This window comes from Clostridium sp. CF012, from assembly GCF_018861755.1.
Taxonomy (GTDB): Bacteria; Bacillota; Clostridia; order Clostridiales; family Clostridiaceae; genus Clostridium_AD.
Genome location: NZ_JAHLEF010000015.1, coordinates 1 through 57,671, shown reverse-complemented (window position 1 = coordinate 57,671; position 57,671 = coordinate 1). Strand labels below are relative to the sequence as shown.

The 57,671-nt window shown below is 31.0% G+C and carries 58 protein-coding genes, 1 pseudogene and 1 riboswitch (1 of these 60 running past the window's edge); of the genes and pseudogenes, 51 read left to right on the top strand and 8 right to left on the bottom strand.

The genetic code is table 11. From position 1 onward, the window contains the following. From helD to KPL50_RS14515, 4 genes and pseudogenes are all read left to right on the top strand, one after another. Positions 1-118, top strand: a pseudogene (helD, locus tag KPL50_RS14530) (RNA polymerase recycling motor HelD) (it extends 2,176 nt beyond the left edge of the window). Positions 119-265: 147 nt separating this feature from the next. Further along, positions 266-1,177, top strand: a complete 912-nt coding sequence (locus KPL50_RS14525) for a transposase (RefSeq protein WP_216299253.1) — start codon at positions 266-268, stop codon at positions 1,175-1,177. Between the two features lie 571 nt (positions 1,178-1,748). Further along, entirely contained in the window at positions 1,749-2,924 is a 1,176-nt protein-coding gene (locus tag KPL50_RS14520) for an FprA family A-type flavoprotein (protein WP_216299252.1), read from the top strand. A 247-nt stretch (positions 2,925-3,171) separates the two neighbouring features. Next, positions 3,172-3,570: a hypothetical protein gene (locus KPL50_RS14515; protein ID WP_216299251.1), complete on the top strand. Its 399-nt coding sequence runs from the start codon at positions 3,172-3,174 to the stop codon at positions 3,568-3,570. A 28-nt stretch (positions 3,571-3,598) separates the two neighbouring features. On the opposite strand, the gene KPL50_RS14510 is transcribed toward KPL50_RS14515, so the two are convergent. Further along, complete coding sequence (locus KPL50_RS14510; protein ID WP_216299250.1) at positions 3,599-3,859, bottom strand: aspartyl-phosphate phosphatase Spo0E family protein; 261 nt, start codon at positions 3,857-3,859, stop codon at positions 3,599-3,601. 337 nt (positions 3,860-4,196) lie between these two features. Between KPL50_RS14510 and KPL50_RS14505 the strand changes: the two genes are divergently transcribed. From KPL50_RS14505 to KPL50_RS14495, 3 genes are all read left to right on the top strand, one after another. After that, entirely contained in the window at positions 4,197-4,397 is a 201-nt protein-coding gene (locus KPL50_RS14505; RefSeq protein WP_216299249.1) for a DUF896 domain-containing protein, read from the top strand. 19 nt (positions 4,398-4,416) lie between these two features. Beyond that, positions 4,417-5,340: an HPr(Ser) kinase/phosphatase gene (gene hprK, locus KPL50_RS14500; RefSeq protein WP_216299248.1), complete on the top strand. Its 924-nt coding sequence runs from the start codon at positions 4,417-4,419 to the stop codon at positions 5,338-5,340. Positions 5,341-5,573: 233 nt separating this feature from the next. Then, on the top strand, positions 5,574-6,980 hold the full coding sequence (locus KPL50_RS14495; protein WP_216299247.1) for an aminopeptidase: 1,407 nt from the start codon (positions 5,574-5,576) through the stop codon (positions 6,978-6,980). A 235-nt stretch (positions 6,981-7,215) separates the two neighbouring features. Here KPL50_RS14495 and KPL50_RS14490 read toward each other — a convergent pair whose 3' ends face one another. Next, positions 7,216-8,049, bottom strand: coding sequence for a PHP domain-containing protein (locus KPL50_RS14490; RefSeq protein ID WP_216299246.1), 834 nt, complete (start codon positions 8,047-8,049; stop codon positions 7,216-7,218). A gap of 277 nt (positions 8,050-8,326) precedes the next feature. Here KPL50_RS14490 and KPL50_RS14485 point away from each other — a divergent pair, with 277 nt between their 5' ends. From KPL50_RS14485 to folK, 6 genes are all read left to right on the top strand, one after another. After that, the gene (locus tag KPL50_RS14485; RefSeq protein WP_216299245.1) at positions 8,327-8,932 is read left to right on the top strand and encodes an aminodeoxychorismate/anthranilate synthase component II; all 606 of its coding nucleotides are present in this window, start codon (positions 8,327-8,329) and stop codon (positions 8,930-8,932) included. Further along, on the top strand, positions 8,929-10,278 hold the full coding sequence (gene pabB, locus KPL50_RS14480) for an aminodeoxychorismate synthase component I (RefSeq protein WP_216299244.1): 1,350 nt from the start codon (positions 8,929-8,931) through the stop codon (positions 10,276-10,278). Before KPL50_RS14485 ends, pabB begins: the two co-directional genes overlap by 4 nt. 39 nt (positions 10,279-10,317) lie before the next feature. Continuing rightward, positions 10,318-11,091: an aminotransferase class IV gene (locus tag KPL50_RS14475; RefSeq protein WP_253200632.1), complete on the top strand. Its 774-nt coding sequence runs from the start codon at positions 10,318-10,320 to the stop codon at positions 11,089-11,091. A gap of 70 nt (positions 11,092-11,161) precedes the next feature. Next, positions 11,162-11,668 carry an HD domain-containing protein gene (locus KPL50_RS14470; RefSeq protein WP_309245184.1) on the top strand — a complete coding sequence of 169 codons (507 nt, stop codon included), beginning with the start codon at positions 11,162-11,164 and terminating at the stop codon, positions 11,666-11,668. A 77-nt stretch (positions 11,669-11,745) separates the two neighbouring features. Further along, positions 11,746-12,552 carry a dihydropteroate synthase gene (folP, locus tag KPL50_RS14465; protein WP_216299243.1) on the top strand — a complete coding sequence of 269 codons (807 nt, stop codon included), beginning with the start codon at positions 11,746-11,748 and terminating at the stop codon, positions 12,550-12,552. A gap of 32 nt (positions 12,553-12,584) precedes the next feature. Then, the gene (gene folK / locus KPL50_RS14460; protein WP_216299242.1) at positions 12,585-13,403 is read left to right on the top strand and encodes a 2-amino-4-hydroxy-6-hydroxymethyldihydropteridine diphosphokinase; all 819 of its coding nucleotides are present in this window, start codon (positions 12,585-12,587) and stop codon (positions 13,401-13,403) included. Between the two features lie 74 nt (positions 13,404-13,477). On the opposite strand, the gene KPL50_RS14455 is transcribed toward folK, so the two are convergent. The 4 genes from KPL50_RS14455 to KPL50_RS14440 form a co-directional block, all read right to left on the bottom strand. After that, positions 13,478-14,530 (bottom strand): flavodoxin family protein, encoded by a 1,053-nt coding sequence (locus KPL50_RS14455; RefSeq protein WP_216299241.1) that lies wholly within the window; start codon positions 14,528-14,530, stop codon positions 13,478-13,480. A 33-nt stretch (positions 14,531-14,563) separates the two neighbouring features. Continuing rightward, positions 14,564-15,808, bottom strand: a complete 1,245-nt coding sequence (locus KPL50_RS14450; protein ID WP_216299240.1) for a lactate dehydrogenase — start codon at positions 15,806-15,808, stop codon at positions 14,564-14,566. Between the two features lie 45 nt (positions 15,809-15,853). Further along, on the bottom strand, positions 15,854-20,716 hold the full coding sequence (locus tag KPL50_RS14445) for a cytidyltransferase (RefSeq protein ID WP_216299239.1): 4,863 nt from the start codon (positions 20,714-20,716) through the stop codon (positions 15,854-15,856). A gap of 203 nt (positions 20,717-20,919) precedes the next feature. After that, positions 20,920-21,405: a DUF4883 family protein gene (locus tag KPL50_RS14440; protein WP_216299238.1), complete on the bottom strand. Its 486-nt coding sequence runs from the start codon at positions 21,403-21,405 to the stop codon at positions 20,920-20,922. A 195-nt stretch (positions 21,406-21,600) separates the two neighbouring features. On the opposite strand from KPL50_RS14440, the gene KPL50_RS14435 reads away from it, so the two are divergent. From KPL50_RS14435 to KPL50_RS14415, 5 genes are all read left to right on the top strand, one after another. Further along, entirely contained in the window at positions 21,601-22,524 is a 924-nt protein-coding gene (locus KPL50_RS14435) for an N-acetylmuramoyl-L-alanine amidase (protein ID WP_216299237.1), read from the top strand. Between the two features lie 105 nt (positions 22,525-22,629). Then, complete coding sequence (locus KPL50_RS14430) at positions 22,630-23,568, top strand: acyl-CoA dehydratase activase-related protein (protein ID WP_216299236.1); 939 nt, start codon at positions 22,630-22,632, stop codon at positions 23,566-23,568. Further along, positions 23,522-24,619: an acyl-CoA dehydratase activase-related protein gene (locus KPL50_RS14425; RefSeq protein ID WP_216299235.1), complete on the top strand. Its 1,098-nt coding sequence runs from the start codon at positions 23,522-23,524 to the stop codon at positions 24,617-24,619. The genes KPL50_RS14430 and KPL50_RS14425 overlap by 47 nt, the downstream gene beginning before the upstream one ends. Beyond that, positions 24,600-25,556: an acyl-CoA dehydratase activase gene (locus KPL50_RS14420; protein ID WP_216299234.1), complete on the top strand. Its 957-nt coding sequence runs from the start codon at positions 24,600-24,602 to the stop codon at positions 25,554-25,556. Before KPL50_RS14425 ends, KPL50_RS14420 begins: the two co-directional genes overlap by 20 nt. A gap of 259 nt (positions 25,557-25,815) precedes the next feature. Next, entirely contained in the window at positions 25,816-26,265 is a 450-nt protein-coding gene (locus KPL50_RS14415) for a hypothetical protein (protein ID WP_216299233.1), read from the top strand. Positions 26,266-26,450: 185 nt separating this feature from the next. Here KPL50_RS14415 and KPL50_RS14410 read toward each other — a convergent pair whose 3' ends face one another. Beyond that, the gene (locus KPL50_RS14410) at positions 26,451-27,194 is read right to left on the bottom strand and encodes an HNH endonuclease (protein WP_216299232.1); all 744 of its coding nucleotides are present in this window, start codon (positions 27,192-27,194) and stop codon (positions 26,451-26,453) included. Between the two features lie 400 nt (positions 27,195-27,594). On the opposite strand from KPL50_RS14410, the gene KPL50_RS14405 reads away from it, so the two are divergent. From KPL50_RS14405 to KPL50_RS14345, 13 genes are all read left to right on the top strand, one after another. Further along, entirely contained in the window at positions 27,595-27,858 is a 264-nt protein-coding gene (locus KPL50_RS14405) for a heavy metal transport/detoxification protein (RefSeq protein WP_216299231.1), read from the top strand. 312 nt (positions 27,859-28,170) lie between these two features. Beyond that, positions 28,171-29,307 (top strand): NlpC/P60 family protein, encoded by a 1,137-nt coding sequence (locus KPL50_RS14400; protein WP_216299230.1) that lies wholly within the window; start codon positions 28,171-28,173, stop codon positions 29,305-29,307. Between the two features lie 318 nt (positions 29,308-29,625). After that, a complete protein-coding gene (locus KPL50_RS14395; RefSeq protein ID WP_216299229.1) occupies positions 29,626-30,306 on the top strand; it encodes a response regulator transcription factor in 681 nt (226 codons plus the stop codon). A gap of 196 nt (positions 30,307-30,502) precedes the next feature. Next, positions 30,503-31,063: a DUF2318 domain-containing protein gene (locus KPL50_RS14390; RefSeq protein ID WP_216299228.1), complete on the top strand. Its 561-nt coding sequence runs from the start codon at positions 30,503-30,505 to the stop codon at positions 31,061-31,063. A 207-nt stretch (positions 31,064-31,270) separates the two neighbouring features. Next, positions 31,271-31,444 carry a hypothetical protein gene (locus KPL50_RS14385; protein WP_309245183.1) on the top strand — a complete coding sequence of 58 codons (174 nt, stop codon included), beginning with the start codon at positions 31,271-31,273 and terminating at the stop codon, positions 31,442-31,444. A gap of 202 nt (positions 31,445-31,646) precedes the next feature. Continuing rightward, positions 31,647-33,464: a sulfite exporter TauE/SafE family protein gene (locus tag KPL50_RS14380; protein ID WP_216299226.1), complete on the top strand. Its 1,818-nt coding sequence runs from the start codon at positions 31,647-31,649 to the stop codon at positions 33,462-33,464. Between the two features lie 85 nt (positions 33,465-33,549). Beyond that, positions 33,550-34,260 carry a hypothetical protein gene (locus KPL50_RS14375; protein ID WP_216299225.1) on the top strand — a complete coding sequence of 237 codons (711 nt, stop codon included), beginning with the start codon at positions 33,550-33,552 and terminating at the stop codon, positions 34,258-34,260. Between the two features lie 85 nt (positions 34,261-34,345). Next, the gene (locus KPL50_RS14370; RefSeq protein WP_216299224.1) at positions 34,346-34,612 is read left to right on the top strand and encodes a metal-sensing transcriptional repressor; all 267 of its coding nucleotides are present in this window, start codon (positions 34,346-34,348) and stop codon (positions 34,610-34,612) included. A gap of 24 nt (positions 34,613-34,636) precedes the next feature. Continuing rightward, entirely contained in the window at positions 34,637-37,090 is a 2,454-nt protein-coding gene (locus KPL50_RS14365) for a heavy metal translocating P-type ATPase (protein ID WP_309245182.1), read from the top strand. Positions 37,091-37,117: 27 nt separating this feature from the next. Then, on the top strand, positions 37,118-37,330 hold the full coding sequence (locus KPL50_RS14360; RefSeq protein ID WP_216299223.1) for a heavy-metal-associated domain-containing protein: 213 nt from the start codon (positions 37,118-37,120) through the stop codon (positions 37,328-37,330). 449 nt (positions 37,331-37,779) lie between these two features. Further along, a riboswitch (M-box (ykoK) riboswitch) is annotated at positions 37,780-37,969 on the top strand. Positions 37,970-38,037: 68 nt separating this feature from the next. Next, positions 38,038-38,175, top strand: coding sequence for a hypothetical protein (locus tag KPL50_RS14355; RefSeq protein WP_216299222.1), 138 nt, complete (start codon positions 38,038-38,040; stop codon positions 38,173-38,175). A gap of 36 nt (positions 38,176-38,211) precedes the next feature. After that, positions 38,212-39,930 (top strand): ABC transporter permease subunit, encoded by a 1,719-nt coding sequence (locus KPL50_RS14350; RefSeq protein ID WP_216299221.1) that lies wholly within the window; start codon positions 38,212-38,214, stop codon positions 39,928-39,930. Positions 39,931-39,953: 23 nt separating this feature from the next. Beyond that, positions 39,954-41,258, top strand: a complete 1,305-nt coding sequence (locus KPL50_RS14345; protein WP_216299220.1) for a nitrate/sulfonate/bicarbonate ABC transporter ATP-binding protein — start codon at positions 39,954-39,956, stop codon at positions 41,256-41,258. Between the two features lie 267 nt (positions 41,259-41,525). Here the strand turns inward: KPL50_RS14345 and rsmH are convergent, their stop codons facing one another. Then, on the bottom strand, positions 41,526-42,575 hold the full coding sequence (rsmH, locus tag KPL50_RS14340) for a 16S rRNA (cytosine(1402)-N(4))-methyltransferase RsmH (RefSeq protein WP_216299219.1): 1,050 nt from the start codon (positions 42,573-42,575) through the stop codon (positions 41,526-41,528). A gap of 196 nt (positions 42,576-42,771) precedes the next feature. On the opposite strand from rsmH, the gene KPL50_RS14335 reads away from it, so the two are divergent. The 20 genes from KPL50_RS14335 (at position 42,772) to KPL50_RS14240 (ending at position 57,335) form a co-directional block, all read left to right on the top strand. Further along, positions 42,772-43,218, top strand: coding sequence for a hypothetical protein (locus KPL50_RS14335; RefSeq protein ID WP_216299218.1), 447 nt, complete (start codon positions 42,772-42,774; stop codon positions 43,216-43,218). 158 nt (positions 43,219-43,376) lie between these two features. After that, positions 43,377-43,682 (top strand): hypothetical protein, encoded by a 306-nt coding sequence (locus tag KPL50_RS14330; RefSeq protein WP_216299217.1) that lies wholly within the window; start codon positions 43,377-43,379, stop codon positions 43,680-43,682. 310 nt (positions 43,683-43,992) lie between these two features. Then, positions 43,993-44,529, top strand: a complete 537-nt coding sequence (locus tag KPL50_RS14325) for a GNAT family N-acetyltransferase (protein WP_216299216.1) — start codon at positions 43,993-43,995, stop codon at positions 44,527-44,529. A gap of 211 nt (positions 44,530-44,740) precedes the next feature. Then, a complete protein-coding gene (locus KPL50_RS14320; RefSeq protein WP_216299215.1) occupies positions 44,741-44,917 on the top strand; it encodes a hypothetical protein in 177 nt (58 codons plus the stop codon). A 221-nt stretch (positions 44,918-45,138) separates the two neighbouring features. Further along, entirely contained in the window at positions 45,139-45,705 is a 567-nt protein-coding gene (locus KPL50_RS14315; RefSeq protein ID WP_216299214.1) for an AAA family ATPase, read from the top strand. Between the two features lie 101 nt (positions 45,706-45,806). Next, complete coding sequence (locus KPL50_RS14310; RefSeq protein WP_216299213.1) at positions 45,807-46,505, top strand: ClbS/DfsB family four-helix bundle protein; 699 nt, start codon at positions 45,807-45,809, stop codon at positions 46,503-46,505. Positions 46,506-46,728: 223 nt separating this feature from the next. Next, on the top strand, positions 46,729-47,295 hold the full coding sequence (locus KPL50_RS14305; RefSeq protein WP_216299212.1) for a GNAT family N-acetyltransferase: 567 nt from the start codon (positions 46,729-46,731) through the stop codon (positions 47,293-47,295). Positions 47,296-47,359: 64 nt separating this feature from the next. Further along, positions 47,360-47,788, top strand: a complete 429-nt coding sequence (locus tag KPL50_RS14300) for an HTH domain-containing protein (RefSeq protein ID WP_216299211.1) — start codon at positions 47,360-47,362, stop codon at positions 47,786-47,788. 360 nt (positions 47,789-48,148) lie between these two features. After that, a complete protein-coding gene (locus tag KPL50_RS14295; protein WP_309245185.1) occupies positions 48,149-48,337 on the top strand; it encodes a DUF2500 family protein in 189 nt (62 codons plus the stop codon). A 184-nt stretch (positions 48,338-48,521) separates the two neighbouring features. After that, complete coding sequence (locus KPL50_RS14290) at positions 48,522-49,232, top strand: class I SAM-dependent methyltransferase (RefSeq protein WP_216299209.1); 711 nt, start codon at positions 48,522-48,524, stop codon at positions 49,230-49,232. A gap of 213 nt (positions 49,233-49,445) precedes the next feature. Then, complete coding sequence (locus KPL50_RS14285) at positions 49,446-50,309, top strand: AraC family transcriptional regulator (protein ID WP_216299208.1); 864 nt, start codon at positions 49,446-49,448, stop codon at positions 50,307-50,309. Between the two features lie 841 nt (positions 50,310-51,150). Beyond that, on the top strand, positions 51,151-51,504 hold the full coding sequence (locus KPL50_RS14280) for a hypothetical protein (protein ID WP_216299207.1): 354 nt from the start codon (positions 51,151-51,153) through the stop codon (positions 51,502-51,504). A gap of 89 nt (positions 51,505-51,593) precedes the next feature. Next, positions 51,594-52,019: a hypothetical protein gene (locus tag KPL50_RS14275; protein WP_216299206.1), complete on the top strand. Its 426-nt coding sequence runs from the start codon at positions 51,594-51,596 to the stop codon at positions 52,017-52,019. 169 nt (positions 52,020-52,188) lie between these two features. Continuing rightward, positions 52,189-52,575, top strand: coding sequence for a hypothetical protein (locus KPL50_RS14270; RefSeq protein WP_216299205.1), 387 nt, complete (start codon positions 52,189-52,191; stop codon positions 52,573-52,575). A gap of 189 nt (positions 52,576-52,764) precedes the next feature. Then, positions 52,765-53,274 (top strand): ClbS/DfsB family four-helix bundle protein, encoded by a 510-nt coding sequence (locus tag KPL50_RS14265; protein WP_216299204.1) that lies wholly within the window; start codon positions 52,765-52,767, stop codon positions 53,272-53,274. Positions 53,275-53,672: 398 nt separating this feature from the next. Further along, on the top strand, positions 53,673-54,194 hold the full coding sequence (locus KPL50_RS14260) for a hypothetical protein (RefSeq protein WP_216299203.1): 522 nt from the start codon (positions 53,673-53,675) through the stop codon (positions 54,192-54,194). 10 nt (positions 54,195-54,204) lie between these two features. Continuing rightward, a complete protein-coding gene (locus KPL50_RS14255; RefSeq protein WP_216299202.1) occupies positions 54,205-54,411 on the top strand; it encodes a helix-turn-helix transcriptional regulator in 207 nt (68 codons plus the stop codon). Positions 54,412-54,695: 284 nt separating this feature from the next. Then, positions 54,696-55,550 (top strand): AAA family ATPase, encoded by an 855-nt coding sequence (locus tag KPL50_RS14250; RefSeq protein WP_216299201.1) that lies wholly within the window; start codon positions 54,696-54,698, stop codon positions 55,548-55,550. Positions 55,551-55,831: 281 nt separating this feature from the next. Continuing rightward, the gene (locus KPL50_RS14245; protein WP_216299200.1) at positions 55,832-56,374 is read left to right on the top strand and encodes a GNAT family N-acetyltransferase; all 543 of its coding nucleotides are present in this window, start codon (positions 55,832-55,834) and stop codon (positions 56,372-56,374) included. A gap of 211 nt (positions 56,375-56,585) precedes the next feature. Then, the gene (locus tag KPL50_RS14240) at positions 56,586-57,335 is read left to right on the top strand and encodes a SagB/ThcOx family dehydrogenase (RefSeq protein WP_216299199.1); all 750 of its coding nucleotides are present in this window, start codon (positions 56,586-56,588) and stop codon (positions 57,333-57,335) included. Positions 57,336-57,671: the final 336 nt, after the last annotated feature.

Sequence of the window (57,671 nt, the reverse complement as noted above, 5' to 3'; positions counted from 1 at the left end):
CGAAGAAAATTATGGAGATAATGAGTTAGACAAGAGAATATTATATGTAGTTCTTACAAGAGCTTTACATATGGAGTATATTTTTTATAAGGGGAAGCTTTCAACTTTATTAGACTAAAATAACCGGTGGATCATTGGGAATCAGGAATCATTGGGTCATTGGGGACGGTTAACAATTATTTAAACTATAGATTAAGAATATGAATATCATCTCTACCCATAGGCAATAATCTAAGTAAAAGCTTATGAGTAGGGGTGTTTTTTTATGGCAAGAAAGGCAAGATTAAAAGCAGCTGACGCTATATTTCATATTATGTGTAAAAGTATCAGCGAGGTAGATTTATATAGGGATCCTGAAGATAAAGAAAAGTATTTATTACTTGTGAAGAAGTATAAAAAGCTCTATAACGTTAAAATTTATGGGTACTGTCTTATGGATAACCATGCACATTTATTGGTTGATGCTAATGGAGCAGACATATCAAAAGTCATGCACGGAATTAATTTTTCTTATGCGATGTACTTTAATAAAAAATATGAAAGAGAAGGCCATCTTTTTAAAGATAGATTCAAGAGCAAAATAGTTGATAATGACAAATATTTAAAGACTGTATCATTGTATATACATAATAATCCTACAGATATAAGTGAATTTAAAGATTGTCCTGAAAAATATGCTTTTTCTAGCTTGGGAATATATATTGGGAAAAGACGGGACCACTTCAATATAGTTGATTATGGATTTGTATTGGACTTTTTTGGAAATGACATTAGTACCGCTAGGAAAAGCTACTATAGTCATGTGTTTGGATGTAACGATGAAAAATTGAGTGAAGAATTTGAATTCCAAGATGAAAAAACAGAATATAGAAGTGGAAGGAAGATACTTGTAAGAAATTTTTCTTATGAAGATGTGATGGAATTTATAGCATCAAAGATGAATATATCTAAGTTTCATCTTAACATTAAGTACAGTAGAAAACTTGTACGTGCAAAAGCTCTAACAGTTATTTTAATGCGGAGTCTTTGCAATTTTAAATTCAGTGAGATATCAAGAGCCCTGGGGAACATTTCACAGGCTAGATTATCAAAATTAAGTAACATTGGTATTGAATTAATTGGAACTGACGAAAAGTATGAAAATATTATTGGAGAATTTATTAAATCCTATACTTAGTAATAAATCGGTTACTTGTAGTTTATTAATATTTTTAATATTAGGCATATGAGTCAATTTTAAAACAGTAACTAAAAATTTATTTGAGATGTTTTTCTTAAATTAAGCATATTAATTTGTTTTAAGAAATAAAAAAATAGAGATCTGAATATCAATATTTAAATTAATAAAAGTGGACAAGCATTTTAGAGTAAAAAAATATTACTGCAAAAAAAGAAAATAAAAGTAAGTTGTATAATATTACATGTATGAAGGCATTTTTGAAAGATATATTTGTGACTAAAAGATACCAGTTTACAGAAGACCTTGTGCCTAAATAAAGGATAAATAATTGTTAACCGTCCCCAATGATTCCCCAAGATTCGCAAGCGAGATTCTCCAATGATTCAAGAGATTGTCCTAATTTATTTTATAATAATTATTGTTAGTTGAACAGCTTTAATAAATGTGATAAAATATAATGTATTATGTATAAAACAATTAAAATTATATAAATTTGTATATAAATTTGAAATAGAGATAAACTTAATAAAAAATATTTTACAAAAGAACTAAAGGGAGGATTTTGAGAATGGAAACAACAAAGTTGAAAGATAATATTTATTGGATTGGTGTAAACAACCCTGAACTTAGGGTATTTGATATTATAATGGAAACAAAGAAAGGAACGACTTATAATTCATATTTAATTGATGACGAAAAGGTTGCTATAATAGATTGTGTTAAAGATGGTTATTTTGAAGAGTTTTTAGGTAAAATAAAAGGTGTTATTGGAGAAAGAAAAGTTGATTACATAATTGTTCAACATACAGAACTCGACCATAGTGGCTCATTAGCTAAGTTCTTAGAAGTTTATCCAGAGGCTATTGTTCTTGGTTCAAGAGCTGCCATAAATTATTTAAAAGAAATTACTAATAAGGAGTTTAATAGTGATTTGGCTGTGGAAGAGATATGCTTAGGTAAAAACACCTTACAATTTATTTCCGCACCAAATTTGCATTGGCCTGATACAATATTTACATATGTTAAGGAAGAAAAAGTATTGTTTACTTGTGATGTAATGGGATGCCACTATTCACCAATTAATTGCATAACGGATAGCTGCTCAGGCGACTATTTTGATGAAATGAAATATTATTTTGATGTTATAATGGGACCTTTCAAAAAATTTGTAAATATGGGACTGGATAAAATTAAAGATTTAGAATTAGATATAATAGCACCAAGTCATGGGCCTATACATATAGATGACGCTAAAATGTATGTAGACCTTTATAGAGAATGGGCTAAAACTTACGAAATAAAAGAAAAAAATGTTCAAATTTTTTATGTTTCAGCTTATGGTAATACTGAAAAAATTGGAAAATATTTAGCTGAGAAAATCAACGAAAATGGCATAAAAGCTGAGGCTCATGAAATTACATCTATGAATTTAAGCGATATTGTGGAATTAATTGAAAAAGCCAGTGGTATTATGATAGGTTCTCCCACTATTAATCAAGATGCTGTAAAACCTGCTTGGGACGTTTTATCTCTTGTGTGTGCAATAACCAATAGAGGAAAGACTGCAGCAGCTTTTGGATCATATGGATGGAGTGGAGAAGGAGTTGCCATGCTTACACAAAGGCTTAAGTCTTTAAAATTTAAAGTATTAGAAGAAGGATTAAGATTTAATTTTGTTCCAGATATCAAAGAATATGAGTTGGCTGACAAATTTGTGGAAGCATATTTACAGCTTTTAAACTAGAGATCTATTAGAAAAATACGGTTTACGAAATCCAATAACAAAAAAAGGGGAATTTTACTTTAATAGTGGAGTTTTCCTTTTTTTATAGGGAATTAAAAGTATTTCAAATGTAAAGAATATAATATATAAATAAAAAAATTATTATTATTTCAATTTGTTATAGAAAAAAATAGCTATCTCTAGTATTATTTAAATAAGCACAAAGCCGTAATGAATAATTTACCAATGTAGTATGGAGGGGATTTATTTGAATAAACAATATATAATAAATTTTTTAAATTTAAATGAGTTAAGTGATATAGCTGAAATTAAATATAAAAAGGGCACCATTGCTTTAAAATTTAAATATTATTATGATGAAGTAGAAATGGACGCGGCTACATGTTATGCAAATGAAGAAGGAGATTTTAAACAGGATAAAGAGGAATGGTATGAAGAATATTTTTTACCTTATTTAAGTGATATTGCTGCAGATAATGTGGAAGATATTATGGAAGAATGTGCGCAGCAAATGGAAATTGAGTATGAGTTTATTGGCTGTGATATATCACAAGATGCATATGAATTTAATGAATTTGCCGTAGTTTTTTATGGTGAAGATGCAGATATAGAAATTGATGATATTTTATTTGAATTAGATATTTAAATTTTCGTTTACAGTAATAAGTGGATATCTAAGCCACTTTTTTGCAAGTGGCTTTAACTTTTTCATATTTAACAATTACTTCGTCTAATTGCTGACTACAAGACACAACTATTTTATCTGTTGGGTTTTTGAAATTTAGTAGAAAATGTAGTAGCATTCTTAATGATTCTAATTCTCTTCTTATAAGTTGTAACTTTATATTCATAAATTTATAATTCTTGATTATAGATTTATACTTTTTAATTATATGTTTATGCCTATTAATCATGATTTTATACCTCTTATTCATGTATTTATACCCCTTATTAATAATTTTGGTTTTGTGGACTAAATACAGTATACCAAATTATACAAAGAATGTTAGTTTTTTTCTTAGTCAATATAACATACAAAATTACAAAATAGGCTATAATTTCTGAAAATATATAAGAACAATATGGTAAAATATAACATATAAACTCATGAAGGTGTTGAAAAAAGCTACTTTACATAATATGTAAATGACGAAAAAAGTCTTAAATTTTTTGTTCTATAATTATAAGAATAGAATATGTTCCATTTTCACTATTTACCAATAAAATATTTTGGCAAAATAAAAAAGTTAAAAATAGTATAGGAGTGATATTATGAGTATAGATGAATTAACTAATAGGATAAATTACCTTTATAAGAAAAGCAAAGAGCATGGACTTACTGAGGAGGAAAAAGTAGAGCAGCAAGAACTAAGACAAAAGTATATTAACAATGTTAAAAGAAATTTTAAAGCGCAATTAGATACAATTGTGAAAGTAGAACCGAAGGATTTAAACAATAAATATATAAATTAGTAGAAATGAGGCGTTTTTAATGGCTGTTACGATAGAGGAGTTAATAGAGCATTTTAAGTTAGAGGTTTTAGTAGAAGGAGAGAAAGGTAAATTAATTAATGTTACTGATATTAATAGACCAGGGCTTCAAATTGCAGGCTTTTACCAGTATTTTGATAATAAGAGGGTTCAATTAATAGGCATGGCAGAATGGGGTTTTCTAGATTGCATGGAGGTAGAACTGAGGAAGAAACGAATTAACAAATATTTTAAATTACAACCACTTTGTGTTATCTTTACTAGGCAGTTGGAACCTCATAAGGAAATTCTAAAGGCTGCACAGGAAAATGGTCGATGGGTTTTAAGGACCAAATTAATTTCTACAAGATTTATTAGCAAGCTTACGAGCTTCTTAGACACTAAGCTAGCACCAGAAACTAGACTTCATGGAGTGCTAGTAGATGTTTATGGAATAGGAATATTATTAAGTGGTGAAAGTGGTATAGGTAAGAGTGAATGTGCCTTAGAATTAATTAAAAGGGGTCATAGATTGATTGCAGACGACGCGGTAGACATTAAAGAAATTGATGGTATACTCCTAGGAAGTTGTCCATACATAACCTCAGGAATGTTGGAAGTGAGAGGTATGGGGATAATAGATATCCCAGCGATTTATGGTATGAGTTCCGTTCTAAATACGAAGACTATAAGTATATTGATTTCTCTTACTCTGTGGAACGAGAATGAAGAATATGATAGGCTTGGTATAGATAATGAATTTATGGAAATTTTAAATGTGCCGCTAAGAAAAATAACGCTGCCAATTAGGCCGGGTAGAAATATAGCAGTTATCATTGAAGCTGCTGCAGCTAATTATAGGTATAGTTTAAATTCTAAGATAACACCTGTTGAAACCATAAATATGAGAATAGAGGAAGTAACAGCAGCTCGTAATAATAATTAAATTAAAAAATAAATTATTCTAATAATATGCAACTTTTAGATAGCAAAAATTCAAAAATATATAGTAAATACTATAAAGATACTGATTATTTCTAAAATTTGAAAGATTCACTTCAATTGGCACCAATGGTAGCAAAAACGGCATTTTTAAGACAGTTTAGGTGTTTGTAATTTAATAAAATATTTAGTAGAATAGGAAGTACAAAAAATAGTTATACAAGGGGGTAAGTAAACATGTCTGATGTTAAGGATTTAGAAAAAAAATATGAATTAGCTTGGGATAAATACACTAAAGGTGATTTGGAAAAGGTATTCGCATTATCTGATAGTTACATAGATTTTATGTCAAAGTGCAAAACTGAAAGAGAGTGCGTAACTGAATTTATTATTTTAGCTGAAAAAAATGGTTACAAAAATATTGATACTTATATAAATGCAGGCGCTACATTAAAAGCCGGTGATAAGGTTTATGCAAACTGCATGGGGAAAACTTTAGCGTTATTTTTAATCGGTTCTGAGCCAATTGAAAAGGGTTTTAAGATTTTAGGTGCTCATGTAGACTCACCAAGACTGGATTTAAAGCAAAATCCATTATATGAGGATTCTGATTTAGCATTGGTTAAGACACATTATTATGGTGGAGTTAAGAAGTATCAATGGGTTACTATCCCTTTAGCTATCCATGGTGTTGTGGTTAAGAAAGATGGAACAGTAGTAAATGTAGTAATAGGAGAAGATGAAAAAGAACCAGTAGTGGGAATATCAGATCTTCTAATTCACTTATCTGCAGACCAAATGCAAAAGACTATGGCAAAGGGTATTGAAGGTGAAGACTTAAATGTGTTCATGGGAAGTATACCAGTAGAAGATAAGGAAGCTAAAAATAGAGTTAAATTAAATGTATTAAGACTTTTAAATGATAAATATGATATAGATGAAGAAGATTTTGTATCTTCAGAGCTGGAAGTAGTACCTGCAGGGCGTGCTAGAAGTTATGGACTGGATAGTAGTATGGTTATGGCTTATGGACATGATGACAGGGTTTGCGCTTATACATCTTATGAGGCATTAATGAAGATAAAAGAAACAGATAAAACTTGTATAGTTTTACTTGTGGATAAAGAAGAAGTAGGTAGTATTGGTGCAACAGGAATGCAATCTAGATTTTTTGAAAACACAGTAGCTGAAATTGTTAATTTAATGGGAGAATATAGTGATTTAAAAGTAAGAAGGGCATTAGCTAATTCAAAAATGTTATCTTCTGATGTAAGTGCAGCTTTTGATCCAAACTTTCCTTCAGTTATGGAAAAACGTAATTCTGCATATTTTGGTAAAGGTATAGTTTTAAACAAGTATACTGGAGCTCGTGGAAAAGGTGGATGCAACGATGCAAACCCAGAATTTATTGCAGAGCTTAGAACTATAATGGCTAAACATAAAATTTCATGGCAAACATCAGAGCTTGGCAAAGTTGATCAAGGCGGCGGTGGTACTATAGCTTATATATTAGCTGAGTATGGTATGCAGGTTATTGATTCAGGAGTTGCTCTTCATAACATGCATGCACCATGGGAAATTGCAAGTAAAGCAGATATTTATGAAGCTTGTAGAGCTTACGAGGCATTCCTAATAGAGATTTAAAAAATTATATATATTACTATAACTGCACTCCCAAGCCTAAGTAATTCTAAACAAATTTTAATGAAAGATACTAAAAAGTAATAACTCGCTAGCGCTCAAACAATTACTTTTCTTAACGCATCTTTCATTAAAATTAGTTAAGAATTACTAATGCTTGGTCGAATGCAGTTTACGTAATATATACTTTTTTTAGCGTTCTTAAGGAAATAAAAAAAGGGATGTGAAAACATCCCTTTTATTTATCCAATTCATTTACAAATATAGCTAGCTCATTATGACTTAGGAAAACTGAGCCAATAACACCATGACTGGTATCTGAGGTTGTAATCCCGTGGAAATCTGAGCCTGCAGTAATAAACTTATTGTACTCTTTAGCCTTTGCTTTTAGAAAGGATTTTTGTTTTTTTGTATTTATTGGGTAGACGGCTTCAATACCATCAAAATCAAAAGCCAACATTTCATCTATAGAAGATTTTTTAATTAGCACAGGGTGTGCAAGCACTACTAATGCATTAACTTTCTTTAACATAGCGATACCATCCGCTGTTGAAATTTTCTTGGTTTGTACGTATGCAGGGCTATCGTTTGAAAGCAAATTATCAAATATATATTTCCAATCATATTTGTAGCCAGCATTCATTATAGCTTTAGCTATATGTGGTCTAGCTATTACCCCTTTGGCATCATCTAAAATCTTTCTGTAGTCTAATTTGATTTTGAAAAATGTATCTAGATTTTCTACTATTTTTTCAGCTCTTAATGCTCTATAATTTTCCATATCCTTTAAGTAATTTTGAAAAACTCCATTTTTATATTTATCATCTTTAAAATAACCTAAAATATGAATGCTTTCTTTATTATGAATAGTAGAGAGCTCTATGCCAGGTATTACCCTTATATTTTCACGTATACCTTCCCTAATTCCTTCTTCAACATTTAAGGTAGTGTCATGATCTGTTATTGCAATAATATCTAAGCCTCTTGTAGAAGCTGTATAAATTAATTCCTTAGGACTCAGTTTTCCATCAGAAGCATTTGTATGAAGATGGAAATCACCTCTATTGTACATAAAATCACCTCGAATTTAAAGTTTACCATAAAAAATGTCAAGTAACTAAAAAATAATTATGATATTCTATTTATTTTTATCTATCTAATATCATTTTAACTAATATTGCTGAATATTAAAAGGGGTTTGTAATAAATAATAATTATTATTTGCGATTTAATAGATGTTATACAAAGATACTATAAAATATTTTACGCACTTTCAATAGGTTAGTCCTGATGATTTTATGCGAAATATTTGCTATAATAGGTAATTATAAGAGAAAAGGAGATCCTTTATGTTTTTAATGATAGACAATTATGATTCATTTGTATACAACCTAGTTAGATACTTTGAGGAGTTAGGTGAGGAAATTTTAATTTATAGAAATGATAAGATTACCTTTTCGGATATTGAGAGAATTAAACCAGAAGCCATAATTATTTCGCCAGGTCCAAAGTCCCCAGAAGATGCAGGGAAATGCATGGAAATAGTAGAAAAATTTAAAGATAGTATACCTATTCTAGGAATATGTTTAGGCCATCAGATTATTGGTAAGGTATTTGGTGGAAAAATTATTCAAGGAGCGCAGCCAGTCCATGGAAAAGTATTTGAAATTGTACATAGTGGAAAATATATGTTTAAAAATATTGTGAGCCCAATGAAGGCTACAAGATATCATTCCTTAATAATAGAGAGAGTATCACTGCCAGAGGTACTGGAGATAACTAGTGAAACTGAGGATGGAGTTATAATGGGAATAAGACATAAGCATTATCAAATTGAAGGGGTGCAATTTCATCCTGAAGCAGAGCTTACGGAATATGGACACGAAATTCTTAAAAATTTCATTAATGAAGTTAGAATTCAAAAAAAAATGCTGAAAACTAAGGAGAAAAAATGAAACTGCTAATTGAAAAATTCCACACGAGGCTTGATGGGTTTGAGATATATTCAATATTTAAAGAAGATTTAAATACAGTATTATTAGATAGTGCTAGGGACGAAGAAACTTTAGGAAGATATTCGTTTATAGGGGTTAACTGTTTTTTAAAGTTTAAGAGTAAAGAGGGTATATGCTATAAGGGAGAAGAGAAATATGTAGGGGATACCTTTGAAGAGTTAAATAAAATCATAAAAGAATACGCTATAGAAAATAATACTGACCTGCCCTTTGTAGCAGGTGGTATAGGATATTTTTCCTACGACCTTGCTAGGGAAATTGAAGAACTTCCTAATTTAGCAAAGCAAGATATAGATATACCATATTGCTTCTATAATTTTTATGATAACATTATAATTTTAGATAATCTTGAGAAAAACGTTTATATATCGGCACTAGGAATACTTAAATCACAAAAGGATAGTATCCAAGATATTGCAAGGCAGATACAAAATGGCAATAAAATTGTATATGGAAAAGTAGGAAGCATAGTGAATAAATTTACTTCAAATTTTGAAAAGAAAAAATATATACATACTGTATCAAAGGTAAGAGCTTATATAAAAAGTGGAGATATATATATTACCAATTTAACGCAAAGATTTAGTTGTAAGACTCGTAAAAGTGCATATGAAATATATAAAGATTTAAGACATATAAATCCAGCTCCCTTTGCTGCCTTTATGAACTTTGAAGATTTTAATATAATATGCTCCTCGCCAGAAAGGTTTCTGTCAATTAGAAATAGAATGGTAGAAACTAGACCTATAAAAGGTACCATGCCAAGAGGAATGGATGCATCAGAGGACTTAAAAAATAAAAATATATTAATAAACAGCGAAAAGGATAAGTCAGAACTTTTGATGGTGGTGGATTTAGAACGAAACGATTTAAGTAAAGTCTGTAAGCCTGGTTCAGTTAATGTAACAGAACTTTTTAAATTAGAGGAGTATAGCACAGTATTTCATCTGGTATCTACAGTAATAGGTGAGCTAAAAGAGGGTATAGGTCCACTAGAATGCATTAAAGCTTGTTTCCCCGGAGGCTCCATAACAGGAACACCTAAAATACGCTCAATGGAAATTATTGAGGAATTAGAGCCAGTGAGGAGAAACATATATACGGGAGCGCTAGGATATTTGGGGTTTGACGGAAATGTAGATCTAAATATAATCATTCGAACAATCTTAGTAAAAGATGAACGGGCATATTTTGGTGTAGGTGGGGGCATTACTTGGGATTCTAATGAAGAATGTGAATATGATGAAACCATAGATAAGGCAAAGGCCCTGATGAGAGTATTGTAGAGTGGTGCCACCCCACGTGGCACCAGTAAGGAGGCATATATGATGCTTATAAATGGTAACTTAAGTGAAGACAAGATATCCTTAGATAGTGGTTTTTTCTTTGGAAGAGGAATATTTGAGACTGTATTAGTTAAAGAAAAACCAATATTTCTTTCGGAACATATACAAAGGTTAAATAGTGGACTTAGCACCCTTGGTGTAAATAAAAAGATTACTGGAGCAGAAATTTATTCTGGTGTGGAAAAGCTTAGTTGTAAGAATTCCGTGATGAAGATTATGGTATCTGAGAAAAACACTATAATTACTAAAAGAGAAATTCCATATAAATATAGTGACTATGAGCGAGGGTTTTCCTTAGGATTAAGTGAGACACGGCGAAATGCATATTCGAATTTAACTTATGTGAAATCCTTTAATTACGTAGAAAATATAATTGAGCGTGATAAGATCCTGAAAAAAGGCTATAATGAAGTACTATTTTTAAATACAGATGGATTTATAAGTGAGGGGGCTATAAGCAATATTTTTTTTGTGAAGGATGGAATTATTTTTACACCGAAGATTAAATGTGGCCTACTACCTGGTATTATAAGAGAATTTATTATACAAAATTCACCGTCTATAGGACTTAAAATCGAAGAAGGCGAGTTTACATATGGCCAATTAATGGAAGCAGAGGGTGCTTTTATAACTAATAGTATTATGGGCATAATGAAGATAAATAAAATTGGAGATAAAACTTTTAATGAAAGTATGGTTGTATCTCAAATAAAAAGGTATTATGATAGATATATAGAAAATAATATGGAATAAGGCATATAAAAATAGACTAGCAGATTAATTTGTTATTTGTTTGAAGGCGCCTTTATACTACTCTAAAGAGGTGGAAATCATAGATAATTATTTAATTAATCATAAAATTAATCTTATTATAGAAAATCATAGCTTTCAATATAATTTAACGAAGATAGAAGACTTAGAAAAACAAAGACGATTTTGTTTGCATGATATGCAGCACCTGTTAGATGTGGCAAGAATTATGTACATAATAAGTTTAGAAAACAATTTTAATATACCCAAATATATGATTTATGCAGCTGCACTTTTGCATGATATAGGTCGAGGGGAACAATATGAAAATATGACGCCTCATAATATTGCTAGTGTGGAAATTGCGAGTAATATACTGCAGCAGTGCAATTATGATACGCAGGAAATAGATGATATTCTAGAGGCTATACGAGATCATAGGAATAATAGCGAAAAGTTAAATAGTTTAAGCTATATATTATATAAGTCTGACAAGCTTTCAAGAAATTGTGCTAAATGCAATGCTACTAATGATTGCAAATGGCCAGTGGAAAAGAAAAACCTGAAGATATCATACTAAAAACTCAGTTGAAAATTGTAAGTTAACGAGACTTAATGCTTTTTAAGAAAATTATTTAATGTTGTAGGAGGAAGTTTATGAAAATAGGAAACAGAGACTTTGAAATAGGAAAAAGAACGTACATAATGGGAATTTTGAATATTACGCCGGATTCCTTTTCTGATGGCGGAAGATTTAATGATATTGGGACAGCTATAAAGCATGCCAAAAGGATGGTTGCTGATGGAGTTGATATTATTGATATAGGGGGAGAATCTACAAGGCCGGGACATAAATCTGTAAGTGAAGAAGAAGAAATTAAAAGAGTAGTTCCTATTATAGAGGCTTTAAGGAGGGAAATAGACGTACCTATTTCCGTGGATACATATAAAGGTAAAGTCGCAGAATTTGCTATAAAAGCAGGGGCTGATATGATTAATGATATATGGGGGTTTAAGAAGGACACATATATTGCGGAAGTTGCAGCTAAGTATAATGTGCCTTGCTGCTTAATGCATAATAGAGATAATAGAAAATACAATAATTTAATGGTAGATATATTGGCGGATTTAGAAGAAAGCATTGCAATTGCTATAAAGGCAGGAGTGAAAAGAGAAAATATAATATTAGACCCAGGCATTGGTTTTGCAAAAAGTTATGAGGATAATTTGAAAACTATGAATAACCTAGATAAGTTAAATAGCTTAGGGTATCCAGTACTGCTTGGAACCTCAAGAAAATCTATGATAGGATTTGCAATGGATTTACCAGTAAGCGAAAGGCTAGAGGGGACCCTTGCAACCACAGCTATTGGGATAATAAAGGGTTGTGAATTTATAAGAGTGCATGATATACTCGAAAATAAAAGAGTTTGCGCTATGACGGATGCTATATGTAGAATTTAAGAAAACAAGATAGATACAAAGGAGATAGTACTATGGACAAAATTTATATAAAAGACTTAGAAGTTTACGCACATCATGGTGTATTTCAAGAGGAAAAAAACTTAGGACAACGGTTTTTAATTTCACTAGAGCTTTTCCTTAGTTTAAGAGAAGCAGGAACCACTGACGATTTAACAAAGACAGTCCATTACGGTGAGCTTTGCCAATTAGTGGAGGAAGAGTTTAAAAAGGAAAGCTACGATTTAATAGAGAAAGCTACAGAAAAATTAGCGGAATTTATACTTTTAAATTACGATTTAGTTCAAAGGGTAGTGGTTAAAATCAAAAAACCTTGGGCACCTATTGGAAAACCACTTAAGTATGCAGCTGTAGAGGTAGATAGAAGCTGGCATACTTCCTATATTGGTATAGGTGGAAATATGGGGGACAAAGAAAAAAATGTTAATGGGGCATTAGAGCATATAAACAATTCACATCATACCAAAATAACAAAGAGATCAAAACTGTACGAAACTAGGCCAGTAGGATATCTTGAACAAGAGGACTTCTTAAATTGTGCTATTGAGGTAAAAACACTTTTAAATCCATTAGAGCTTGTACGCTACCTCTTATCTATAGAAAAGGAATTTAAGCGGGAAAGAGTTATAAGATGGGGTCCAAGAACCCTAGACCTGGATGTACTATTGTATGATAATATAATTAGTTCTGTAGAAGAAATAATATTGCCGCACCCAAGAATGCAGGAAAGAATGTTTGTGATAGAGCCATTGTGTGATATAGCACCACATGTTATGCATCCAATTTTGAATAAAACTATAATTCAAATCAAGACATCTTTAAAAAACACCTAGTTAATAAACGAGGCCAGTATAGTCTAAAATATACTGGCCTCGTCTATTTTTTAGAATCCTAAAAAATAGATATATTAAGCTTTTATTTCACTTTTAATATTCACGGCAAAATCTTTAGCTAGTTCGTGAATTTGCGGAACCTTAAAAATATCACCAGGGTCATTAGCAATTGCCATTATAGAAAAATATGGTGGCAAAGGAAAGCCCTTGTTTACATTTAAGGCCCCAATTAATTGCTTACTAATAGAATCACTTCCAGAACTACCGGATACTACCACTGCAAAGATATTTTTATCGTAAAAAGCTATCTTTCGATATAGAACTGTAAGCCTGTTTATTACAGCTGTTAAATTTGAAGCTATTGCATCATTATAGTTAGGGCATAGCCATATTATTGCATCAGATTTCTCAATGGAGGGAAGGACATCATCTACCATAACACCTCCATAAAAGCATTTATTTTGTGTGCCGAAATGAGTACATAATTTATATGAGCAGCCTTTACAGTCTAAAACTTCTCCATTTTCTATTTGCAGTTCTTTAATATTGCATTGCGCCAGATGCGCTGAGGTCATATGCCATAAATCTAAAGTATTAGACGTTTTATTTGGACTTGAGTATAGCACTAATATTCTAGGATTATTTATGGTAATTGGATTATATTCTAATAATCTGTTTCTAAGTCTAGAGCACAGATTCAAACAAATTTCTTCTAACGGTAAATTCAAAAGTTTTTGCCAAGTGAGAAAATTTCGAAGGGTTGAAGTAGCTTCAACTACACTATGACCTATGAAGCGGCAGCCTAAGTTGTTCGCAAGATAAATAATATCTTGACTTGTACGTTTCGTACCATGTTCTGTACTACTATGAACAAGGATTGCGGCAGCGGAGCCTGAAAGACATTCATTACCTTTTTCATATAATTTTGAGAAGAATTCAAGCATTGAGATATCACAACTAATATCTGTGCTTTCAGAAGCAAAGAATATTTTTTTATTTTGAAGGTTAGGAATATTGTTAGAATCCTCCACTAAAGTACAATTACTATAACGAGTAACCGTTGATATCATTTCTGAAAGCATGGGAGATATATTTTTACTTGGTACAATTATAAATAAATCCTTCATAAAAACCCCCTTTTTATATTCCTCCTTAGTAAATCAAAGAGATTCGCTAAGAAGTTTATAGGTTGAATTTAGTTTGCGGAGTAGTGCTTCATTTAGGTCCAAGGTTTCAAGTTCTGTGCCAGCAGGAACAAGTCTATTTTTACAACCCATAAAAGTACCACCGATAAAGGTAGCACTGTAGTGCCACTGGGAACTAATAGTGGCAAGTATTGATAGTGTGCCAGAAGAAAGAGCAGGAGCAATATAGGGTTTAAAGCCTGTAGAGCGAACTTCTAAGTTAGCAGTCTTAGTACTATGAGTTAACGCATCTGAAAGTACCTCATTGTAGTTTATAACACTGTCTGCTATGATGAGTCCCTCTCCATGGGGCCCAAAAGCTCTGCCTTCATGCATATAATGTTTTGTAGCCTCCTGCTGCGAGGCATAATAGCAGGCCCTAGCATTCATAACCCCTAAGCCATAACCTCTAATTTGTTCTGGAGCTAGACCCATAAAGTCCATATTCCCATCAATACCCGTATTACTTTTAATAAATGCACTTTTGCAAAGTAAATCCACTGGATCTGATACTACAGCAAATATACCCTTAAAGGTTTTTTCTCTTGCAAGGGTGGCATAGTGGGAAAGTATTTTAGCATTGCCTTCAAACTGTACTAGTCGAACATCTATAGACTCTTTGCCCACCTGAGGAACTCCGACGGATACGCAAAATACAAACATATCACAGTCAAAGACTTCATCCTCCTTCAAGGAGATTATTTTTATAGAAGACTCCTTCATGTCTGGTGAAAGAATTTGATTAAGCTCGTATTTGTAGCGTTCATTGCGATTTATATCTCTATCATAAAGTCCTAAACTCTGAATCTTATCCACTCCTAAAAGTCTTAAACCTGTAAGTAAAGTGCCACCAACATCACCTAGTCCCACCACATTTATTCTCCATTTAGTAGGTTCATTATATGTTAATACCTGTTCCCAATTAGGATACAAAGTATTCAAAGCGGTAACGCGATTACCCTCCATAGCGACTTTTATCCACTGGGGCACTATCAAAGTAGATACTGTAGGCTTCAAAAGTAAATTCAAATTTTCATGTTCTAAAAAGAGAAAATTCTCATGGGAAACAGAGAAGCTCCTTCGCGCGCGTTCTGGGCTAAGCTTATTAAGAGCATATATCATTCCCGTATATTTTTCTGCTTCACTTTCGGATATAAGTCCAAGATCCAGATATTCCTCCTGGGAAATCAACAGTTTTTCATTATAGATATAGTAAAACATTCTAAAGCACCTCTTTTTATTTATTCTTAGGTTTATTACAATAAATTATAATATATTATCGAGCCTACGTAATTGTTGTAAATCGTTTTCTAGGTAGTGTGAGGGAGATATATTTAAATCATATTGCATATCACGTCCAATATCAGGGCAACGCGGAATAGTAAAAACTTCACCTAAGGAAGCTAAAGTTAAATTACGAGTATATAAAAGATGATATTCATTTTCTAAAACTTTTAAAAGCTCTATAGAATTTTCAATACACACCCTTGATAATTCATATATACACTTAGGGGGCGCATTTTTTATAAATACTGGATAAGTATATGGAAGTATTAAATTAATGGAAGGAAGTAAGTTTCTTTTGGGATAAGTACCCCTCCAAAGAGCATCTCCACCAATAAAGGGGTATAGTGTATTCTCATTAAACCAAAGTTTAAGCTTGGGTATAAAGTAAACACTATCAACATCCCGGCGCTGCATATCCATTAGATCTTTTCCACGACCAGATAAGATTCCAGCAATGATCTTAGATACATTTACCGACTCTTTTTTTAAGAGAGGGTCCAAAGCCTTCATCCTATAACCTTTATGAAGTATATTATCTACTAGTATTACAGGCCTATTAAAGGACTTTATCATTTTAATTTGATGTTCAAGGTTTAAGTAATAAGGAAACTCTCCAATATGAAACTTTTTAATATCAGGGTTGAAAAATTTTTCTGTATGCAGTGATTTAGTAACAGTATTGGGAACTATATATCTGTCTAAAATATCTCCATAAGGTACACACATAGCTTCGCCGTTTTGTTTATTGTGGCTTATTTTAATTGGAACATTATTCTCACTGCAAACCTTTTTTATCATTTGCTGATGAAGTATATCGCTATCAAAGGATAATACGAGTTCGCCAGGATACAAATTAGAAATAGCCTTTTGCAAACGCTTTCTTGTACTATAAATAATTTGCTTTACGCGTGGACTGCTTCTAAAGGGTTCTTTAAGAATATTTTCTAAATCTAAATTCAGTACGCAAGGGTTATTCATATCTACCACAAGGGCCGTTAAGCTAGGATCAGTGGTAGCAATTTTCTTAAAACCATGCAAATATAAGAGTTCTATTAAAGAGGGATCATATAATTCTTGCAAAATTGGTTTGAAAATTGCATATTCATAGTCTTTGGATAATGCGTAAGCTAAAGACTCTGTAATAAGTATTTGCTCCAATAGTTTGTTTTTTTCTTTATTTTTTTCCTTATTGTTTATATACATTAAATCAATAAGAATAATTCTACCAGAAGCATTCTCACGAATATATGATGATAATTTATCATCATATAATTCACTGTATAAAATATTAGAACGAATCCAATGCATTGATGCAAAACCTAGAATTTCATGATTTTGAATATTTTTAATTATTACAAGTTTTGGGGCGATTTTTTTTGAAAGCTGGGTTAAAATTTGGAAAACAAGCTCTTTATCATTACAGGAATTAGAAAGTTTTTTTATAAAGCTTTCAGTAAACTCCTCAGCAAACTCAATATCTATATGAGGGTATGCCAGGGAAAGCTTATCTTGTGGTTCTCTTTGATAAAAACCATTTTCATAAATATACTGTTGAACGAGCGGATCAATTAAACTTGAAATATCACGGTTGTCGTCAATATAATTTCTTATTTGACTAGAGCTAATGCTGGCATAAGTAGAGGGAAGATTTATTAATTTAATGTCTCCAAGGATTCTTTTCGTAGCCTCATCTAATTGTTTGTTTTTTCCACGTTCAAAAATTATATGTGGGAAAGTGTGTATAGAGAATTCAGTTATAGGATTTTTATAGCAAGAAGCATTTAATATAACATCACTACCAGAGGCAAAATAAACCTGAGATTCTTTAAAGTTTTTCTTTAACTCTTTCAAATCCTCTGGATTCGATATATTTGTTGGATAGCTTTCTGGATAAATAAAAATATTTAATTCATCTGCAATAGACATACTTAGCAAATTTTTACGAAGTAAGTTTGGCAAGGTTTTTTTTGACCAAGAAAACTCATCCACAGATAAATAAACTTCAAAACCCAAATTTCTTATAGATTTTGCAATGTTTTTATGACTAAGGGAAAAGGGGTCAAAGGTACCTGGGAAAAAAGCTGTTTTTGAAGGAATTGGTATATTAATTTCACCTATGAAGAAACTGAAATCTGATATAAATCTATATATATGATTTAATGCAGCAGAATTTGTAAGGAAAAGTAATTGCTGCGCGTCATCCTCTGTAATTAGTGTAAGAATTTTTTTTGCCGTTAATTTAAATACAACAATTTTCTCCTCCAAAGATAGGATTTTAGAACCAAAAACATCTTTTCCAAGGGTACTTACGGCCGACTGCTTAACTTTTATTTTGTAATCACCAAGGCCGTTTAAAAGTATACCAAGTATATTTAAAAGGCGATTATCATAATCCTCTAATTTTTCAATAAACCTATTTTTATATTTAGGGTAATTAGCTAAGCACACACCTAGGGTCTTAAGAATAAGCGGTTTTACATTCTCATTGGCTATTTTTATTTTTATTTTTAAATCATCAATGATTTCATTTAACTCCACAGGTTGCAGCCAAAGAAGTATTTCACCAAGATAGGGCGGAATATACTCAGTAAATCTATGGCCTTCTATTTCCAGTGCCCGAAGAAGTTCTATTGAAATTTCATTTCGCTCAGGTAGTGTAAGTGTTGGCATAAGTTTAAGTATGGCAATGCCTGCCTTACTTCGAACACCCTCTACAGCACTTACTTTAAGTAAATTGCAAAAATGGATGGCAGTATGTAGGCCCGTTGTAGGTGCTTTATTTAAGGTGTAGTTTAACAATAAATCGATTTGATTTTTCTTTTTTATCCAATCAGTTGCTGTTTTTAAATTACTTAAAAATATATCAGGTATCTTTGCGTAATCTTGCTCACAAAAGTTCTGAAAAATAGGAATAGAGGTTTTTATATTAAGCAATGTGAAAATTTTAAGCTTAAGTAAATTTTCAGCAGGGATTTTACTTTTAGTATAGTAACTAGCAAACTGACCTATTAAATTCTCCTTTAGATAATTTAATTTTGGAAGCTTGATTATTAAGTCGTTTATAACTTCTAAGGCAGAAAGTCTTAGAATACTGCTTCTTTTGTTTGTCATTAAAATTACATATTTAAATAATATGGACATGTTGTCTTCATAGGGCTCCATGGGAATATATTTTAAAGTTTCTAATAAAAACAATTGAGTTTCTGTATTACTAAGACGAGATACGTCATAATACTTAAGAATAATATTTCTGTAGTGAATAAGCATACTTTTCCTGCAATTTTCAAATAAGGAGTTAACCATAATTTTAGTGCTATAACCCATCCAAGTTCTATGATCTGGAATCATTTTGTGGCTTGGGTAAAGTAACAAATTCAAATATTCCACAAATAAGTCTGAACTTGATATATTGGGACTTTCCATATTAACATTTTTAGGAATTTCTTTGTTATAGTCTTCGTCAAAAATAGCAATAAGTACTCCAATAAGCTGAGCACAAAGTCGTCTGATATCATCTTCAGAATGAGTCAAATTATCATAGAGAAACTTCATAGTCTGTAGCTTTTGTTTTTGAGTTAAATAGGTAGAATATTCTTCAAATACCATTATATATTGTCTTAAATTTTTCCAATGCTTTTCACTTCTAGCTTGTTCCAATATTTCATCTAAAGAAAATTCATCACGCAGCATATGCATTAAGTTAATATTATGGTTTATAGAAAGATATTTAAGATTTTGAACAATATCTGCTCCTTGCATTAAAGAATAAATTGGAGTTTTCTGAATCACTGGAATTTTAGTACTCTCAAGGGACGTGTTAATGCCAATACTAATTAAAAAATCTTCAAAATCTTTTAGTTTAGCATATACCCTCCTATATCTTTTTTCTTTTTTTTCATCCACATTTTCTAATTTATCAAGTATAACCTTGAAGGATTTATCCAGGGGAAAAATGTTCATGGTTGGACCTTGGCTAGTTTCAAGATTTTTAACTCTAAAGTCGGAATATATTAATATAAGTGATTCTAGTGAAAGATTTTCAAGTTCCAAATCCCAGGTAGAATGATTTATTGCAATATTTCTAATATAATTTATACTATGTTTTTTAAACCATTGATCTGTATAATAGTAATGTAAATGAGGAACTCTTTTAAGATCTTCACCGAAGCAACCATATTTTCCAACATCATGTCCAGCAGCAGCTCCTGATACTCTTCCTAGATCTATTTTGATTTTTTTAATCTTAAGTTGCCTTGCAAGATGCAATGCAAGGTAATGAACTCCACAAATATGATCAAGGGTATTATATTTAAAAACTTCACCATTTAGTTTCATCATTTCATAGATGTAATCTTTTTTAAAAGCTTTAATAAATTTTATATACTCATCGTTATTTTCTAAATTATCTATTTCTTCCTCTAGTAAAAAATCCATGGCGTAGTTACTTTGCCAAGTGTTATCGCTATAATTTTTTTGCACATTGCATACAATTCTAAGAACTGATAGATATAGCTCACAGGCAGAATTTAGATTACTACCAAGCACCATGGTTACAGCCTCTGGAAAGGACTTGTTTAATGTAAAATTATATAAGTACCTAAGCATATCTTTGGGTAATATATCCTTGCATAGTTCACTCATAACATCTTCACAAATTAAAAGAGTACGTGTACATGTAAAATCCTTGCATTCTATCATAATTCTTAAGTTTTCTAAATAACATGAGCTGGATAAAAATTTTTCAATAAGATTTTTTGAAATATCATATTTTTTTAAATGATTTGGGCCTAATAATTTTCTGGATATTTTTTGATTAATCTCTTTAAAATCTAAAGCTTGCATGCATGGCCTCCTCTTAGTTTTCTGGGGAACCTAACAATTATTAATGTTAGGTCCCTTTGTAGTTATCTTAAGTGCATAACAATCATCTATTGCTATGTGCCTTTCTATTTTTTTATATATGCTTATCTATATTAGAAATTATATACTTATAATGTGATTATTTATAGAGGATAACGAAATAATCCTAGAAAAAAACAAATACCTTATTTAGGTATAAGGTATTTGCATAGGCCATAAAGATTATAAGCTTTGTACATTTTACTTGTGTCAATGTAATCCATTTTATAGCTACCGTCCCAGGGATATATGGAAATGAAATTTTCATTATAGACATTTATAATATATTTATTTTCACTAAAGGTTAAAAATATCTTATAGATTGGTTTAGGTGGCAAATTTGCTGGCTTTTCTGTGAAACTATCATTATTTAATGAATTAAAAAACTCAGTGAATGTGGATAAATCCTCCACGGAAAGGTCTTTCTTCTTATAAAAATTCATATATAGAGCATAAAGCTCTGTTGGTTTTTCTAGAGATAAATCCTTCATTAATGAACTCGTGTAATAATAATTGTTTGGCTTAGCTTTTGTGAAAATATTTTTATTGAATTTTTTATTACATCCATAGAGGTCTAAAGAGAATAAAATACATATTATAATTAAAATATATTTCTTTATTTTAACGCTCAAATAATCACATCCTTCTACTGCCTTGTAAATAAAATATGTTGCAAAATTATATTTTATTACACAATATGGATACATTAGCATATTTTAATTGTGATATATAAATTTTTTAAGAATTAATGTTTAAGGAACATGAAAATAAACAAGTGTACTGGCTTGTTATTTATTTTTATGTGCCTAAGCTTAGGGGGGGATATTTTGAAATATGGGATTGATATTGGTCACAATTGCCCACTTGTAGACGCTGGTGCTGTGGGTATAAGAAAAGAAGATGAGCTAAATAAACAGGTTGGAGTTCGCGTCATTGAAAAACTGGAAGTACTTAAGCATGAGGTAGTGAACTGCACTCCTATTGGTGCATCTAATTTAGGTAATTCACTTTATAAAAGAATAAACAAAGCTAATGAGGAGAAGGTGGATTTATATGTGTCTATTCATTTCAATGCAGGTGGTGGACATGGAACAGAAGTATTTGCAATATCAAAAGAGAGTAAAGAAATAGCTAAAAGAGTTGTGGATGCCATAGCAGCCTTAGGTTATGTTAATAGGGGAGTAAAGAATGGTGGCTTCTTATATGTACTAAAAAACACAAAAATGCCTGCCATACTTGTGGAATGTGGATTTGTAGATTCTAAAGAGGATATGCAAAGATTTGATGCAGAAAGGATAGCAAATGCAATTGTAAAAGGCCTTACGGGGTGCCTCGTAAATGAAACTGAGATCAAACCATCTATAAGCACTGAATTGTTAAAAGTTCAAAAAGAATTGAACATATTAAATATATTAGATACAAATGGTAAAAAACTTTGTGAAGATGGAATTATGGGAGAAAAAACTTCATCTGCCATTAGGAGGTTCCAAGGCATAATAGGATTACAGATAAATGGTGTTGTAGATTTGAAGACAAATGATGCATTAGTAAATATTTTCAAGAGGCCTCTGCTGAAATTCGGGAATAATAATACTGCTTGTAACCGTTATATTCAGTGGAGATTAAATATAACTATAGATGGAATATTTGGTAATGTTACCGAAAAAGCGGTATTAAAGTATCAAATTACAAAAAAAATAAAAGCTGATGGTCTAGTGGGAATAATTACTTGGACTAGATTGATAATGTGAAAAGCTTGGAGGTTAACTCCAGGCTTTTTATATTTTAGGAATACTTTTTAGCTTAATAGTTCAGAATAGAGAAGTGCTGAAAAAGTGAAATACAAGGAGGAAATTATGAAAGTTGGTGTCCCAAAAGGCTTATTGTATTGTAAATACCATCCTTTTATAGAGAAATTTTTAACTGAATTAGATGTAGAGGTAATTACATCTAAAGATACAAATAAAGAGATTTTAAATCAAGGGGTTAAATATTGCGTTGACGAGGCTTGTTTGCCTATAAAGATATTTCATGGACATATAATAGATATAAAGGATAAATGTGATTTATTAATAATACCTAGAATTATGAGGGTACGCGCCCGTGAATTTATATGCCCCAAGTTTTGTGGGCTTCCGGAAATGATATTATATAGCATACCCAATATGCCAAAGCTAATGACAGAACCCATATATGCCACAAATGAGAAGGAGCTATATACTTGGTGCAAAAAACTTGGCAAGATGATTACAAAGGATACTAGTAAAATAAAAAGTGCCTTTAACAGTGCCTTAAAAGAGCAGAGAAACTTTAAATTTGGTATTAAAGATGAAGATTTTAAAATAACTATTGCATTAGTAGGGCATCCATATAATCTTTACGACACTTTCATTAATATGAATATAGTAAAAAAATTAAATAAAATGGGGGTGGGGGTAGTAACAGAAGAATATGTAGAGGAAAAGCAGATTAAGTTAGAAGTAAATACTCTTTTTAAAAGGCCTTTTTGGACCTTTGCTACAAATTCTTATGGATTTACAACTGCAATAGCAAAAGACAGTGAAATTTCCGGAGCAATATATATATCATCCTTTGCTTGTGGAATAGACTCTGTTGTACTTGAACTTATTAAAGAAAAAATTGAAGATTTTCCACTACTTATATTAAAAGTTGATGAACATACTGGTGAAGGCGGTCTAGACACAAGAATTGAGGCTTTTATTGATATGATTGAAAGGAAAAATAATAATGAAAATAACATTTCCACATTTAGGCAACACACATCTTGCAGCTAAAGCACTATTTGATGGACTGGGAATAGAGTGCATAATTCCACCTTTTAGTAGCAACGAAGCATTAGAGATGGGTTCAAAGGTTTCTCCAGAAGAAATGTGTTTACCTTATAAAATCATGATGGGTAATTATTTGCAGAGTATAGAGATGGGAGCAGATACCATAATACTTCCTGGGAGTTGTGGACCTTGTAGATTTGGTGAGTACTGTGAATTACAGATTAATGCACTAAAGAAAATAGGACATGATTTGACCTTTATTGTAATTGACAGCCCTTTTGATATAGGAAAAGAGGAATTACTAAATCGTCTATCTAAGATTTCAAATAATAGTACAAAAGGTAAGTTTCAAAAAATCAGAGCTCTAAAGACAGCCTATGATGTAATTGATCTAATAGAAAAGATTGAAACTGCAGCAAATTATTTAACCGGATATGAAGTAAATAAAGGTGAATTTAAGAGGCTTTTAAAAGAATGCAAAATTAATGCTGCAAAAGCAATTACTCCATCTGACATGGTGAATGTTCTAAAAAAATATAAGAATAAAATTAAGAGTATTCCTATTGACGAACATAAGTCTCCAGTCAAAATTGCAATTATTGGGGAAATTTATACTGTAATCGAACCCTTTTCTAATCTTTATATAGAAGACAAACTTATGGATTACGGTGTAGCAACTAAAAGAATGCTTACTCCAAGTTGGTGGGTTAAAGATGCAGTGCTTAGCCCACTTAAGCTTAATTCAATTGGCATAAGAATGGCCTCTAGAGAATATCTTCCACATTATATTGGTGGTCACGCTAGAGAATGTATAGGAGAAGTACTACTTGCAGAAAGAGATAATTTTGATGGAGCAATTCAAATTTTCCCTATGGGCTGTATGCCGGAAATTGTATCAAAAGCTATTTTGCCTGCAATATCAAATGACAAGGATTTTCCAATAATGACCTTGGTAGTAGACGAAATGACTGGCGAGGCAGGATATATTACTAGAATAGAAGCATTTATAGATATGCTAGAAAGGAAGAAAAACAATGTACTATATGGGAGTTGATGTAGGATCTGTAAGTACTAACATTGTACTACTAGATAATACTTTAAAGGTAATTGAAAAGCTATACTTAAGAACAAAAGGTAAACCAATAAAGGCAATCCAATTTGGACTTAAAATTTTAAGTGAGCAATATCATAGTGAACAAATAAGTTCTGTAGGGACTACAGGTAGCGGAAGGCAGATGGCAGCTTTTTTAATGGGAGCTGACATCGTAAAAAATGAAATTACTGCTCATGCAGTGGCAGCCTTAGAAATTGACAAAGATGTGTGTACCATATTAGAAATTGGAGGCCAAGATTCAAAGATAATCTTACTTAAAAAGGGCATAGTTACAGATTTTGCAATGAATACGGTGTGTGCAGCAGGTACCGGGTCTTTTCTTGATAGGCAGGCAGAGAGGCTGGAGATACCTATTGAAAAATTTGGAGAGTATGCATTAAAGTCAAAAGCGCCTGTAAGAATAGCTGGTAGATGCGCTGTGTTTGCGGAATCTGACATGATACATAAGCAACAACTTGGGTATAACGAAGAAGACATAATAGGAGGACTTTGTGAAGCAATGGTGCGGAATTATCTTAGTAATGTAGGGAAAGGAAAAGATATTCGCAGAAAAGTATTTTTCCAAGGTGGAGTTGCAGCGAATATTGGCATTAAAGCAGCTTTTGAAAAAGCCCTAGGAATTGAGATTTATGTTCCAGAGCACTATGACGTAATGGGGGCAATAGGAGCGGCAATACTTGCAAAGGAAGAACTTATGAAAAGTGGAAAAACCAGTTTTAAAGGCTTTGAAGTAGCAACTAATGATTTTGTGCCTAGGAGTATTGAGTGCAATGGCTGTGGTAATAATTGTGAAGTAATTGCAATAAAAGATGGAGAAAAAACTGTAGGCTGCTTTGGAGATAGATGTGGAAAATGGAGCGGTAAGATGGTGATATAAAATTTCAGTTTAAACAGGTATGAGTGCTATTAGCGCTTGTATCTGTGGTGGTAGATAGATTTCTAAAGCCCTACAGGTATTTAATCAAATACTTGTGGGACTTTTTTATGTTAAAATCATGAATTTAGTAGGATAATTATTTTATTTAATATAACAGTTTTAAAAGTATTTATTAGAATATATTGTAGCTTCATAATTGCTCCACAATTGAGTGATAGAATAAATATAAAGAGAAAAACAAATAGAGGAGTGATACTAAATGAAAAATAAAGTTATTGTTTTAATAATAGCGAGCATACTAACAGTAGGAGGAATTTCAGTTGCATATGCAACAAGTAGAAATGATGTAACTTCCAATGATTTTAACAGAGCAATGATGGGAACAGAAAATAATAATAATAATAATAATATTAATAATAATTCTAGAGGGTCCATGATGGATAAGCAAAATGCTGGAGGTCAATCAAATAATAGTTATAATGATATGATAAAAATAATGAAAGATAATGGCTTCAATGATGGAGTAAAAGCAATGGAAAATAGAGATTTTGATTCTATGAGTAATTTAATGAATAACATAAGTGATGCTGATTATAAAAAAATGATTGATGCAATGGGTGAGAATGGTTATGGGTCTATGGATAATATGATGAAATCCATAAGCAAAGAAGATATGACAGGGTTTCATGGAAGTATGATGAGAAGATAATATTCTAGCAGATTATTAAAATAAATAGTATAAAGATAATGAAATAAGAGAAGCACAATCCTAATGTATCATTAGTGATTGTGCTTCTCTTATCGTGAACCTAGACAACCTACATCCTGAAAAACACACAATATGGGTACTTTATAGAAGTGACATTATTAAACTAGTTACATGTCCTGTACCCATCATAAAAATAAAGACATTAATTTTTTTATGGTAGTTAACCTTACCCCTTTTGATGGATTACAACTTTTACAAGTTAATTGAAAGTTTGATGGATCATTAGAACCACCTTTCTCTAATGGAATTATGTAATCATAGGTTATTTTACTATCTGTACTAATCAGACAAGTTAAATCTTTACCACAAATCTGGCATCTCCCTTTATCTCTAAAGAATACTCCGTTTTTCAACCATTTAGGTAAATCGGTAATCCGCTTTATTACTCCATCTTTTTCCAAATATATTTTATATTTATCTGTTTTCATCTCTTTTATTATCTCAGAAATGCTTTCATTAAACTCTTTTAAAAGCTCCTTATCCATATATAAAATTGTAAAAATTTCTTCTACAATAACTGGAGTTAATTTATAGTATAATTCAATTAGTTTCGAATAATATTCCTCTTTTAGTTCGATATTATTTTCTTCCTTTTCAGTCATATCAGGATAATCTATGTTATAAACTAAAAGAGTATCAATTACATTACCTATTATACTTTCATATCCAGTTTTTCGTATAGCATAATCCAGTTCATCCTCATGAATAAACTCAATATAATCATGTAATAATGTTTTTTTATTAGGTATAAGTATTTTTTCTAAAAATCCATCATTTTTATTTTCAAAGAAATTAGATGGATGCCATTCATTATTTATATAAGTAGCTAAATGCATAACTGTTTTAAAATTAAATTCTCTAAAATCCATTTTTCCTCCCTAAAATATTCAATGTTGTGCTAACTTAGAGGTCGCATCTATAATTGAATATTATTAATTGCTATTTACCCCCAGGGTCTTATCATAAGATTGTGTTTATATTCTATGAATATAAATCGTACTTAGATTATATAAAAAAAACATGTAGATTTTATAAAGATAGATACTAGCAATTTTTTTTGCATTATCTAAAGTTATTTTTGAAAAATAGTTTTAGCAAATTGCTAAAAACATAATTTCTTTATATTCTTATGTAATACTAATAGTAGATAAAGTTAAATTATTTGCGGAAGGGAGTTTTAGCTGAGTTTCCGCATTTAACAAAGGTACTACGAATAAACGGCTTTGAGCCATTACGATAATATTCAAATTTGAAGGGAGATAAATATAAATGAAAAAGAAAATATTAGTAAAAAGTATGACTTTTGAACATGGTCTAAATCATGTTGTCGAAGCGTTAATGGAAATTGGGGTACGTGAAGTGGATATTAAAAAGCTTGTTGTAACTGCTGAGATAAGCGAGAATATTACTGATAAAATTATTAAGGCAGCTATTGAAGAGGTAGGATATGATGTTGTAAAAATAGAAACTGCTGCTTTGAAATATACTAAAATTTCAAGTACTATACGAAAATATGATAAGAAAATAGCATAGAGATAATTCTCTAGATGTTTTAAATGAAAGATTTGCTTTGGAGAAATAAATTAAGATGAATATAATAATAAAAAAAATATATTAATAAAGTATAAATCATAAATGAATGTTAGTCATATCAAAGGAGCTGCGAAATCTTTTCATTTGATATGATTTTTTAATTAGGGATAAGATATTAGCATGTCTATGCCCTCCATACTATTTTAAAATGCATAAACCATAAATGTGGACAATCTTCATATGAACTACATAAGTTTATGTTAAATTCTCTCTGTGTCTTATGAATTTTAAAAGAGTGAAGGAGATGTAATAATGAAGAATGCCCTGAGAAGTATCGCAGTTGCAATTACCTTGATTTTAACTTCAAATGTAACAACACTCGCGATTCCAACAAATGAAAAATTACAACAGCAGAAGGATTCACTAAAGAAAATTCAAGATGAGAGGGGAGCAATTGAAACTAGACTAGAAAAGTTTGATAATGAAATTGAGGCAATCATGACCAAGACAGAGGAAAATAAGGCGAAAATACTCCAAACTAAAAAGGCAATTGAAAGTGCCACTGCGAAGGCTAAACAGATTGAAACGGAAAACAAAAAGGAACAAGAATTATTTAATAGTAGAATGAGAACCTTGTACATAAATGGATTTGATGGGTATATGAGTGTAGTACTTGAGTCAGAGAGCTTTGGAGATTTTGTATCTAGAGTAGAAAGCATAAAAACCATTATTGAATTTGATAAAAAAGTAGTGGCGGAGTTTAAAGTTGCCCAAAAAGAATTAATTGAAAAGCAGCAAAGTTTAAATAATACAAAGGAAGTATTGCTTAATTTGCAAGTAGAAAACAAGCAGAAGATTGATAAGATAAACGTTACTAAAGAATCACAAAATAAATTGATAACTGAGCTAAGGAGCAAGGAAATTGTCTCTAAGGAGTTACATAATAAATTGATAGAAGAACTAAAAAATAGCAAGGAAAATATTCTTGTAGCACAAATAAGGGAGTCAGAAGTGTCAGCAAGTAAAAGTATAACAAAAATAAAAAAAATAAGAAATTCGGCACCTAAATATACGCCTTCAAGAGGATCAGCTGCTATATCAGATAATGCTATAATAGCCTACGCTTCTAACTTCCTTGGCACACCATATTTATGGGGTGGAACGTCGCCTTCGGGGTTTGATTGCTCAGGATTTACGCAATACGTATACGCGCATTTTGGAATATCAGTAGGAAGAACCACCTTTGATCAGATAAATGATGGTGTACAAGTATCAAGAGACAACCTTCAACCTGGAGACTTGATATTCTTTGGAACTTTTGCGAGTCCTCATCACATGGGCATATACGTTGGTGATAATAATTATATCCATGCTCCTCGTACAGGAGATGTAATTAAAATTTCACCAATGGTAAGAAAAGATTATGTAACTGCCAGAAGAGTAAAATAAAAAATACATATATTGTGCATAGTACAATTTTGAAGTTTTTTTAATGAACTTTGCACAATATATTTTCTTTATTATCCTATTGATTAATTTATAGCGATTTGAAGACGTTTTTTTTGTAGATATAATTATATTATGAGGAGTCAAGCTATCAGAGAAATGAGAGAATCTTTCCATTGATTTTTTCACTGGATTTTACTTTCACATTATTAACTCCTTAAATAACATATTTTTATATATTATGCTAAATATTAGAGAATCATAATAATGAGCAGAATTCAAATATGTCAACTATTAAATTGAAAAAGGGGTTAATTAAACGTGAATAATATATTGATTATTGAAGACGAAGAAAAGATTTCAGAAATACTAAAAGCATATCTTGAAAATGCAGGCTATATTGTTTATTGTACTACAAAGGGTATGGAAGGTATAAAACTATTCGAAAAAATTGAATTCAGCTTAGTTATATTAGACCTAATGCTGCCTGACATATCTGGTGAAGAGGTTTGCAGTGTACTAAGAAAAATTTCTGAGGTGCATATATTTATGCTTACAGCAAAGAGTACTTTAGTGGATAGAATAGAAGGATTAAATCTAGGAGCAGATGAGTATCTCGTTAAGCCATTCAGTCCACGAGAACTAACTGCAAGAGTAAATTCTTTATTTAGAAGGCTGAATGCAAATGAGTGTGAAACAAAAATTTATAATAATGGTGATTTAGAAATTAATTATGAGAAAAGAACAGTCAAAGCACGTGGTGAAGAAATATATCTTACACCAAATGAATTTGACATAGTACATATTCTTTCATCTAACGAGGGGAAAATATTTACAAGAGAAAAACTGATTGAAAGAATTATGGGAATAGATTTTCAAGGTTTTGATAGAACAATAGATGTACACATTAAGAATATACGTAAAAAGATAGAAGAGGACACCAGAAATCCTAAATATATATTAACTGTAACTAAAATTGGTTACAAATTTGGTAGTGATTAATTTATGCAAAGCATAACCGTGTATTTTAATGGAATGTTGAGATCATCGCACAAATAATATACGAACAGTAAGATATAAGAAATAAGTGCCTAAAATATATCTATGCACATATTATCTACATTACTTTTTAATATAATGGTATTACAAGCAACTTTAAATAGCATATTTTTAAAAAAATATATAAGGGGTGCTTTAAATGAAGGAGCCAATAATAAAAAAGAAAGTCAATAATAAAATACTCATGATTTCAGGTATTTGTCTTGTCTTTATTATCTTAATTGGAATATACCAAAGCGGTATACTTAGTAAAGATACGTCTACAAATAAGGATGTTGGCAATAAAGATGCAACTTCAAGTAAGTTAAATATTCCTAATGAGAAAGTTGCTACTGGAGATTTAAAGATTCCTAAAAGTGAGGTTACTAAAACCGCAAAGTTTTACCCTTATAAATCAGGAGATACGTACATGGAGGTACTAGCTGTAAAAGCTAGTGATGGAACTATAAGAACCGCATTTAATACTTGTGAGGTATGTTATACATCAGGCAAAGGGTATTATAAGCAAGAAGGCGATGAATTAGTTTGTCAAAATTGTGGTAATAGATTTAGTATTAATCAAATTGAAAAATTAAAAAATGGATGTAATCCAGTACCAATATTAGAGACCGATAAAATAGACGATGGAAGTAATTTAGTTATATCTCAGAGTTATATGGGTAAAAACATAAATTATTTTTCAAATTGGAAAAAACAATAAAGTATGCTTTTAGTTTCTTCACATGTCAAACATATAATGTAATTAAATTATGAGTGTTTTCTAAATTATAGAAAGCATATTGGAGGGGTAATAATGAATTTTAATGAAGATAAATAAGTTAAGCAAAGTAATGGTAAGCATAGTCCACTAAAACATATGGCTCACATGGTAATTTGTTGTGGATTACCTATAGTTATTCTGTTTTCTTTGCCGATTATAACAAAGATTAGTCCAAGCACTGGTAGAGTAGTTCTGAAGATGTTGCCATTCTTATGTCCAGTAATGATGATTTTAATGATTCCAATGATGATGGGTGGCAATAAAAAAGGAAGTTGCTGTGACAATACCAATGAGGATAAGAAAACACTTGAGATTAAATAATATAATTTAATGTTAATTAAGTTTTTTTATTGAAATTTCTTACATTTCTTTATAAAATCTACACATCTCTTTTGTATAATTAAAATTAAGATTTATATTTATAGGATTAAAGGTACAGCTTAATATTCATGAACCTTGCAAGATAAAGATCCATTTAATATAACATTAAATATCAAAGTAAGAACTTTTAGGAGGTAAAAAAGTGAGCGTTAAAAAAGAAAAAATCAAAGTCTTTGACATGACATGTACATCCTGCGAGGCAAGAGTGGAAAGAGCAGTTACAAAATTAGATGGTGTAAAAACCGCTAAGGCTAGTTTCAGCGCCCAATCTTTAACTATAGAGTATGATACAGATTTCTGTAACAAAGAAAAGATTAAAACTACTATAAAAGCAGCTGGTTATAGTACAGAGAATTCAAATAACTATAAAATAGTGGGTATATTTATAATTGTAGCAGCAATTATATTAATTGGAAATTCAACAGGTGGAATAGATATGACCTCAAGGCTAAACGGTGCTACATATTTTGTTCTATTCATTGTTGGGGCCCTAACCTCAATTCATTGTGTAGGTATGTGTGGGGGAATAATGCTATCACAAAGTATAAATAAAGATAGTAAAAGTAAATTTGATTCCATGAAACCTGCCATTCTATACAACGCAGGTAGAGTTGTCTCCTACACTATTCTTGGTGGGATAGTTGGTTCTCTAGGTTCTGTGCTTTCGCTCTCATTATCCGTGAAGGCTGGACTTCAAATATTTGCTGGTTTGTTTATGATAATGATGGGACTTAATATGAGTGGCTATAGCTTATTTAGAAAGTTTAATATAAAGCTCCCATGGTCTGCTTGCAAGCTTAAGAAAAAACCAAAAACTCCTTTTTTAGTTGGTGTTCTTAATGGACTTATGCCCTGTGGACCCCTTCAGACAATGCAACTATATGCATTAGGAACTGGAAGTGCTTACAAGGGTGCCTTAGCTATGCTAATATTTTCTCTAGGTACAGTACCATTAATGCTTACCTTTGGCGCACTATCAGGTCTTATAAGTAAAGGATATACAAAAACTCTTTTAAAATTTAGTGGAATACTAGTTGTAGTTTTAGGTATGGTAATGGGAACTAGAGGACTAGCCCTGGCTGGTGTTAATGTGCCTTCTACAGCTTCACTAGCTGCTACTTTATCTGGTAATAAAACATCGGCATCAGCAACACCCGCTGCTAAACCAGTTATAGAGAATGGGGTTCAGATAGTTCGGATGACGGCAGATGGTTCTGGTTATACCCCAAATGGTCTATATATACAGAAAAATATGCCTGTAAAATGGATAATTGATGGTAAGGCATTAAATTCCTGTAACAACCAAATTATTATTCCGTCTTTAAACATTCAGAGGGATTTGAAGCAAGGCGAGAATGTTATTGAATTTACACCAAAGGATAAAGATTTAAACTTCAGCTGTGGAATGGGCATGATTAGGGGTATATTTAAGGTGGTTGATAATGTTGCAACTGTGGACACCTCAAAGCCTGATGCTTCAATACCAGCTCCATCAAGTGGAATGCCTGGTTGTAACATGGGTGGAGGAGATTCCACAGCACCTGCAACCCCTCAAAAGCCAAGTATTTATGGTACTGATTTAAGTAAGGTTAAAACAAGTAGATTGATTCACATTGCATTACTTTCCGGTAGCAATCAAACTGCTTCAATTAAAGGAATAGGATATGAATTTGAACCATTAATTATTGTTGCAGAAAAAAATGCTAATACAACTTTAAGCTTTGATTTAAATAATTTTGATAATCCTGATGGGACCTTTGAAATTGCAAACGCTGATACAGGCACAAATGTAGCTACGTTTAAAGGAAAAAAAGGAATTGTTAAAGCAACTGCTACCTTTAGTGCTAATGGTTTCTATACAATTTTAAAGGACGGCAATATTGTAGGTGCTATAGTTATTGTAGATGATTTGAAAAATGTAGATTTAGAGCAAATAAGAAAAGAGTATTTAGGCGCATAGGTGAATAATAATATGTTTCTTCATTTAATCTTCATAATAATTGGATATTATATAAATATAAAAATTAGAAGGAGTTGTTTTAAATATGAAAAAAAATAAAAAAATTATGATATTGTTAACTTTATCTATTCTTACTCTATCATTTGTGGGCTGTAGTAGTAAAGCTCAAACTGTAAGTAAAGACTCGGATGGTGCTCTTAAAGCTTTTAATGCCATTGTAAAGGCAAACCCTAAGAGTAAAGGCTATCATGGTACTCTTCAACATTGGGGATTTAAGCTTCCTGCAAATGATAAGTTCGAATGGACTAAAGATACCTCTGCAAATAAAATAGACTTTGCTATGGTAATAGATGCGGATCCATTAATTAAAGCTGGTCTGGATGTTAAAAAGCTAGACACGAGTAAGTGGGTATATAAGCCTGCTGAGATAGAAGGCGGGGTTCAGTTATCAAATAGAATAATTTTCCCTTATAACGTAAGTGATAATAAAGAAACTTCAAATGGCTCAGAGGATGCTTTTAGAAGAATCTTAGAGCAGGATCCAAAGCTAATCAAGTATATGGCAGATGAAAAACATTATGTTTTAATGCTTGGAGAGGGTAATTCAGTGCACTTTACAGAAAAATTAGGAGCATCTGATGAGGACATGGAATTTGTATTTAAGGCAGAGCCACTAATTAAAGCAGGCTTAGATGTTACAAAACTTCAGGGTACTGGATTTAAATTAGAAGTAGCAGGTAAGGATAATATGGACAGTAAAGATGATGAATTAGTTAAAGGTTATAAATTAAAATAAATTTAATTAGTTATAAATATACTATGCATTTAAGGTGTATAGTATATTTAATAGGCACCCCCCATAGGTGAGAGGAGATACTTAAATGAATCAAGAAAAAATCAAGGCAGTACAATCCTTAAAAACTTCAAAGGGACAAATTGAAGGAATTATAAAGATGATAGAAGAGGGAAGATATTGTGTAGATGTATCTAATCAGATAATCGCAGCTCAATCTCTTTTAAAGAAAGCTAACTTATTAATATTAAAACAGCATCTAAGTCATTGTGTTAAGGACGCGGTACTTAGTGATAATGGTGAAAAGAAGATTGATGAGATAATTGATTTGCTCTCAAAGATTATGGATAAATAATAAGGTATAAAGGAGGAATATAAGGTGGAAACAAAATCATTAAAAATAGAAGGAATGACCTGCGCTGCTTGTGCAAAAACTGTTGAAAGGATTTCAAAGAAGTTACCAGGCGTGGTGGAAGTAAATGTGAATTTTGCTACTGAAAAACTAAATATATCTTATGATGAAACAAAGGTTAATTTAGTAGACATACAAAATGCTGTAGAAAAAGGTGGTTATAAGGCTTTAGTTGAAACTAGTAATAAAACCTTGAAAATAGGGGGAATGACCTGCGCTGCATGTGCAAAGACCATCGAGAGGGTTACAAAAAAACTCCCAGGAGTGGTTGAAACAAATGTAAATTTTGCTACTGAAAAATTGAATATAAGCTTTGAACCGACCAGGGTAAGAACCTCTGACATAAAGAGAGCAATTGAAAAGGCAGGATACAAAGCTTCAGAAGATGAAAGTAACGTGGACATGGATCGAGAAAAAAAAGAAAAAGAAATAAAAGCCTTATGGAATAGATTTTTATTATCCGCAATTTTTGGAGTTCCATTATTATTAGTTGCAATGGTACCTATGATTGCTATGAAGCTTAATATTAATTTACCCAACCTTATTAATCCAATGATACATCCAAGTGGTTATGCTATTCTACAATTAGTACTTGTTCTACCAATAATGTATACAGGTAAAAAATATTTTACAGTTGGATTCAAATCATTATTTAGATTAAGTCCCAATATGGATTCATTAATATCAATTGGAACATCTGCTGCATTTTTGTATAGTTTATATGCTGTATATGAAATAATTTTTAATGGAAATGTGGATTATGAAATGTACTTTGAATCAGCAGGAGTTATTTTGACACTTATTACTTTAGGAAAGTATTTAGAATCAGTAACAAAAGGAAAGACTTCCGAGGCAATTAAAAAACTTATGGGCCTTGCGCCTAAAACAGCTATTATCATAAGAGATAATATGGAAATTGAAATTTCAATTGATGAAGTTGAAGTGGGTGATATAGTAGTTGTAAAGCCAGGTGAAAAAATGCCTGTAGATGGTGAGGTTGTGGAAGGAACAACGCTTGTAGATGAGTCAATGCTAACTGGTGAAAGTATGCCAGTAGAAAAAGCTATTGGACATAAGATAATTGGTGCAAGTATAAATAAGAATGGATCGATTAAGTATAAAGCAACTAGAGTGGGTAAAGATACTGCACTTGCACAAATTATAACTTTGGTTGAAAATGCCCAGGGGTCAAAAGCTCCTATAGCTAAGATGGCAGATATTATATCAAGTTATTTTGTTCCGGTGGTTATAGCATTAGCACTAATTTCTTCATTAGCTTGGCTTATATCTGGGGAGACCATAGTGTTTTCATTAACTATATTTATATCAGTGCTTGTAATAGCTTGCCCTTGTGCTCTTGGCCTAGCAACTCCTACAGCAATAATGGTGGGAACAGGAAAAGGTGCAGAATATGGTGTGCTTATAAAAAGCGGTATAGCATTAGAGACTGCACACAAGATTCAAACTATAGTATTTGATAAAACTGGAACACTTACTGAAGGAAAACCAAAGGTAACAGATATTGTTACTGTAGAGGGTATTGACCAGACATACTTACTTCAAATTGCTGCATCGGCTGAAAAAGGATCTGAACATCCGTTAGGTGAGGCTATAGTCAAAGGTGCAGAAGAAAAATTTTTACAACTTAAAAAGGTTGATAAATTTGAAGCTATACCTGGGTATGGAATAGAAGTTAGTATAGATGGTAGTAAAGTGCTGCTTGGAAATATGAAACTCATGGTAGATAGTAAAATTTCATTAGAGAAGTTAGAGGATATCTCAAACAAGCTGGCTGAAGAAGGTAAGACCCCAATGTATATCGCTATAGATAACAAGATAAGTGGAATCATTGCGGTTGCAGACACCGTTAAGCAAAATAGTAAAAAAGCCATAGAAAGACTTCATTCTATGGGAATAGAAGTTGCCATGATAACTGGTGATAATAAAAGAACTGCAGCAGCTATTGCAGCGCAAGTTGGTATTGATAGAATACTAGCTGAAGTTCTACCAGAGGATAAAGCAAATGAAGTTAAAAAGCTTCAAGCAGAAGGTAAAAAAGTTGCTATGGTTGGGGATGGAATTAATGATGCACCTGCACTTGCCCAAGCTGATATTGGTATAGCTATAGGATCAGGTACAGATGTAGCAATGGAATCTGCAGACATAGTACTTATGAGAAGCGATTTAATGGATGTACCTACTGCGTTACAGTTAAGTAAGAAAACAATAACAAATATAAAACAAAATCTATTTTGGGCTTTTGGTTACAATATACTGGGAATACCAGTTGCAATGGGAATACTACACCTATTTGGAGGCCCGCTTCTAAATCCTATTATTGCAGCACTGGCAATGAGTTTTAGTTCAGTTTCTGTATTAACAAATGCTTTAAGGTTAAAAGGTTTTAAGCCATTAACATAAAATTTAAATTTGAAAGGAGAAATAAAAATGAAAAAGAAAATATTTGTAGAAGGTATGAGCTGTGCACATTGTGTAAACCATGTTAGCGAGGCTTTAAAGGAAATTGGAGCAAAGGACGTAGAGGTAAGTCTTGATAAAAAGCTTGCTACTGCTGAAATAAATGAGGATATTGCTGATGATGCTATTAAGGCAGCTATTGATGAAGCAGGATATGAGGTTGTAGGAATAGAAAAAGTCTAAATAAAAAACAAATAAATTCAAATATGAAAAGGGTCCACGCATTATACGAAATATAATACGTGGACCTTTTATTAGTTATAAGGTACTTTATCTTATTCAGTCCACACTGCCCATCCTATTATTAATTTTGTACTCAATCAATTTAATATATAAACACAAAATTTACTTGTTATAATATATTTGAAAAGTACAAATAATAACTAAGTAATATACATCTTTCTTTTATATACTTCATTTGCCAATGGGAGCCTAAGGTTTACGAATTCATTATAATCTAAAAGGTCGGGTTTTAATGAAATCAAAAATCATATTATTAACAGCAGCTATAGTAACAAGAGAAACAGGTTATAAAATGTAAAGAATATTTTTCCTTTGAAGTATCATTGACATACTTTAGCTTTAAGACTAGTATTAAACTATAAGATCAAAGCTAATTGAGAATAACAATTTAATATTCTTGTTAGGTGAGGTTACTGTATAGAAATATGCTACTGCCCAGAAACGTCGAGAGACGCCAATGGGTCAGCAGGTACTACCGGATTAAGGTTTTACTTAATGTAGCTGACGACATTCATAGGAAATATGAATGTTTATGTTCTACGCTTTACAGTGCTAAAACTCAACGAGTGAAGAAGGTATTATTTGGTTCGTATTGAATTTCTTCACTTGTTGTGGTGAGATTTTTTTAGTTTAAGGAGGTGATTGGCATGGATAGTGGCCCTGCCGAGAGTAATTTAATAATCGAATTTAAGAAATTTTATATCATCACCATAGCCAATCGCTATAGTGGAATGATAAGTTTGTTAATTAATGAAGTTTATTTAGATTACTATGTGATGTGTTAATTTTAATTCACAATGCAAATCATAGGAGGTTTTAAAATGAAGCTTACGCCAAATTTTATTAAAAGAAAAGTTGGATTATTTGATATTATAATATTTGCAGCAATAATAGCATTATTGTATATTTTAGTGTCACCAAGTATCAACCATACTTCAACTGGGCAAAGTGTGGAGATTTCAACAAGTTTATCAAAACTTCCAATTTATGCGCTTAAGTCAGTTGGAAGAATGACAGTGGCCTATATTTTATCATTGATATTTACATTTATATACGGATATAAGGCTGCCCATAATGAAAATGCAGAGAAAATTCTGATACCTATACTTGATATTTTGCAATCAATCCCTGTACTTTCATTCTTACCAGCTGTTGTTTTGGGCTTAGTATCAGTGTTCCCTCATGGTAATATCGGAATTGAAATTGCTTCGATTATTTTAATTTTTACTGGGCAGGCATGGAATATGACTTTCAGCTTTTATCATTCAATTAAAATTATTCCAAGAGATTTAAAAGAAGCAACTGAAGTTTTTCAATTAAATAAATGGCAACAATTTAAAACCCTGGAACTTCCATTTTCAGCTATAGGTCTTGTTTGGAATAGCATGATGTCTTGGGCAGGTGGTTGGTTTTTTCTCATGGCATGCGAAATGTTTACCTTAAAGGGTAGAAATTTTAGACTTGAGGGTTTAGGATCGTACCTTCAAACAGCAGCTAATCAGGGAGATGAAAAAGCACTTTTATGGGGAGTACTTACATTAATACTGGTAATTGTACTGCTAAATGAATTAGTTTGGAAACCTGTAATTGTATGGGCAGATAAATTTAAAGTAGAGCTAACTGGAAATGATGAAAAACCCCATTCCTACATTCTTACAATGATAAGGCGTTCAGTTGTTATTGAAGTTCTATCAGAAAAAGTATTTGCTAAAATTTATGTTTTTATTAACAAGACTATTGATAACTTAATAATTAAATTTAGTAGTGACAAATATCTGAGATTTGGTGTTTTAGGAAAAATCATAAGTTTGATAGTACGAATTGTAATGATTATTTTACTTTGTTATTCATTATTTAAAGGTTTAAAACTTATAGTTACTGTTTCTCCGAATGAACTCGCCAAGTTGCTTCCAGCAGTAGGAGCTTCATTATTAAGAGTATTAGTTGCACAAGTTTTAGCACTTTTATGGACGGTGCCGGTTGGAGTTGCTATAGGAATGAATAAAAAGCTAGCAAATATATTTCAACCAATTATTCAAATTATAGCATCTGTTCCAGCTACTGCATTATTTCCAGTGGTATTGGGATTCTTTATGAGTGCTATTGGCGGATTAAATATAGCATCAGTCTTTCTAATGTTAATGGGAACTCAATGGTATATATTGTTTAATGTAATTGCAGGAGCAATGGCAATACCAGATGATTTAATATCTGCTAGTAAGACTTTTGGACTTAAAGGCTTTAAGAAGTGGAAGACACTAATACTACCAGCAATATTTCCTAATCTCATAACTGGAATGATTACAGCTACAGGTGGATGCTGGAATGCCAGTATCGTATCTGAATATGTGAATTTCGGTAGTAAAACATATAGCACTATTGGACTTGGTGCATTAATATCAGATGCAACTAACAAAGGAGATTTTCCAATGCTTATTCTTAGTACAGTTGTTATGTGTATAGTTGTGGTTACGTTCAATAAGTTGGTTTGGAAACCATTGTATAACTTAGCAGAAGTGAAGTATAAAATAGAACTATAGTGAGATAGAAAGAGGTGTTAGTAATGGCGAAGGTAAAAGAGTTTATTAAAGTAAAGGGAATAACTAAATATTTTGGTGGAGCGGATAAACCGACTATTGAAAATATAAATATAGATATTAATGTAGGGGATTTTGTAGGGATACTTGGACCATCTGGTTCTGGTAAATCCACTATATTAAGAACAATAACAGGTCTAATTCAACCTGAAAAAGGTGAAGTTTTATTTGATGGCAAAAAAGTTAACGGTGTAAATCCCTATGCATCTATAGTGTTTCAAACCTTTGCGTTATATCCATGGCTGACTGTACTTGAAAATGTAGAACTTGGGCTTAAAGCTAAAGGATTCCCTAAAGATTATACAAGAGAGAAGGCAGAAGCACTAATAAATCTTATAGGATTGGATGGATTTGAAGAGGCTTATCCTAAAGAACTATCAGGTGGTATGAGACAAAGAGTTGGATTTGCTAGAGCATTGGCCGTTGAACCTAAACTTCTATGTTTGGACGAACCTTTTTCTGCACTAGACTTTTTAACGGCTGAAAATTTAAGAACTGAACTTATAGATTTATGGACAGATAAAAGAATGCCAATGAAAAGCGTGATAATGATAACTCACAATATAGAAGAAGCAGTACTTATGGCTAATAAAATAATAATATTGAGCAAAAATCCTGCAAAGGTAATTGCAGAATTAAAGGTAGACCTTCCTTACCCAAGAAACAGGAAGTCGCCAGAATTTGAAAGTATTGTAGATAACATCTATAAGGTGTTGACCAGTGGGAAATTAGAAGAAAAGATTGAAGAAAAAGAAGTAAATGAAGCTATAAAGGAAAATAAGGAAAAACCTGTTCTAATACCAAAAGCTCCTATAGGAGTTATGTCAGGTCTTCTTGAACTTATTGACGATAATGATGGTAAAATGGACATTTATCAGCTCGGACGTGATCTAATGATGGAGAGTGATGATTTACTTCCCAATATTGAAGGCATATGTATGCTTAATTTCGCTGAAATAAAAGAGGGGGATATAATTATTACGATGCTTGGAAAAGAATTCGTTGAAGCTGATATAGAGGATAGTAAAACTATATTTAAAAATCAGATTAAAAATATTTCTACGTTTAGGGTTATTGAAAATGTGTTAAATAGTAAGAGAAATAAGACTATGAAAGAAGAGTTTTTTAAGGAACTATTTATGCAACATTTTTCAACTTATGAAGTAGAAGAGACAATGGGTTCAATAATTGATTGGGGTAGGTATGCAGAAGTATTTAATTACGATCATGACTCAGAGGAATTATTTTTAGAAGATGAGGATAGTAATTAGTAGAGTTCTATATTCACATTGAGCTATTTCACATTCTTTAAAAATTTTAATTTGAATGATTCACAAAATAATACTCAAAGTGCATAGTGGTTAAACAACGTAATGTGGAAGTGAATAATTTTGAGATAGGAGAAGTCTATTTCTTTAGCAATAGCCTATTATAATCAAGAAGAGTGATTATAATAGGCTATTTTTATAAAGTCATTTAGAATTATTTAAAAGACTAGATTGCAGTTTTTAGGTAAATAAAGTGCTGAAAATTAAAAATCATGCTTTTATAGCCCAACGCAATTTAGCACAGCGAGCACGACCATTAGTATTACATTCTTGTGATGATGGCCGAATAGGACTTTGAGCTATTTCACGATAGACGCCCTCACGAAAAAAGCGTTGAAAAGATTTTTTAACGAGACGATCTTCTCCTGAATGAAAAGAAAGTATAGCAACGCGCCCACCCTCAGCAAGAGTAGTAGGAAGCTTTTCTAAAAATTCATATAACACTTCAAATTCACTATTGACATCAATTCGCAATGCTTGAAAGCAGCGTTGACAGGTTTTTTTAATCGCATCGCTGGTATTATTTCCTGGAATAAATTTCAGAGCATCTTTGATAATTTGTTGAAGTTGCGTTGTTGTTGATATGTCTATTCCTTTTTTAATTTGGGAAATAATAGCTCGAGCGATTGCTGCAGCATTAGGCTCGTCTGCGTTTTCTGTAAGCATTCCTTCTAATTCATCTAGCGAAATAGTTTTTAAACGAGCTGCGGCAGATTGACCTCTATTAGGATTCAGCCGTAGGTCTAATGGTCCTTCACTCTTAAATGAAAATCCTCTTTCAGGATTGTCTATTTGCATTGAAGAGACACCCAAATCTGCCAATATAAAATTCAATGGCCCTGATTCGAAAGCAATTTGATCTATATCGGAAAAGTTCATTTGCTTTATCGTTAAAATTTCGGAGCCATAACCTAAACTCTCTAAACGCTCTTGGGTGCGCGGTAATTCAATAGAATCTACATCGATTGCATACAAGTGCCCCTTTGAATTTAAACATTTAAGCATCTCTAAAGTATGACCACCATAACCTAGTGTTACATCGAGTCCTGTTTGCCCGGGAGTAATTTGTAAGAATTCTAATATTTCTTTTACGCAAATTGAACGATGCATACCAGCAGGAGTACTGCCCTTCTGAATAACTTTTGCTATAGTATCAGCATATTTCTCTGGTTGCAGTTCCTTATATTTTTCTTTATAAGATCTAGGATTAGTGCCTTTATATCGAACACGTCGCTCATGTTTTTGCTCTTGATTATCCATTGTTCCTCCACCTTTTTTAATATCCTTTTGTAATGTTGTTACAAACCATATGATACCAAATACAATTCATAAAAGCAAACTCACAATTGTATGGCTCTAATCTATATATATATTCTAAATTATGGTATTATTAAGAAAGAATTGTATTTTAAGTGCGAAGTAGGGATTATTTTTATCATGCGAATGGGGGAATCTAATGCTGCAATATTTTGGGTTTTCATGGAAAGGGTTTATAGTCTTTTTATTGCCAATGATACCAAATATATTTTATTTTTTAATTCCTGCGTCAGATGTATCAGTAAAGAATGCGAATACCCATATATTTTTAGATATTTTGGAGCACGGATTTCAAGCAATATTTATCTTTCTACTTATATTCGTTAATAGAAAACAAACTTCTGAAATTTTATGTCCCAATACAATTGCTATGGCAATAATGTTGGTTTTTTATTATGTGCTATGGATTTTCTGTTTTACAGGCAAGTCAAATTTGGTTATTCTTTTGGGAATGGCAGTTATTCCAGTGGTGTATTTTATATTGGCTGAGATTTGGCTTCAGAATTATCTGGCTATAATACCAACAGTAATTTTTGGTATTATGCATTTCATTATTACATATATGGATTTTCAATTAAAAAATTAAACCAATAAACATAATATAAAATTTTGGTTTGTTTCATTTACATATTGCGTAACAACAGTAAAAAAAATACATCGTAATTTAAATTAACAAAACGAAGTTGCTTTGTGGTATAATTAGGAAAAATTTGTCTTGTGAAAAGAGTAATATGGGGGGGAGTTATGAATTTAATGAGAATTCACTTTAAAAAACTTGCTTTTCTTCTGCTTGTTATAGGCGGTATATTATTAATATTAAACAGCATTAATCTAGGTATTTATTTTGGTGAAAAAAGAGAACAAAAGTTCACTATGAAGGTACAAGAAATGTCAAAGAACTTACCGATTGGAACAAGCGTGTCTCTTAATTCAGATCTAGTACTGTTGGTTAAGGACAAAAATATTAGTAAGTTTCAAATATTAGGTGGTGTCATTTCGATGCTAGGTGGCTTAGGATTGATAATAAGTTTTAAAGATAACACTATATAGTCATAACATTCATTTTAGACGTCACAAACAATAAAAGTTTGTGGCCTTTTTAGTTGTGACGACTTAGGAAAATATGCTGACTTGAAAATCAGAATATCTCTAGTCTTTATATTTATGATAAATTATGGCATTATTAATAAGGAATCGTAATTAATTACACCACAAGGATTATTTGTATTTAACTTAGAAGTCTATAAATAATATAGATATTTTAGAGGAAAGGAGAAGTTTACATGAAAGTTAGAAGTTTGAATAAAAAAGTAAATCAATGCAGGAGGTATATTCTTCTGTAATAATGGAGGAAACTAAATTGAATAATATAATTACAGATAGATTAATTATTAGAAAGTTTAATAAAACAGATTGGAAAGATTTATATGAATACTTATCAAATGAGACGGTAGTAAAATATGAGCCATATAATGTTTATTCTGAAACAGAAGCTAAGAAAGAAGCAATAGATAGATCAGAAAGTGAATTCTTTTATGCTATATGTTTAAAAGAAGTGGGTAAACTCATAGGAAACTTGTATTTAGCTAAAGGTGATTTTGACACATGGGAAATAGGCTATGTATTTAATCTAAAATATTGGGGAAAAGGTTATACAACAGAAAGTGCAAAGGCATTGATGAATATAGCTTTTTCACAATTAGGTGCAAGACGTATTGTAGCAATGTGTAATCCCTTGAATGAAAATTCTTGGAGACTATTAGAAAGACTTGGTATGAGGCGTGAAGGAACTCTTATTGAAAATATATATTTTAAGAAAGATATTAATGGAGAACCTTTATGGGCAGATACCTATGAGTATGGAATTTTAAAGTCCGAATGGATAACAGGTAAATAATCTTCATTTATACTTATTTTGAAACATTCATATTAGACGTCACAAACAATAAAAGTTTGTGGCGTTCTTACTTGTGATGACTTAGGAAAATACTACGATAAAAAATGTCTTAAAGTAATTATTAGAAAGTGTGCTCTTACCTAGTAATCACTCTGCACATAAATAGACAAGCCTCATATTATATATTAAAGGAAATATAGGAGGGGTTTTTATGTCAAATAAATGTCACCAAAGTAATCATAGATGTAACGATAGACGTAATGATAGATGCAATGATAGGCGTAATGATAGATGCAATGATAGATGTAACGAATTTTTTAATGAATGGTGTGACGATTGGTGCGATGATTGGTTTGATGATTGTGACCGTTGTAATAGATGTAGGTAGACAAGCCATTAGTTTCCGCGAAAAAGTAGGAGATGAGCTTAAGGTTTAAAATAAGTTAAGATAGATGCCTATAGAATACTCCATAGGTATCTATCTTAATCTGAGATAAAAATTGGGAGTATCCTAATCTTTATTTTTATGTTATATTATGGTATTATTAGTACGGAATCTTAAGGAATTATGTTTTATCGCAAAATTTCAATATAATAGGGGGGATTTTATTGGGGGAAAATTTGATGATAATAGTTACAGGAGCATCTGCTACTGGTAAAACAACTTTAAGTAAAAACTTGGCTAATAAATTTAAACTAACTGTAATGAATAAAGATGAAATTAAAGAATTACTTTTTGATTACTTAGGGACTAAAGATGAAGAATGGGCAATGAAGCTTGGTATGACAAGCTTTGAACTTTTATATATGTTTACAGAAAAATTATGCCAAACTGGAAAGACCTTTATTATTGAAGGTAACTTTGAGAATAAATATGCAACAAAATTTTTTTGTGACATAAAATCAAGATATAATTATAAAGTATTACAAATATATTGCCATGCACGAGTTGAAGTTTTATATGATAGATATATAAAGCGTGATAATTCAGGAGATAGACATCCTGGACATATTATACTGATAAGCGGACTTGAGCAGTTTAAAAGTAGGGTTAATAATAAGAACTTTAAATTAGATATAGATGATAGTATTAGTATAGATGTAGATACAACAGAATTTGAAAGTATAAAACTACAACAAATTTATGATGAAGTAATAAAAAATATTAATTTATAAATTGTGTTGGTAGTCATAATTTTCTTATCATGCGTCACAACTGTATTCAAATTGCGAACTAAAGGTTTTTACGATATAAACAAATTATTGGGGGCGAAACCATGGACTATAAAAGAAGATTAATTGAGAATATTAATTATGTCAATATACAGGAAGAAAATTTTATAGTTAGTTTGGCAGATAAAAAGGAGAATTTTTTAGAAAGTTATGATAATTGGTCATTTAAAGATGTTGTTTCACATATGAGCGAGTGGAGAGTTTTATCCTCTAAAAAATTAGAATCAGTAAAAAACATTGAATATGTTTCATTCCATGAAGACCTTGATATTTTAAATAGACAAAATTATAAAAGACACAAAAATGAGTCAATTAAAGATGTGAAATTATTATTTACAGAGAGTTATAAGGCATTGAAAAAGCAAATAGAGTCATTTGATAATTCTGAACTCATGGGTGAAAGTAAAATTGATGGGTTTAAATCATCCTTATGGCAGTACATTCTCATAGATAGTTTTCTTCATCCGACAATACATATGGTTTTTTATTATATAAAAATTCAAGAGTTTGAATGGGCATTTAAAATTTTAGAAAATAATTATATATTGTTACTACAATTAGATAATAGCCAAGAAACAATAACTAATTATTTCTATTTAGAGGAATTATTGAATGAATTGGATGAAATGATAAACAAAGATATTCTTCTTTTTAATCTCAAAGAATTTTACAAAAAAAACATGAAGAATGAGATTGTTTCTACTGTAGTATTAGACCACTTTATGGCTATTAATAATATCTAATGTTTAATAATAATTTAGTAGGTTAATTAACATTTTTAATTTTTATCTATAGTATTTTCTACAGTCTATTTATAAACTGGGTTAAAAAAGCTAATTAAAACGAATTTTCAATATGGAAAATTTAACTGCATAATCCTAATATAAAAGGTTTTAATGATAAGATTTCATAATTAATACAACATTTCAAAATAATACAAATCAATCTAAATAGGAGGTAAAAAAGATGCTAATGCATAATGGGACTCAGCAAATAGAAACTGAAAGGCTTATATTACGCAGATTTAAGGCAAGTGACGCAGAATATATGTTTAAAAATTGGGCAACTGATAGTGAAGTAAGTAAATTTTTAAGCTGGAATTCCCATAAGGATTTGAATGAGACAAAGGAGATTGTTGATAGTTGGATTAATGATTATGTTAAAAATAATTGCTACAATTGGGCAATTGAATTGAAGGATTTTGGTGAGATAATAGGCCAAATTTGTGTGGTGGGTTTAAATGAAAAATACAGCTCATGCGAGGTTGGATATAACGTAGGTAGATTATTTTGGGGAAGAGGGATAATGACAGAGGCCCTAAAAGCTGTTATCAGCTATTTGTTTAGTGATATTGGTATGAACAGGATAGAAGCAAAACATAATACTCTGAATCTGCCGTCAGGAAGGGTTATGCAAAAGTCCGGAATGAAGCATGAGGGTATTTTGCGGCAGGTACAAGTAGACAAGAACGGACATTTTAATGACCTCGCAGTATACTCAATTCTGAAGTCAGAGTATTATAAGGTTAAATAGTTTGGAACATTCAAATAGGATGCAACTGTATAAAAATACGAATTAAATTTAAGAGGTGATTATAATGAGCGATGAAATTCATATGATTACAGATACATATAAAGAGATAGAAGAAATATTAGAGAGATTGACGAAGGATTATGGAATGAGCACAGAAAGTCTATCACATTTGTTGGGAGTAAAAAGTGATGGACACAGGGTTGAAGTACCAACAGGATTTGCAGAGCGTTCTTCTTTTACTAATTTAATACTAATGTTAGACATTATTTCAACGGATGAACCAGATTTTAAGTTTAAAGCATTTTTAGAAGTTCTAATTTATGTACATAAGATTAGTGCTGATACCATTGCCAAATTTGCAAAAATTCCAACACAATATGTTTTAGATTTCATGTTTGATAGTAACACAGTGCCAATTGAGATTAAATATAAACTTGCATCAGTAATAATGACATTAAGATTTATATTTAAAACCGTTGAGCCTAAAATATAATATATGTTCTATTAAGAGATTTCGGACATACTGAATATTATTCTTATTAGAAGTGACAAACAACAAAAAAATGTGGCGTTTTTACTTGTGACGACTTAGGAAAATATGGTGAGACTTCTTTAGAAAAATAATAACTTGAAAACATAAGTTATTAAACACGTAAAAGCATTAAATGATAACTATTACAAATGTTTTTATCGTGGATTTATTATATCTATGATTATATTTTTATTTATGAATCTTTCTGAATGTTTATTTTTTTTGCCAAAGGTAACAACTTATTATTGGATTTTAATTGCTTTATTAGAATCTCTAGTTAGTTTAGAAAGTCATACAATTTTAAAAAACTAGGATGAATTAATTTTTAGTCAAGGACGTTATTTAGTAAACTCCTCTATTATATACTTGTTATCTTTCAAGTTTGAAGATGAGGAAATAATAGAATTTCCACTTCCGCATAAAGAGTATAAGAAACATCACATAGGCGATGTTGGAGAATTAACTTTTCAAGGAGATAAATTTATTAGATTTATAAAAATACAAGATTAATTTATTGCACAATCTCCTTATTAGACGTCACAAACAATAAAAGTTTGTGGCGTTTTCATTTGTGACAAACTAGGGAAATATGGTAAAGAAAAATTCGGACTATTACAATCTTTACTATTATGTTATATAATGGTAAAGATGATTCGGAATCGTAATCTAAGCGAATTTGAAGGGGGAATTGGAGATGAAACCGTATGAGAAATTATCAAAGTTTTATAAAAAAGACTGGGGAAAAGAAAGTGTTAGATATACTGATTTAGTTTCTAATGTAATCAACACTTATAACCCAAGCGTTAATTCAATATTAGATGTTGCATGTGGCACTGGAATACTTGCATCAGAATTAAAGAACATGAACTTTGAAGTTAGTGGAATTGATATTTCGGAGGATATGATTAATATAGCAAAGGAAACTACAATAGAAATAGACTTTAAAGTTGCTGATATGAAAAATTTTAACTTAAATAAGAAATTTGATATTATCACTTGTGCATTTGATTCAATTAACTATATAACAAATAATGTAGATATGAAAAAAACAATGAAAAATATTTTTAATCATTTAGTTGATAATGGGTTATTCATCTTTGATATTAACACACCAAGTTTATACGAAGATAGACACTTTGGAACAATAGATAGAATCTTTGATGATATACATTTTAAACAGATATTAGAATATGATAGAGTAAAAAGATTGGGAAAAACTATTTTTGATTTTGGTAATAATGAATTAGAAACTCATGTTCAAAAGGCATATACAGTTGAAGAAATGGACGAATTTCTTTTAAATGCTGACTTTGAAATAATGGGTAGATATAGAAATTTCAAATTGTCTCCAATTGAGGATAGGACTTATAAAGTTTTTTATGCAGTGAAAAAAACAGGTATTTAACAATATTCGTTATAAACGTCACAAGCAATAAAAGTAGTAGTGCCTTTATCCGTTGTATTTAACATATATTAAATAAAATGTTACCATAATTACATTGGGTATAATTATAAGGAAATCCCACTAAACCTATAATAAAATAGGACATTTGTTAGCAGTTTAAGACAGGCTAAAATAGTATCTAAATGTTATCATCTTAATTAAGGAGGGATAGATATGGATTGGTTAAGTAGTATGCAAAACTCTATTAACTACATGGAGGATAATATCTTAAACGAAATTGACTATGATAAGATTGCTCAATGTGCTTATTCATCAACATTTCATTTTAAGCGTATGTTTAGCATGCTGACAGGCTTTACAATTGGTGAATATATACGCAATAGGCGATTAACACTTGCGGCACAGGAACTATCATTTTCAAATGTAAAGGTTACAGATATTGCCTTTAAGTATGGTTATGAAACATCAGAAGCATTTACAAAAGCATTCCAAAGACTTCATGGTGTGACTCCATCGGCTGCGCGCGAGTCAGGAGTTAAACTAAAATCTTTTAGTCGTCTATCGATTCAAATTACTATGAAAGGTGATAAAGAAATGAATTATCGTATTGAAGAAAAACAAGCCTTTGAAATGTTTGGCATATCAACGGAGATTAATGATATTGGAGATAAGCCTTACACTGAAATTCCGGAATATTGGAAAAAATGTATTTTAGATGGAACAATCGACTGCATTCATAACGATGCCGGAATAAGCGAGGAAATAACTGTCCATTCAACTTTATATAATAGGAGAGAAGGTGTTTTTTCCTACATGATTTGTTATCATCTTCCCAAAAGAGACATTCCAGATGATTATGAAAGGTTATCTGTTCCTGCATTGACATGGGCTATATTCACAACTGGTGTATGTCCTGATGGTGAGTGCGATATTCAAAGTATATGGAAACGCATTTGGACTGAGTGGTTCCCTACCTCTAGTTATGAACATGCTGTAGGACCAGAATTTGAAATGACTTATTTTAGAGGCAATAACACATATGAGCAAGAGGTTTGGATACCAGTTATTAAGAAGTAGACCTACGCTAATAAGCATTTGGACTCGCAGCAAGATCTTCATCAGCCAACCTAGAAAAGAAATACACATCATATAAAAAGCGTATCCTTTGTATATAGAAAGATGAAAGGTGCGCTTTCTATATACTTTATTTTTATCGGGAAAGCTACCACATGTTTTGCAACGCCAAACAAGAAGAATAACACAAGAAATGCAAGGCCAATTGCTTGTAAGTCCTGGTACACATAATTAAAGTTAAGTCTCAATATTATTATTAGACGTCACAAACAATAAAAGTTTGTGGCGTTTTTAGTTGTGACGATTTAGGAAAATAAGGCGACTTATTAAATTCATATTTTAAAGAGGTACTATTACAATTTGAAATTAAATCCTTAATCTATATAATAGTTCTTATAATGAAATAATGGAAAATATAGGGGGTATTAAACAATTATGAAAAATGATTTTAAAAGAGTATTATTAGAAAATTGTTTAGACGTAAGGGATTTAGGTATCAATCTTAATAAGTTAAACTTTCGATTTTCATCAAGGCCTTTATTGATAGGTGGAAAAGCATTTGTTTATTTGAATATGACTTTCTTTCAGAAGACGCCATTGAAGAAGAAGATTTTCTAATAATATCATTTGAAAAACTAATGTTTTTAAAGGTGTTAGCAATGAGGCAACCTAAATATTTAAAGGATTTGGAATTAATGAGAGATAGGATGGCTGAAATAAATACTATGTTACATGACTTTTATTAGGACGTATTTTTCTTATATATTGGAGTGGTAACAAGCCCAAACGTATATAAACTACCCCAAACGTATATAAACTACCCAAAGCAAATTTTAGCGTAACCTTGAATACCGTAATATCAGCACCTGGTAATGTATGGGACTTACAAGTAACTAATAGGCATATATTTATAACTTACGAAAACGGGTCTGATAATGGTACTGTTAGGCAGTATTTAAAGGGTAATTTTCAAACTATAGTATATATAGGGGCTACTTTAACAGAGGAAGAAAAGTCACAGGGAATAGTAGTAACTAACTTACCGCAGGAAGAAATAATAGCAGGTAAAATTGCTATTCTAAAGGTGAATACCAGCACTAACACTTTGTATTACGACTATATAGACAAGCTAGCAGACACAAATGCAGAAATAGTAGTTTTAAAAGAAAATCAATCAGTAACAATTGGATATCTCTAATCTTTATATTTATGCTATAATATGGTATTATTAAGTAACAGTTGTAATTTATGACGACTTTGAAAATGTTTTATATGTGGGGGGACTGTATGAAAAAGTTATTTTTTATTGTAGGGCTTACCTTAATAATGATAACGCTGTTGGTTGCATGTAAAAAAACTAATGATACAGTTACAATAGCTACCGACAGAAATTTATATATATCAACTATGTCATCTGTACAGGGAATAAAAATGACACCAGATTTCAAGCCTTATAATAAGCATAGCAAATTGGAGTATCATTGGATTACTGACTCGGGCGAATTTATTAGCGATTTTTCTAAGTTGGGTAAAGAAGTGAGGAATCAAGGAGAAACTGTATTGTGGAGTGATATTGAAAATGATAAAGTTGCTGATATAAAAAGTCCTTTTGATATACGGTTAGAAGTCATAGATAGTGAGAGCAAAGAAATATTTGCGAAAACAAAACTAAGCATTAACCCTTATAAAGGTGTTTATGAGATAGAAAAATAGAATTTATATCTTTCTTAAATGATTCATTATTCATAAACCTGAGTTATTTGAACAATTGTATTTATGTATGAATCAAGTTAAGGGAAAGGTGGATATTGAATATGGTTAATGTGAGTTATATATTATTGCAACCTTGTATTTTATTACGGGTTTATAGGAGTGAGAATTCATGAATAAAAATAGACCTTTTATAATAACATTTATTGGAGATATATCTTTTTTAGGTGCCTTATTATCAATACTAATAGTATTATTACCAAATTTTTCAGAACGATTTGGATTTTATGTTATACCATTACCTATTTTTTCAGAGGGTATAACGCAAATATTACTGCCTATAATTCTCCTAATAGCATCTTATGGATTTTTGAGACTTAAAAGATGGGGTTATTGCTTAATGATAATATATACTATGTTTATTTTAATAGTATCTATTATTTGGTGTCTACAAAATAAACAACTATTTTTTTCTCAAAACATTATTATGACTTTTATACAATTAATATTTATTGTACCAACAAGAAAATACTTTAGTAAAAAGGTTTCTATTTCATAATATTCATATTAGACGTCACAAACAATAAAAGTTTGTGGCGTTTTTAGTTGTGACAACTTAGGAAATATGGAGTATAGTATCTTTATTTTTATGTTATATTATGGTATTATTAAGACGGAATCGAAAAAAAATGTGAAATAAAGATTATTTGTATGTATATCAATATGAATTTGAAAGCGGGGTATAAAAGTGAAAGAATACCAAAATAGAGAAGAATTGATTTTAGAGATTTCAAATCGTGCAAAGTTATTCATTGAAGAATTTAATGATATTGATGATAAAGATAGGTTAATTGACGGAGTTGACAGAACACCTGCTCAAATGATTGCTTATCAGTTGGGTTGGCTGAATCTCGTTCTTGATTGGGAGAAGCAAGAACAGCAAGGACATATTGTTATCACGCCAACTCCAGACTATAAATGGAATAATCTCGGAGGCTTATATGAAAGTTTTTATAAACAATACGAGGGATATACTCTCAAAGAGTTATGCACTATGTTTATAAAGGCAGAGCAGCAGATTAGTGAACTAATTAACAGCTATACAGATGTCGAATTATTTCAGCAAGGCGGAAGAAAGTGGTCGTCATCAACTGCCTCTAATTGGGCAATATGGAAATGGATTCACATCAATACTGTTGCACCGTTCAAGTCCTTCAGAACAAAAATACGAAAGTGGAAAAAGTTACAACAAAGATAAAAATCTCAATTTATCTAAGAAATTAGATTGCATTTAATATTAACAATTTTCATATTAGACGTTACAAACAATAAAAGTTTGTGGCGTTTTTACTTGTGACAACTTAGGAAAACATGGAGTATAGTATCTTTATTTTTATGTTATATTATGGTATTATTAAGACGGAATCGTAAAATTCTACAACATCATTGTCACTTTAGAATGGCAAGAATTAAAACAATACAGGATAAAAATATTAAAAAGCATACACAAACAATAAAAGATACAATCATTGACTTTACTCTTATATATTTCATTTTAAAAATTATCGTTTTATTTTAAAAACTTATTGTTTTATTTTAAAAAATTATTGTTTTATTTTAAATTATGGTATATAATACCTGTGAGGTGATAGTAATATGAAAATACACAAAATGATTTCATGGTTAAATGTTACAAGGGTAGTATTAGAAGTTGGAGGCATTTTATCTTATATAAGTTTAATTTTAACGAATAGTAAATTGTTTGACGGATGGCAAAAATTTTTATTGGGTAATACCACTGTTTATATCCCTTTAGTTACAAAGTATCAATTTTCAGTAATTAAAACAATACCATTATTTATTTTAACGTTAATAGGATTACAGAAATTTATTATAATTTTAAAGTCAATTGAAAATAAGAAAACACCTTTTACAGTAGAAAGTGTGACAATATTTAAGAATTTTAGTAAGAAAATTTTAATCTGGGGAGCGATTAAGGTAATCATAGATACTTGTGATCATTTAATAGGAATTGTTCCTACAGATGAGTTTAGTTTTGAAGTGGTTATACTAATATTTCCCATTGGATATGTTATTGCTGCTTCAATTATGTTAGGAATAGCATATATTATTCACTTTGGATTAGAATTAAAATCAGAAAATGATATGTTTATTTAGAGGGATAAAAATGAAAATTATAGTGAGATTAGATAGGGTAATGGTAGATAGAAAAATGTCATTAAATGAATTGGCTCAAAGAGTAGGATTAACTACAGTAAATTTATCTTTATTAAAGACTGGAAAAGCAAAGGGTGTACGATTTAATACATTAGCCGCAATTTGTAAGGAATTAGACTGCCAGCCTGGGGATGTTTTAGAATATGTTGAAGAATAAAGCGTAAGATATTTGCTTAAACACATTAAAAATTATTAATATCAAAATAACAAACTATTAATCAAAAATGTATCTATTCCTTTATGGAAGTTGTGACGTGAAATTCTTTTTAAGCGTCACAACAATAATACCGAATAATCCCTTAAAAACATCGTATTATTCAATTGAATTTTACGGTATTTTTATGTCGCAGTTCAATTTATATGGAAATATGCTATAATTACCACTAAGACAACATCGTAATCAAATGCGAACTTAAGGATTATATATATAAGGAGAAAAGAATGGTTTATTTAAATTTTTTTACATTCCCAAATGAGGATATGGAATTTGACTTTTTCATGAAGGTAAAAAGAACATGCTATGACTCGTTTTATCCATTTAAGATATTATCAGGACATGGTCTTGAAAGAATTGATTTTGAGCCAGTTACGATTTTATATGGAGGAAATGGTTCGGGAAAATCAACGGCATTAAATGTTATAGCGGAAAAAACAGGAATCAGTCGTGATTCTATCTATAATAAATCTAATTTCTATCCTGACTATGTCAATGTGTGTGAGATGTATCTTGAAACCGACATCCCTAAAAATAGCAGGATTATTACCAGCGATGATGTATTTGACTATATGCTGAATATCCGTAACCTAAATGAAGGAATTGACCAAAAACGGGAAAAACTTTTTGAAGAATATTTGGATGCGAAATATTCTCATTTCCAAATGAAGTCTATAGAAGATTACGAGCAACTAAAAAAAGTGAATACCGCTAGAAGTAAAACGCAGTCACGATTTGTGAGAAATGAATTGATGGCTAATGTGAGAGAATATTCAAATGGGGAAACTGCATTCAGATATTTTATTGAAAAAATTTGTGAAAATGGACTATATATATTGGATGAGCCTGAAAACAGTCTTTCTCCAAAACGTCAGATGGAATTAATGAATTTTATTGAGGACTCCGCACGATTTTTAGGCTGTCAATTTATTATATCAACGCATTCGCCGTTTCTGCTTGCCATGCGTGGAGCAAAAATATATGATCTTGATGAAAATCCAGTTGATGTGAAAAAATGGACAGAATTAGAAAATGTGCGTACATATTATGATTTTTTCAAAATACATGAAAACGAGTTTTGATAGTATTGGGTGTAGATTATTCTTATTAAGCATCACAATTATAAAAACCGAATAATTCCTTAGAATGCCGTATTATTCAGGAATGAATTTTACGGCATTTTTACGTCGCATTTCAAAAATATTAGGAAGGAAGTACTAATATGTATAATATTCTAAAATTTCTATAGAGTTAGGTCGAAGTTTATTATATGATGAAGTAACAAATTTTATTGATTAGACTTGCCCCTTACGTATAGTAATGATTTACAATTAAAGTATACGTTAATGGGAGGTATTTAAAGATGATAAAACTTGAGCATTTAGAAAAAGAAGATTTAATAAAAATTGTGGAATGGAATACTAATAAATCGGCTGAATACTTATTACAATGGGCTGGACCTAGCTATAGACATCCTTTAACATTTAAACAAGTTGAAGATTATTTCTTTAATGATGTTAAAAAAGATAATTCTAATATATTTGTTTACAAAATACGACTAATTGATACAGATGAAATTATTGGAACTATCGAGCTACGTGAAAATGAAACACGTAATAAAAATGCCTGGGTATGTAGATTTTTAATTAGTGAAGAAAATTTTAGAGGTAAGGGAATTGGAACGCAGGTATTAAAAGAAATATTAATAATTGGATTTGCAAATTTAAAATTTGAAAAGATAACACTTAGAGTATTTGATTTTAATCACGCTGCAATTAAATGTTATGAAAATGCTGGATTCGTGAAAGAAAACTTTATAGAGAATGCAAGAAAAGCAACAATAGGTTATTGGAATTTATATGAAATGTCTATTTCAAAAATTCAATGGCAAAGAATAAACCAGTAAGTGGATTTATTCTTATTGGACGTCACAAACAATAAAAATTTGTGGCGTTTTTAATTGTGACACATTGGGAAGAAATGGTGCAGTAGAGGTTGGGCTATTTTAATATTTACTATTATGTTATATAATGGTAATAATAATTCGAAATCGTAAAAAAATACTAAATAGTTAAATTAACAGTATTAAAGTAAAAATGATAAAAGGGGAGAGTAGTATGGATAATATAAAACAACAACGACAGTGGATGAAATCAAATTTTGTAGAAGCAGATGATATGGAATCAGATCAACAATTAAAGTTACCGCAACCACCATTACAAAAACCTTATGATGAAAATGGCGAGAAAATAGACTTGCCTAAAGTGAATGAAAACATATTAACAAATATAAATATATTTGATATCTTTAAGGATAGGATAAGCCACCGTAGTTTTAGCAGTGAATGTATAAGTTTAGAGGAGTTATCATTCTTACTTTGGGCAACGCAAGGCGTGAAAATGGTAAAGGGAGATAATTATGCAACTTTAAGGACAGTACCTTCTGCTGGAGCAAGACATCCTTTTGAAACCTACATTGTTGTAAATAGAGTTGAAGGGTTAAAAAGCGGAGTATATCGTTATTTGCCTTTAACACATCAACTACTTTATATTTTTGAAGGTGAAAATTTGGAAGAAAGGTTATCTGATTTAACGTTAGGACAAAAATTTGTTGGAAAAAGCGCTGTCACTTTTATATGGAGTGTAATCCCTTACAGGGGAGAGTGGAGATATAATATAGTTGCTCATAAAACTATGATTTTAGATGCTGGACATGTATGTCAAAACCTCTATCTTGCTTGTGAAGCTATAGGCTGTGGAACATGTGCGATAGCAGCTTATGACCAGAAGGAATTTGATAGATTTTTAGATCTTGATGGAGAAGATGAATTTGTAATTTATTTAGCTCCTGTAGGGAAAATTTCATAAAGTATTAAAAAATTTAACAACACAATCTTCTTATTAGACGTCACAAACAATAAAAGTTTGTGACGTTTTTACTTGTGACGACTTAGGCTGATAATGTGACACAATTTAATGCGGTAAATATTAAGATTTTAAATATTCAAAGAAAATTCAGAATGGGGGGAATGATTTAATGCCTATAGGATATGTAACACCTAAAAAATTATTTCAGAGTGCTATAAGTACCGTGGTTACAGCAAGATATACAACACCAGCAAACACTAGAACACAAATAATCGAAATGTGGCTAGATAATCAGAACACAACTACTGACAGAAAGGTAGATATATATGCTCATGG

Coding starts and splice junctions, on each gene's coding strand:
- KPL50_RS14525 (WP_216299253.1), top strand. CDS start 266: ATGGCAAGAAAGGCAAGATTAAAAGCAGCTGACGCTATATTTCATATT.
- KPL50_RS14520 (WP_216299252.1), top strand. CDS start 1,749: ATGGAAACAACAAAGTTGAAAGATAATATTTATTGGATTGGTGTAAAC.
- KPL50_RS14510 (WP_216299250.1), bottom strand. CDS start 3,859: ATGAATAAGAGGTATAAAATCATGATTAATAGGCATAAACATATAATT.
- KPL50_RS14505 (WP_216299249.1), top strand. CDS start 4,197: ATGAGTATAGATGAATTAACTAATAGGATAAATTACCTTTATAAGAAA.
- hprK (WP_216299248.1), top strand. CDS start 4,417: ATGGCTGTTACGATAGAGGAGTTAATAGAGCATTTTAAGTTAGAGGTT.
- KPL50_RS14495 (WP_216299247.1), top strand. CDS start 5,574: ATGTCTGATGTTAAGGATTTAGAAAAAAAATATGAATTAGCTTGGGAT.
- KPL50_RS14490 (WP_216299246.1), bottom strand. CDS start 8,049: ATGTACAATAGAGGTGATTTCCATCTTCATACAAATGCTTCTGATGGA.
- KPL50_RS14485 (WP_216299245.1), top strand. CDS start 8,327: ATGTTTTTAATGATAGACAATTATGATTCATTTGTATACAACCTAGTT.
- pabB (WP_216299244.1), top strand. CDS start 8,929: ATGAAACTGCTAATTGAAAAATTCCACACGAGGCTTGATGGGTTTGAG.
- KPL50_RS14475 (WP_253200632.1), top strand. CDS start 10,318: ATGATGCTTATAAATGGTAACTTAAGTGAAGACAAGATATCCTTAGAT.
- folP (WP_216299243.1), top strand. CDS start 11,746: ATGAAAATAGGAAACAGAGACTTTGAAATAGGAAAAAGAACGTACATA.
- folK (WP_216299242.1), top strand. CDS start 12,585: ATGGACAAAATTTATATAAAAGACTTAGAAGTTTACGCACATCATGGT.
- KPL50_RS14455 (WP_216299241.1), bottom strand. CDS start 14,530: ATGAAGGATTTATTTATAATTGTACCAAGTAAAAATATATCTCCCATG.
- KPL50_RS14450 (WP_216299240.1), bottom strand. CDS start 15,808: ATGTTTTACTATATCTATAATGAAAAACTGTTGATTTCCCAGGAGGAA.
- KPL50_RS14445 (WP_216299239.1), bottom strand. CDS start 20,716: ATGCAAGCTTTAGATTTTAAAGAGATTAATCAAAAAATATCCAGAAAA.
- KPL50_RS14430 (WP_216299236.1), top strand. CDS start 22,630: ATGAAAGTTGGTGTCCCAAAAGGCTTATTGTATTGTAAATACCATCCT.
- KPL50_RS14425 (WP_216299235.1), top strand. CDS start 23,522: ATGAAAATAACATTTCCACATTTAGGCAACACACATCTTGCAGCTAAA.
- KPL50_RS14420 (WP_216299234.1), top strand. CDS start 24,600: ATGTACTATATGGGAGTTGATGTAGGATCTGTAAGTACTAACATTGTA.
- KPL50_RS14415 (WP_216299233.1), top strand. CDS start 25,816: ATGAAAAATAAAGTTATTGTTTTAATAATAGCGAGCATACTAACAGTA.
- KPL50_RS14410 (WP_216299232.1), bottom strand. CDS start 27,194: ATGGATTTTAGAGAATTTAATTTTAAAACAGTTATGCATTTAGCTACT.
- KPL50_RS14405 (WP_216299231.1), top strand. CDS start 27,595: ATGAAAAAGAAAATATTAGTAAAAAGTATGACTTTTGAACATGGTCTA.
- KPL50_RS14400 (WP_216299230.1), top strand. CDS start 28,171: ATGAAGAATGCCCTGAGAAGTATCGCAGTTGCAATTACCTTGATTTTA.
- KPL50_RS14390 (WP_216299228.1), top strand. CDS start 30,503: ATGAAGGAGCCAATAATAAAAAAGAAAGTCAATAATAAAATACTCATG.
- KPL50_RS14375 (WP_216299225.1), top strand. CDS start 33,550: ATGAAAAAAAATAAAAAAATTATGATATTGTTAACTTTATCTATTCTT.
- KPL50_RS14370 (WP_216299224.1), top strand. CDS start 34,346: ATGAATCAAGAAAAAATCAAGGCAGTACAATCCTTAAAAACTTCAAAG.
- KPL50_RS14360 (WP_216299223.1), top strand. CDS start 37,118: ATGAAAAAGAAAATATTTGTAGAAGGTATGAGCTGTGCACATTGTGTA.
- KPL50_RS14355 (WP_216299222.1), top strand. CDS start 38,038: ATGGATAGTGGCCCTGCCGAGAGTAATTTAATAATCGAATTTAAGAAA.
- KPL50_RS14350 (WP_216299221.1), top strand. CDS start 38,212: ATGAAGCTTACGCCAAATTTTATTAAAAGAAAAGTTGGATTATTTGAT.
- KPL50_RS14345 (WP_216299220.1), top strand. CDS start 39,954: ATGGCGAAGGTAAAAGAGTTTATTAAAGTAAAGGGAATAACTAAATAT.
- rsmH (WP_216299219.1), bottom strand. CDS start 42,575: ATGGATAATCAAGAGCAAAAACATGAGCGACGTGTTCGATATAAAGGC.
- KPL50_RS14335 (WP_216299218.1), top strand. CDS start 42,772: ATGCTGCAATATTTTGGGTTTTCATGGAAAGGGTTTATAGTCTTTTTA.
- KPL50_RS14330 (WP_216299217.1), top strand. CDS start 43,377: ATGAATTTAATGAGAATTCACTTTAAAAAACTTGCTTTTCTTCTGCTT.
- KPL50_RS14320 (WP_216299215.1), top strand. CDS start 44,741: ATGTCAAATAAATGTCACCAAAGTAATCATAGATGTAACGATAGACGT.
- KPL50_RS14310 (WP_216299213.1), top strand. CDS start 45,807: ATGGACTATAAAAGAAGATTAATTGAGAATATTAATTATGTCAATATA.
- KPL50_RS14305 (WP_216299212.1), top strand. CDS start 46,729: ATGCTAATGCATAATGGGACTCAGCAAATAGAAACTGAAAGGCTTATA.
- KPL50_RS14300 (WP_216299211.1), top strand. CDS start 47,360: ATGAGCGATGAAATTCATATGATTACAGATACATATAAAGAGATAGAA.
- KPL50_RS14290 (WP_216299209.1), top strand. CDS start 48,522: ATGAAACCGTATGAGAAATTATCAAAGTTTTATAAAAAAGACTGGGGA.
- KPL50_RS14285 (WP_216299208.1), top strand. CDS start 49,446: ATGGATTGGTTAAGTAGTATGCAAAACTCTATTAACTACATGGAGGAT.
- KPL50_RS14275 (WP_216299206.1), top strand. CDS start 51,594: ATGAAAAAGTTATTTTTTATTGTAGGGCTTACCTTAATAATGATAACG.
- KPL50_RS14270 (WP_216299205.1), top strand. CDS start 52,189: ATGAATAAAAATAGACCTTTTATAATAACATTTATTGGAGATATATCT.
- KPL50_RS14260 (WP_216299203.1), top strand. CDS start 53,673: ATGAAAATACACAAAATGATTTCATGGTTAAATGTTACAAGGGTAGTA.
- KPL50_RS14255 (WP_216299202.1), top strand. CDS start 54,205: ATGAAAATTATAGTGAGATTAGATAGGGTAATGGTAGATAGAAAAATG.
- KPL50_RS14250 (WP_216299201.1), top strand. CDS start 54,696: ATGGTTTATTTAAATTTTTTTACATTCCCAAATGAGGATATGGAATTT.
- KPL50_RS14245 (WP_216299200.1), top strand. CDS start 55,832: ATGATAAAACTTGAGCATTTAGAAAAAGAAGATTTAATAAAAATTGTG.
- KPL50_RS14240 (WP_216299199.1), top strand. CDS start 56,586: ATGGATAATATAAAACAACAACGACAGTGGATGAAATCAAATTTTGTA.